Below are 56246 nucleotides of genomic sequence, written 5' to 3'. Positions count from 1 at the left end.
GAGGTCGATGCAAGTTCCCGCGAGCAGATGGCCGCCAGCATCGTCGAGCACGCGTTGGCGCAATTGGCCTACTACAAGGCGCCCGGCTATGTCGCCTTTGTTGATGCGCTGCCGCTCACCGCTTCGCAGAAGATACAGCGCGGCCAATTGCGCGAGCTGGCGCATGCGCTGCCGGGGCAGCCGCACTGCTTCGACACGCGATCCATGAAGAAGAGGCAATCATGAAGCGCCGGCTTTCCTATGAGGGTGTTGCTGTGGCAGTGCCTGTGACGGTGCCCTACGTCCGCTATTCGACGCGGACCGCGCATTGGTTCCTCGGGCAGGCGATCGAGTCGCTGGTGAAAGCCAGCGGCCTCGAGAAGGATGAGATCGACGGTTTGTGCGTGAGCAGCTTTTCGCTCGCGCCGGACACCGCCGTGGGAGTGACGCAGCATCTGGGCCTGTCGCCGCGATGGCTCGATCATGTGCCGACTGGCGGCGCATCGGGCGTGATGTGCCTTCGTCGCGCAGCGCGAGCGGTTCAGTCCGGTGATGCCGACGTGGTGGCTTGCGTGGCTGCGGATACCAATCACGTCGATTCGTTCAGGCAGACCTTGGGCAGCTTCAGCAACTTTGCACGCGATGCGACGTATCCCTACGGCTCAGGCGGCCCGAACTCGATCTTCGCGATGATCACCGCGAACTACATGCGCACGTTCGGTGCAACGCGCGAAGACTTCGGCCGCATCTGCGTCGATCAGCGCAGCAACGCACTCAAGAACCCCAACGCGATGTTCAAGAAGCCGCTGACGCTCGATGAGTACATCGCCGCGCGGCCGATCTCCGACCCGATCCATTTGTTCGACTGCGTGATGCCATGCGCCGGCGCGGAAGCCTTTCTCGTGATGAGCGAAGAGCGGGCGCGCGATCTTGGGCTGGCCCATGTGGTGATTCGCGGTTCGATCGAACGGCACAACGCGTACTCGGAAGACCCGGTGATGGTCCAGGGCGGATGGCGCATGGACCGCGACGATCTCTACGCCCAGGCCGGTGCAAAGCCTTCGGAGATCGACTTCGTGCAGACCTACGACGACTACCCGGTCATCGTGATGATGCAGTTCGAGGACCTCGGCTTCTGCGAGAAGGGCGAGGGTTCGGCCTTCGTGCGCTCCCACAGCATGACGAATGACGGCAGCTTTCCCAACAACACCAGCGGCGGCCAGTTATCGGCCGGGCAGGCGGGTGCGGCCGGCGGCTTTCTCGGGATGACGGAAGCCCTCCGCCAGCTGACCGATGCGGCAGGGCCGCGGACCGTGCCCAACGCTGAACTGGGCTTGGTTGCCGGCTTTGGCATGGTCACTTACGACCGCTGCCTGTGCACCGGCGCGGTCATTTTTGGAAGGCCGTCATGACGATGCCCCTGATGCGCCCCAAGCGCAAGAACCCGGTGCTGCGCACACGCCAGATCAATCTGCCGCCATCGGCGCGCGGCCGTGTGGCGCTGGGCATCACCGCCGCAGCCGCTGAAGGCCGCTTTGAACTGCAGACCTGCGAAGTCTGCGGCACGGTGCAATACCCGCCTCGCGAGGCCTGCCACAAGTGCCTCTCGCCCCGGCTGCACTGGCGTGAGCAGAACGGCGAAGGCGAACTGATCAGCAGCACCACGCTGCATCACAGCAACGACCTGTTCTTTCGCGAACGGCTGCCCTGGCGCTTGGGGCTGGTGCATCTCGATGCCGGCCCGACGCTCATGGTTCACCTGCATGGCGAAGTCGGCGAAGCGCCGTCGCGCGTGCGTGTCGGCGCGCGGCTCGATCGTGCGGGACAGGCCGTACTCATTGGATTTCCGAAAGAAGGGAGCGCCCACATGGCCGACGACAAGATGCTGAGAGAAATGACCAGCGACCCCAAGTTCCGCAAGGTGCTCGTGACCGATGGCAAGACCGAGGTCGGGCAAGCCATCGTGCGGGCGCTGGTCAAGGCCGGCGCCGACATCGTCTGGGTCGGCCATGCGGAGCCCTGGAAGAAGATGGGCGGCCTTGAGGACATCACGAGCTTGCCGCAGGTGACGCTGGTGCCGCTCGATCTCACCAACGGGCGCTCGGTGAGCGAACTGGCCGGAGAGATCGGCGGCAGGGTCGACATCGTCATCAACAACGCCGAGGTGCACCGCACCTACGGCATCGGATCGCGGCGCGGCACGGACGTCGCCAAGGCCGAGATGGACATCAACTACTTCGGCCTGCTGAGACTCGCGCAGGAGTTCGGGCCGGCGCTCAAGGGGCGCTCTGCCGATGGCACGATCGGCGCAACGGCGTGGGTCAATCTGCTGTCGATCTACGCACTCAGCAACTTCCCGCCGCACGGCACCTTCAGCGCTTCGAAGGCCGCGGCGCATTCCCTCGCGCAGTGCCTTCGCGCTGAAATGCGACCAGCGGGCATCCGGGTGATCAACCTCTTTCCCGGCCCGATCGACGACGAATGGAATCAGCACACCCCGCCGCCCAAGCTGGCGCCGAGCGGAATTGCCAGTGCCATCGTGAAGGCGCTGCGCGATGGTGTCGAAGACGTGTATCCCGGCGATGTGGCCCAGGAGTGGCTCGAACGCTGGCGCGACAACCCGAAGATCCTCGAACGCGAACTCGCTGCCGGCGGGGGCTGATCAACACCCCAGGCTTGCCCACTTGGTGTGGCCGCCCTTGAAAGACTTGGAGCAATGCAATGACGACAACTACTGAACTGATGTCCACGGCCGAAATCCTCGGTGGATTGGTGGGCGCCATGTCGACGGGCCGCATCCGGGTGGTCGATCTCACACAGACCTTGACGCCCGAGTTTCCGCAGATCGCGCTGCCTCCCGAGATGGGCCAGTGCTGGCCCTTCCGCATCGAGGAAGTGTCGAAGTACGACGAGCGTGGCCCCGCCTGGTACTGGAACAACTTTTCCTGCGGCGAACACACCGGCACGCACTTCGATGCGCCGATCCACTGGATCTCCGGGCGCGATCTGCCGAACAACTCGGTCGACACGATCCCGGTGCAGCACTTCGTTGCGCCTGCGTGCGTCATCGACTGCTCGCCACAGGTGAAGGACGATCCGGACTACCTGCTGACCATCGAAGACATCGAGCAATACGAGGCGAGCCACGGGCGCATTCCGAAGGGCGCGTGGGTCCTGATGCGCACTGACTGGTCGAAGCGCCATGACCCCGAGGCCTACCAAAATTTCGATGAGACCGGTCAGCACACGCCGGGCCCGAGCACCGAGGCCGTGCGCTTCCTGGTCGAGCAACGCGATGTGCTTGGCTTCGGTTCCGAAAGCATCGGCACCGATGCGGGCCAGGGCTACCACCTGCGGCCACCCTATCCGTGCCACTACTACATGCACGGCGCGGGTCGCTATGGCTTGCAGTGCCTGAGCAACCTTGATTTGTTGCCAGCGGCTGGCGCAGTGTTGATCTGCCCGCCGCTCAAGATCGAGAAGGGCAGCGGAAGCCCCTTGCGCGTGCTCGCGCTTGTCGGAGCCAATGCATGAGCGCCGCCGACAAAGTGGCAGTCGTCACGGGCGGGAGCGCCGGCATCGGCAAAGCCATCTGCGAAGACTTGCTCGAGCAGGGCTACGAAGTGGTGTCGTTGGCGAGACGGCGAGCGGACATCGATCACTCGAAACTGCACAGCATCGAGGTCGACCTCGCTGACCGTGCTGCCACGGCACAGGCGGTGGCGGAACTGGTCCGTCGCTTCGAGGTGACGACCGTGGTGCACAACGCCGGTGTCATCCGCCCTGCGTTGCTCGCCGACGTGAAGCTCGATGATCTCGACGCATTGGTGGATCTGCACCTGGGCTGCGCAATTCAGATCGTGCAGGCTGCTCTGCCTGCAATGCGATCACAGCGTTTTGGTCGCGTGGTGTTGTTGTCGTCCCGCGCGGCGCTCGGCCTGGCGACGCGCACGAACTATTCAGCCACCAAAGCCGGCATGCTCGGCATGGCCCGCACTTGGGCACTCGAACTCGCGCCTGAAGGGATCACCGTCAACGTGGTCGCGCCCGGCCCAATTCGTACCGACATGTTCTACGACGTCGTCGAAGCAGGCAGCGACAAAGAGCGCGCACTTGCTGCGTCAGTGCCAGTGCGTCGACTCGGCGAGTCAACCGATGTGGCACGCGCCGTGCGTTTCTTTGCCGACCCGGCGAACAGCTTTGTCACCGGACAGGTCCTCTATGTTTGCGGCGGCACCAGCGTGGGCAGTCTGGCCCTCTAGCAGTGCATTGCCTGCGAATTCGTCCACCTAGCGTTTTCTCTCACTTGTCGTCACGCCACACGCTCGCTAATATCGTTTAGCTCTAAATAATTCACAAATCATGTGGTTTGTTCGGAGTACGTCGTGGTGAGTCGATCTTTGCGTTCTTTGTCTACCTGCATCCCAAGGAGCCTTGCATGAAAGTCCTGACAAGCATCCGCACCATGGCCGGCATCGCCGCCGCCGTCGGTGCGCTCACCGCGGCGAACGCATGGGCCGCCGATCTCAAGGTCGGGTTCATCACTTCGTTGTCGGGGCCTGTTTCCTCGCTCGGCATTCCCTACGAAAAGGGCATCAAGGCTGCGGTCGCGTACAAGTCCGACCTCAACGGCCACAAGATCCAGTTGGTGCAACTCGACGATGCATCGGATCCATCCACTGCTGCGCGCAATGCGCGCAAGCTGATCGATGAGGACAAGGTCGACGTCATCATCGGCACGGCGGGCTCTCCCGGCGCATTGGCGATCGCGGCCGTCGCACGCGAAACGAAGACGCCGCTGATATCCATTGCCAACGCGAACCTGCCGGGCGAAGAGGGTGCGTGGATGGTCACACTGCCGCAGCCTGCCCCTTTGATGGTGAGCGCCGTGGTGGAGCGCATGAAGAAGTCGGGCGTGAAGACGGTCGGCTACATCGGCTTCTCCGACGCCTGGGGCGATCTCGTGTACGACGCGCTGCAGAAGAGCGCCGAGCCCGCGGGCATCAAGGTGGTTTCGAACGAGCGCTATGCGCGCGCTGATGCGTCGGTGACGGGCCAGGTCCTGAAGATCGTCGCGCTGCGCCCTGATGCCGTGATCACAGGCACTTCCGGCACGCCCGGCGCGTTGCCGTATCTGGCGCTGGCCGAGCGTGGCTACAAGGGCCAGATCTACGGCATGCATGCCTTGATCAATCCCGACTTCGTCCGCGTGGGCGGCTCCGCAGTCGAGGGCCTGCTGGCGCCGACCGGGCCGGTCATCGTTGCTGAGCAATTGCCGGATTCCAACCCGATCCGGAAGGTGTCGATGGAGTTCCGCGGTGCCTACCAGAAGGCCAACGGAGCGGCGCCCACGGATGCCTTCTCCGCCTATTCGTTCGATGCATGGCTGCTGTTCCTCGACGCTGCGGCACGCACCAAGGGCGAACCCGGTACGCCTGCCTATCGGGCTGCATTGCGCGATTCGATCGTCAGCACCAAGGAGCTGGTCGGAACGCACGGCGTCTACAACTTCAAGCCTAACGATCGCTATGGCTCCGACGAACGCTCGCGCGTCATCGTCAAGCTCGAAAAGGGCCAGTGGAAGCTTGTTCCTTGACCTCCAGGCTCGCGCACTTCGTGTCGCTCGCCACCCCTCTCACGGGGCGATACCGGCGGCCCGGCGGAGCCGGTTCCGCGGTATCCCTGACAAACCCATGTAGAACATCTGAACCATGAAAAGACTCTTCGCTTTCTTCTGCGTATCGGCCATCGCGCTCGCGGCCACTCAGGCCGTCGCGGCCGATCTGAAGGTCGGCTTCATCAGCTCGCTTTCGGGGCCGGTGTCGGCACTCGGTATTCCTTATGAAAAGGGCATTCGCGCCGCAATTGCCGAGCATCCGGTTCTGTCGGGTCACAAGGTCCAATTGATCGTGCTCGACGATGCTTCCGACCCCACGACTGCCGGGCGCAATGCGCGCAAGCTCGTGGTCGAAGACAAGGTCGACGTCCTCATCGGCACTTCGGGTGTGCCGGGCGCAATGGCCATCGCCGCGGTTGCGCGCGAACTCAACACGCCGTTGATTTCGCCGACGCCGGTGACCATTCCAGGGCCTGAAGGCGCATGGACAGTCACCGTGTCGCAGCCCTTTCCACTGATGGTGTCGGCGGTCGTCGACCGCATGAAGAGATCGGGCGTCAAGACTGTGGCCTACATCGGCTTCTCGGACGCATTGGGCGATCTTGCCTATGACTCTCTCGTCAAGAGTGCCGATGCGGCCGGCATCAAGGTCGTGGCCAACGAGCGCTATGCGCGCAGCGATTCATCTGTCGCCGGCCAGGTGCTGAAGATCATTGCGACCCGACCCGATGCAGTGTTCGCCGGCAATTCCGGGACACCGGGTGCGCTGCCGTACCTCGCGCTCGCGGAACGTGGCTACAAAGGGCAGATCTACGGAACGCATGGCTTGATCAACGCCGACTTCGTTCGGGTGGGTGGCACATCCATCGAAGGGCTGCAAGTGCCGAGCGGACCCGTGCTGGTCGCCGACCAGTTGCCGGACAGCAATCCGATCAAGAAGGTGTCGATGGCTTTCCGGGAGGCCTACAAGAAGGCCAACGGCTCGGCGCCGAACGACGCTTTCTCTTCCTACACCTACGACGCCTATCTGCTGCTTGCCGACGCAGTGTCTCGCGCCAAGGGCGAGCCCGGTACGCCGCAGTACCGCTCCGCATTGCGCGACGCCATCGTGAGCACCAAGGAGCTGACGGGCACCCACGGCATCTACAACTTCAAGGCGGATGACCGCTACGGCTCGGACAAGCGCGCAGTGGTGATCGTCCGCAGCGAAAAAGGCCAGTGGAAGCTGGTTCCCTGATCCGCATCCAAGCGCAGGCAGATTGGCGATGAACACCTACCGCAACCAGCCAGAAGCCATTCGCGCGCTCGTGCAGGACGATCGTGTGCATCGGGACGTCTACCTGAGCGAAGAACTCTTCGCCCTGGAGCAGGAGCAGTTCTTTGCCAACACTTGGCTCTATGTCGGGCACGCCAGCCAGGTGCCGAACACCGGCGACTTCTGGTCACTCGATCTCGCGGGCCGGCCGGTGATGATGGTTCGCCAGGCCGATGGCACCGTGCGCGTGTTCTACAACCGATGCGCGCACAAGGGGACCCGGCTGGTGTCGGACGAGTGCGGCAACACGGGCAAGTTCTTTCGCTGTCCCTACCATGCGTGGACCTACAAGCTCGACGGTGCGCCGCTCGCCATTCCGCTCAAGAGTGGCTACGAAGGCACACGCCTGAAGGAATGCGAGTCGGGGCGGGGGCTGACGGCGCTCAAGAACGTCGCCGTCTATCGCGACTTTGTTTTCGCGCGGTTGTCGGATGAAGGCCCTGAGTTCGGCGATTACTTCGGCGACGTGCTGCATGCCATCGACAACATGGTCGATCGATCGCCCGAAGGTAGGCTGACGGTCGGCGGCGGCGTGATGCGCAACATCATCCACTGCAACTGGAAGATGTACCTGGAGAACATCAACGACACGGTGCATCCGATGTCGACGCATGAGTCGGCAACGCAGGCTGCCGATGCGCTTTGGCAGGGGCGCGCGGCCCATGAACCCAAGCCGATGGCTATGGAGCAGATCCTCCCGTTCGGCTCCGGCTACGACTTCTTCGACAAGATGGGCGGCCGCGTCTACGCCAACGGGCACAGCGTGCTCGGCGTCAACTTCAGCATCCATTCCAACTATGCGCAGTTGCCCGAATACGAAGCAGCCATGCAGGCCGCTCACGGCGTGGAACGTGCGGCCGAGATCCTGCAGCGTTCCCCGCAGAATTCGGTGTTCTTTCCCAGCTTGTCCGTCAAGGGCTCGCCGCAGGCGATTCGCGTGATTCGCCCGCTGGCCGCAAACCGCACGCTGATCGAGGCCTGGAGCTTCCGCGCCGCGGGAGCGCCCGACCTGCTCTTCGAGCGAGCCATGAGCTACAACCGGCTCGTCTTCTCGCCCATGTCTGTCGTGGCGCACGACGACGTGCATCTCTTCGAGAGCATGCAGCAGGGCCTTCGCGCGGAAGGCAACGAGTGGGTGAGCCTGCACCGCAATTTCGACGCCGCCGAGCTCTCGCAAGCTTCGATCACCACCAACGGCACCAACGAGTTGCTGATGCGCAATCAGTTTCGCGCCTGGGCGAAGTTCATGACGGCGGGCATGGAGGCGAGGCCATGACAGCCACGATGACCGACCCCCGCGATTTCATCGCCGAAGAAGCCGCGCTGCTCGACGCACGCCGTTTCGACGACTGGCTGGCGCTCTTCGCGCAAGAAGGACGCTACTGGGTGCCGCTTCTCGGCGCAGCGCAGGCCGATCCTCAATCGCACAACTCGATTGCCTATGAAGACCGGCTGCTGCTGCAGTTGCGCATCGACAGGCTCAAGAATCCGCGCGCTCATTCGCAGCATCCCGCCAGCCACTGCCAGCATGTGCTGCAACGCTCCATCGTCGAGCGCGAAGACGCGGCGAGCGGCGAAGTGGCACTCCGGACTCCCTTCATCTACGTCGAAGCGCGCGGCGAGGACCAGGTGACGCTGGCTGGCACCTGCCGCCATCTTCTCGTTCGCGATGCCGCCGGCTGGTCGATCCGGCTGAAGCGGGTCGATCTTCTCAACGCCTGGCGTGCTTTGCCGGCGATCCAGTTGTTCATCTGAGCGAGTGCTCATCCATTTCACCCCACCAGGAGTCACGACATGAAGAGCTTGATGCAGACCTTCGCGCGCACAGCGCTCGCTGCCGCGCTGGGCGCCAGTCTGGCGATGACCGCGCTCGCAGCCGATATCAAGGTCGGCCTGAGCGTTTCGCTTTCCGGGCCCAACTCGTCGCTGGGCGTGCCGTATGCAAAGGGCATGCAGGCCGCACTCGCCTACAAGCCGGAGGTCAACGGCCACAAGATCCAGCTCATCGTGCTCGATGACGGCTCCGATCCCACGACGGCAGGGCGCAACGCGCGCAAGCTGGTCGAGGAGGACAAGGTCGACATCCTGATGGGTACTTCGGGCGTGCCTGCTGCCATTGCAATGGCGCAGGTCGGACGCGATGCCAAGGTGCCGATGATCGGCCTGACCCCGATCCAGCTCGATCCGGCGGAGAACGCCTGGGTGTTCACTGTCGCGCAGCCGACGCAACTCATGATCGACGCCGTGGTGCAGCGCATGAAGAAGGACGGCGTCAAGACGGTGGGCTACATCGGCTTCTCCGACGCCTGGGGCGACCTGGTCTATGAGGCGCTGATGAAGTCCGCGCCGGCTGCCGGCATCAAGGTGCTGGGCAACGAGCGCTACGCGCGCTCCGACGCTTCCGTGACCGGCCAGGTCCTCAAGCTGCTGGCGATGAAGCCCGATGCAGTCATGACCGGTGGCGCTGGCACGCCGGGCGCTCTGCCTTTCCTGGCACTGAACGAACGTGGATTCAAGGGGCATGTGTACGGACAGCACGGCCTGATCAACCCCGACTTCGTGCGCGTCGTCGGCGCGGCAGGTCAGGGGGCGCTGATGCCGACGGGCCCCGTGATCGTCGCCGAGCAACTGCCCGACGAGTACCCGACGAAGAAGATCGCGCTCGATTTCCGCAAGGTCTTCCAGAAGACCAACAACGCGCCGACGAGCGACGCCTACTCGGCCTATTCCTTCGACGGTTGGCTGGTTTTCACGGACGCGGCCGCGCGCGCGAAGGGCGAGCCGGGCACGCCGGAATTCCGGCTGTCGCTGCGCGACGCCATCGCCAGCACCAAGGAAGTGGTGGGCACGCACGGCGTCTACAACTTCAAGCCGGGAAACCTCTACGGCGTCGACGAGCGCGCCCGCGTCATCGTGAAGCTGGACAACGGCCAGTGGAAGCTGGCGCCCTGATCACCCGAAGGACTTTGCAATGACATGGGACGTGGCGCTCATCCTGGGCACTGACGGGCTCGCCAACGGCGCGGTCTATCTGCTCGCCGGGCTGGGTCTGGTGCTGATTTTTTCCGTGACCCGGGTGGTGTTCGTGCCCTTCGGCGACATCGCAGCCTTTGCTGCGCTGACCCTGGCGGCTTTCGAGACCGGCCGGCTGCCGCCGACCATCGGGCTGGTCATGGTGCTGGCCGCGCTCGCGGTGCTCACCGAGATGGGGAGCCTGATCCGAAAGGGCGAGGCATCGAGGATTCCCAAAGCCATCCTGGCCTGGGGCGTGCTGCCGCTCGTGCCTTGCGCCTTGGCATGGGCCGCGTCGCGCGCAGGCGCTCCAGCCGCTGTGCAGATCGCAGTGACTGTGCTTCTTGTGGTCCCCATTGCGCCGCTGCTGGCGCGGGTGGTCTTCCAGCCGATCGCCGATGCATCGGTGCTGGTGCTGCTGATCGTTTCCCTGGCGTTGCACTTCCTGCTGTCGGGGCTTGGCCTGCTGTTCTTCGGTCCGGAAGGCTCGCGCACCAATCCGCTTGCCAGCGGCGTGCTCTCCATCGGTGACAGCTTCACCGTGAGCGGCCAGGTGCTGTTGATGGTGATCTCCGCCATTGTCCTGAGCGGCTTGTTCTTCCTCGTATTCGAACGCACGGTTGCGGGCAAGGCGCTGCGCGCGACGGCCGTCAACCGCGTCGGCGCGCGGCTCGTCGGCATCCGCCCGGCACGCACGGCACTTCTGGCGTATGGCAGCGCGTCGTTGCTGGCGGGACTGATCGGTGTGCTGATCGCACCCGTGACGACCATGTACTACGACTCTGGCTTCATCATCGGCCTGAAGGCCTTCGTCGCCGCCATCATCGGCGGCCTTGTGAGCTACCCGATGACCGCGATTGGCGCGCTGGCGGTCGGCGTGGTCGAAAGCTTCGCATCGTTCTGGAGCGGCGCGCTCAAGGACCTCATCGTGTTCAGCCTCTTGATCCCGGTGCTGATGCTGAGGTCGTACATGACTGTTCACTCCGAAGAGGAAGAAGACGAGGTGGACCAATGAGCCAATCGATCGGAACCCCGGGCGACGCTTCCCTGGCGCTCGCCACAGAGCGTCCAAAGGCGGCGGCGCACGGCGGCTGGTTCAGTCAGCGACGCCTGTGGATCGCCCTTCTGGTCGCCGTGCTGGCGATTGCGCCCATGCTGGCGAGCAACTTCACGGTCTCCCTGCTGAACGACATCGGCATCGGCGCTCTCGTGGCATTGGGTCTTGTGCTGCTCACCGGCATCGGCGGAGCGACATCATTCGGGCAGGCGGCGTTCGTCGGAATCGCGGCCTATGCGACGGCATGGCTCACCACGGCGCAGGGAATGTCGCCATGGATCGGACTGCTCTTCGCGCTGTTGCTGACCGGCCTTTCGGCATTGGCGATCGGCATGCTCACGCTTCGGTTGGGCGGCCACTTTCTGCCGCTGAGCACCATCGCCTGGGGTTTGTCGATCGCGATGCTGTTCGGCAATGTCGACGGGCTGGGCCGTCACACGGGCTTGTCGAACATTCCGGCGTTGAGCATTGCAGGCTGGTCACTGGCCGATCCGCGGGCCATCTATTACCTTATCTGGGCGCTGGTCGGACTGGCGTTCCTGTTCAGCGTCAACCTGCTGCAATCGCGGCCGGGCCGTGCCATTCGCAGTTTGCGCGGCGGTGCGACGCTGCTCGCCAGCGTGGGTGAGGATGCCTACCGCGTGCGGCTCTCGCTCTTCGTCACAGCCGCGTTGTTCGCAGGACTTGCGGGCTGGCTCTATGCGCACATGAACCGCTTCGTGAGCCCATCGCCCTTCGATGTGCGCGCGAGCATCGAATACCTGCTGATGGCCGTGGCGGGTGGTCTGGGTCAGCTCGCAGGCGCACTCGTCGGCTCTGCGCTGGTGCTTCTGATGAAGAACGCCCTGCAGGATGTGCTTCCGATGCTGACGCAGAGCGCCGGGCAGCTGGAGGCGGTCGCCTTCGCGACGCTCTTCATCCTGCTGCTGCACTTCGCGCGCGGCGGTTTGATGGGTTTCGTGCGCCGCTGGACCCGTGGCCGCTTCGCCCCGCCATCGCGTGAGGCGACGGCACCCGTAGCGCCGCTGCCGAATCGCACTTTGCCGCAAAGGGGGTCGCCGATCCTGTCAGTCACAGGCGCGGTCAAGCGCTTCGGCGGACTCGTGGCCGTGAACGACGTGAGCTTTGAAGTGAACGCCGGCGAAATCATCGGCCTCATCGGCCCGAACGGCGCCGGCAAGTCGACCATGTTCAATCTGCTGACTTGTACGCTGCCGATGAGTTCGGGCCAGGTGCGCTTCCTCGGCAAGGATATCGCCGGCATGCCGCAGCGCAAGGTCGCTCGGCTGGGGCTTGCGCGCACGTTCCAGCACGTGAAGCTTCGGCCGCACATGAGCCTGCTGGACAACGTGGCGCTTGGCGCGCATTCACGGACGACGACCGGGCTGCTCAAGGCTGGGTTGCGGCTCGACCGAACGGAAGAGCGGCAGATCCTCCAGGAAGCACAGCGCCAGCTCGATCGCATCGGTCTCGGCGACCGCGCGCATGAAATGGCCGGCAGCCTGCCGCTCGGCACGCAGCGCATCCTCGAAATCGCGCGCGCACTCGCCGCCGACCCCGTGTTGCTCGTGCTTGACGAGCCCGCTGCCGGCTTGCGTCGCAAGGAAAAGATAGCCCTTGGCGATCTGCTGCGCAAGCTGCGGGAGGAGGGCGTGACCATCCTCATCGTCGAACATGACATGGACTTCGTGATGAAACTGGTGGACCGGCTGGTGGTGATGAATTTCGGCTCCAAGCTGGTGGAAGGTGTGCCTTCTGCAGTGCGCGCCGACGAGCGAGTGCAGGCCGCCTACCTCGGGAGCGTCGTATGACGGCGATGCTGGAGATCGGCGATCTGCATGTTTCGTATGGGCAGGTCGATGCGGTACGCGGCGTTTCGCTGAATCTCGAGCCTGGCGAGATCATTTCCGTCATCGGCCCGAACGGCGCAGGCAAGACCACCTTGCTTGCTGCCGCCATGGGCTTGCTTCCGAGCAAGGGCACCCTCCGTTTCGAAGGCGAGGACCTGCACGGGCTGGATGTCGAGGCGCGTGTCGAACGAGGCCTGTGCCTCGTGCCCGAGAAGCGCGAACTCTTCGGCGAGCTGAGCGTGCTCGACAACCTGCAGCTCGGCGCGTTCTCGAAGCGCCTTCGCAGCGATGCGCTCAAGAGCCGGTTGCAATCCGTGTACGACCGCTTTCCGCGCCTGGCGGAGCGGCGTGCGCAACGCGCGGACACGCTCTCGGGTGGCGAACGCCAGATGCTGGCCGTAGGACGCGCCCTGATGTCCGCACCGCGGCTGCTGATGCTCGACGAGCCCAGCCTCGGCCTCGCGCCGCTCATCGTGCGGGACATCCTCACCATCGTGCGCAAGCTGCGCGAAGACGGCGTGTCGATCCTGCTGGTGGAGCAGAACGCGCGCGCCGCACTTGAAAGCTCCGACCACGGCTACGTGCTCGAAACCGGGGAGATTGCGCTGTCCGGCGTCTCGGCCGATCTCGCCAGCGACTCGCGCGTGCAGGCGACCTACCTCGGCGGAGGCACGCACGATGACGACTGAGGCGCGAGCCATTCCGCCCGCGCAGCGCACGCTGCCGGCGCTGCTGCAGCGGCAAGCCGAGCTTTTCGGCAGTCGGCCGCTGCTTCGAATCGCGGGGCGTACGTGGACGCATGATGATGCCGCCGCTGCGGCTGCATCGCGCGCGTCGGCGATGGTGCAGGCCGGCGTCTATCGCGGCGACAGGGTCGCGCTGATGTGCGCCAATCGGATCGAGTTCCTCGAAGTCTTTCTTGGCGCGGGATGGCTGGGTGCGGTGACGGTGCCGATCAACACTGCCTCTATGGGGCCGCAGATCGAATACTTCCTTGCCAACAGCGAAGCGAATCTGCTGGTCATCGAAGCCCAGTTCGTGGAGCGCCTGGTCACTGCCGACCTGGCCAGCACGAAGCTGCGCGAGGTCTGGGTCGTCGACGACATGCCAGGTGATGGCGCCCAAGCGTGGCAAGCTCCCGCGACCGTGCGCGTCACAAGCTTCCCGGCCTCTGCAGAGGCCATCGCGCCGGCCGCCATGCAGCCTGGCGATCCGCTCGCGATCCTCTACACCTCCGGCACGACCGGACCTGCCAAAGGCGTGGTCTGTCCGCACGCACAGTACTTCTGGTGGGGCGTCAACAGTGCGGAGGTGCTGGGCGTCGGCCCCGATGACGTGCTGTGCACGACGCTGCCGCTCTTTCACATCAATGCGCTCAACACCTTTGCGCAGGCTGCGGTCGTTGGCTGTGAAGTGGTGTTCGAGCAGCGCTTCTCGGCCTCCGGCTTTTGGCCTGCCATGCGCGCCAGCGGTGCCACGGTCGTGTATCTGCTCGGTGCGATGGTGCCGATCCTCCTCGCGCAGCCGGAGGGCCGCGGCGAGCGCGACCACCGCGTACGCACCGGCCTGGGCCCCGGCGTGCCCGCGGCGGCGGGCAAGGCCTTTTTCGAGCGCACTGGCGTGCGACTGCTCGAGGGCTACGGATCGACCGAGACCAACTTCGCGATCGCGACCGCACCGGATTCGCCACGGGGCGGCGTCATGGGCTGGCTGCGTCCCGGCTTCCAGGCGCGCGTTGCCGACGATGACGATGTCGAACTCCCGCCGGGCGAGGCTGGTGAGCTTCTGCTGCGTGCCGATGAGCCCTATGCATTCGCGAACGGCTACTTCAACATGCCCGCGAAGACGGTCGAGGCGTGGCGCAATTTGTGGTTCCATACCGGCGACCGAGTGATACGCGATGCCGATGGAGCGTTTCGTTTTGTCGACCGCATCAAGGACGCGATCCGCCGTCGCGGAGAGAACATCTCGTCTTTCGAAGTCGAGCAGGTGTTGCTGAGTCATCCATGCGTGGCGTCTTGCGCGGTCTACCCGGTGCGCTCCGAGCTTGCCGAAGATGAAGTGATGGTCGCGCTGGTCGGGCGCCCTGAGCGGCCGATCGAGGTGCAGGAACTCATCGCGTTCTGCGAAGCGCGCCTGCCTTACTTCGCAGTGCCGCGCTACGTCGACCTGCTCGATGATCTGCCGCGCACCGAGAACGGCAAGGTACAGAAATACAAGCTGCGAGAGCGCGGCGTGACTGCGGGCACGTGGGACCGGGCGGCGCGAGTCTCGCGCGTCCGCTGAATGCGCGCGGATAAAATTATTTAGTTGTCAATCAATTGAGTCCGCCATGAACAATGCCTTGAAGGGTCGCCACGCCGTGGTGACCGGCGCCGCACGCGGAATCGGTGCCGAGATCGCAAGAACCCTTGCCTCCGAAGGCGCTCGGATCAGCCTGCTGGGCCGTGATCGGGCGGCCTTGGAACGCGCATGCGGCGCACTCCCTGGCGCGGGCCACGGTGTCGCCACCGTCGATGTGAGCGATCCAGAGTCGGTGCGCGCCGCTTTCGATGCGTTGCGTGCCGCTTCAGGCGCTGTGTCGATCCTCGTCAACAACGCCGGTCAGGCGGAGAGCGCACCTTTCCTGAAGACCTCCGTCGACCTGTGGCAGCGGATGCTGGCCGTCAATCTCACCGGCAGCTTTCTTTGTGCGCAAGCCGCATTGCCGGACATGCTCGACGCAGGCTGGGGCCGCATCGTCAACATCGCGAGCACGGCGGGGCAGAAGGGCTATGCCTACGTTGCCGCCTACACGGCCGCCAAGCACGGCGTGGTCGGACTCACGCGATCGCTCGCGCTCGAAGTGGCGCGCAAGGGCATCACCGTCAATGCCGTCTGTCCCGGCTACACCGACACCGACATCCTGCGCGCCAGCGTCGCGAATGTGGTCGGCAAGACCGGCCGCAGCGAAGCCGATGCGCTGGCCGAGTTCGCCGGAGTGAACCCGCAACGCCGCATCGTGCAGCCTGGCGAAGTGGCCGATGCCGTGCGCTGGCTTTGCGGAGAGAGCGCCGCCTCGGTCACCGGGCAGTCCATTTCCGTGTCCGGAGGAGAAGTGACTTGATCGACAGCACCAACGACCCTTCGCATGCCGTGCTCAGCGATGCGGAAGAACTGGGGCACGAAGCACGGGCCGGCCATGAGGACCATGCGGTGCTCAGGCTGTGGCTGCGCATGCTTGCGAGTACTACCCAGATCGAATCCGAAATCCGTAAGCGGCTGCGCGAGCGCTTCGGCATCACGCTCGCGCGCTTCGACTACATGGCGCAGCTCTACCGCTACCGCGAAGGGCTCAAGATGCGCGTGCTTTCGCGCTATCTGATGGTGACCGGCGGCAACGTGACCGGCCTCACGGACGAGCTGGAGCGCGAAGGCGTCGTCTCGCGCACGCCGAGCCCCGATGACCGCCGCGCATGGATCGTCAGCCTCACCGCAAAGGGGCGCCGCACTTTCGAGACCATGGCCAAGGAGCACGAGCAGTGGATCCTCGAGATGTTCTCCGGGCTCGACATGAAGACCGTGCGCCAACTGCACAGCCAACTCGGGCAACTGCGCGTGCAAATGATGCGCAACGAACCCACTCCGGAGGACAACCCATGAGCGAGCCCGCCGCGGCAGCGGAATTCCGCCGCGAGCGGCTCATCCGGTTTTCCGATTGCGACCCCGCGGGCATCGTCTTCTATCCGCAGTACTTCGTGATGTTCAACGGCTTGGTGGAAGACTGGGTCGACGAAGGACTCGGCATCGGCTATCGCAAGCTCATCGTCGACCAGCGGGTCGGCTTGCCCACGGTGCGCCTGGAGGCGGACTTTCGCGCGGTGAGCCGGATGGGCGACCGCGTGATCCTCGGGCTGACCGTGGAGCGCCTGGGCACGCGCTCGATCACGCTGGGACTGCACTGCTTCGATCACCAAGGTGAGACGCGCATGCGCATGCGGCAGGTGCTGGTGACCACCTCGCTTGAAAGTCATCGCGCGATCGAGATTCCGGCGGCGATGCGCGAGGCCATCTCGCGTGGAGCACAGGCCGAATCCTGACGCTCCCCCGGTTCAGGCCGCAAGTGCCTGTCGGGGCCCGGCGGCCGCTTCGCCCTGCGGCGCAACCGCCTCGAAGCCTCCCGCCTCGAGTTCTCCCGGCCGCTGCATCACCACCGGCTCACGCCGCGTCTTGTTGAACAGCAGCCGCGTGACATCCGGCCGCGAATAGTGGCCCGCGGGATCCCCGGCCGCCTTGGCCAGCGAGATCATTCCAAGATCGATATCGGCCACCACCAGTCCTTCCTGGTCTTCCGGCAAGTTGGTTCCCAGCGGCGAGCCGTCCGGCCCGTAGATGCGCGCGAAGCCTCCGCCCGCAAGCAGCATCTGTTGCTTCCCCGGATCGGTGCACAGCATCTCGTGCATGCCCTTGGACACCGTGGCGCAGGGCGCGACCACGAAGCATTGACCTTCCGCCGCATACACCTGGCTTGCGGCGTTGTTGACTTGCGCGCCCAGCGCATAGGCGGCGCCCCGATAGAGCGAGAAACTGGGCCACGCGCCGCAATGGATCTGCTCGTTCTGCGAATACATCGCGTACTTGCTGAGCGGCTGGAGATGCTCCCAGCAGGAGAGCGAGCCGATGTTGCCGACCGGCGTCTCGATCACGCTGAGGTCCGAGCCGTCGCCCTCGCCGAAAACGGTGCGTTCGACGTGCGTGGGCTTGAGCTTGCGGCGCGTCTGCAGCGTATTGCCCTGGTCGTCGATCAGCGCCTGCGCGATGTACAGACTGCCGGCTGCTTTCTCGCTGTAGCCGAGCGAAACCCACATCTTGTGCTTGCGCGCGGCATCCCTGACGCGATCGAATTCGGCCGAGCCGACGACGAGAGAGTTGTCGTGATAGCGCTGCACGAACTGCATGCCCCAGGCCGGCGAATCGAGCCAGATCCACCACGGATAGCCCGGCACCCATGTTTCCGGGAATGCGATCAGATTCACGCCCTGGCTTGCCGCCTGCGCGATGAGGTCGATGGTCTTGTCGATCGTGCCGTCGAGGTCGAGGAACACGGGGGCGGCCTGCACGGCGGCGACGCGAAGACGGGGATGGGCTTTGCTGGACATCAGGGGCTCCGGGTGGTTGGGAAGGAATCTCTTCGGGTTAGCGCGGTGGCATGCGCGTTGCTTGAAGCGTAAGTTCGCCGCCAGAATGCGCCTTGTCCGGAACGCGCGGCGTTCTTGATTCAGCGTTGCAACGCCGAATTTCGGAAGGAGCCTCTGATGGCCCGGCTGCTCAGCACCGACCTCGTTCCCCGCGACCAGCGTCTCGCGTACTGGACGGACATGATCTGCAATGTCTACGTCCAGCTCGGCTGCGATCCGGTGCCTGCCCCGGGTGGGAGGGGCGATTTCGAAGGCAGCATCCGGCAGCACACCTTGCCAAGTCTCGACGTGTCGGTGGTGACCTCCGGGCCGCAGAAGGTCATGCGCACGCCCGCCCACATTGCGCGGTCTTCAGACGACTACTTCCTGGTCAGCATCCAGGCGCGCGGCCGGGGCGTGGTGCGGCAGGACGGGCGAGACGCTGTGCTATCGGTGGGGGATTTCGCCCTGTACGACAGCACGCGCCCCTATCAGTTGCTGTTCGACGGCGCCTTCGAGCAGATCGTGCTCAAGCTGCCGGGCGAGCGGCTCCGCAGTGAACTGCGTGAGACGGAAGCGCTGACCGCCACCACCGTCTCGGGCCGCGAGGGTGCCGGGCATCTGCTGCTCGGCATGATCCGGACGCTGCGCGAAGACATCGATGCGCTGCAGCCTGCATCGGCGCTTGCGGTGGCGAGCGGGGTGCTCAACATCCTGGTCGCGGGCCTGCAGACGCTGCCGGCCGCGCGCTCACCGGCCCTGAGCAACCTGACGGCATTCCATCTCGCGCGCATCAAGCGGCGCATCGACGCCCGGCTGGAAGATCCTGCGCTGTCGGTGGGCGCGCTGGCGGGGGAGCTTGGCATGTCGGTCAGCCAGATCCACCGGGTGTTCAAAAGCGAGCCTTTGACGCCGTCGCAATACATCTGGGAACGCCGCCTCGAGGCCTGCAGCCGCGACTTGCTCGATCCGCGTCTTGCGGGTCGCACGGTGGGCGAGATCGCCTATGGCCGGGGCTTCAGCGACGCAGCGCACTTCAGCCGTGCCTTCCGCGAGCGCTTCGGCTGCTCGCCGCGCGAGTGGCGCCAGCAGATCCCGCACTGAGGATTCAGAATGACGCCCAAGTAACAAAAAACGGAGCGAGGCATGGCGCGAATTCAGCGGAGCGAACCCGAAAGCAGCGAACACGCAGCAAGGGCGCAGGAGCTCTCCGATGCGTTCACCAGTGAGAGGCCCAGCGTCGACGAGCGGATGGCCGCCGGCAAGGCGCTGCGAGAACGCGTTCCCCGTGCGAGCCATGGTGAGTTTCAGCGGCCGCCGAAAGTCGATCCGGTTGGAATCATTCGCACGCAGGCGTTGACGCGCATTCCCGAACTGGTGCCGGTGCGCCATATGCGCATGATGCAGTCGCCTTTCGCATTCCTTCGCGGATCGGCGGCAGTGATGGCGGCGGATCTGGCGCCGAGCGCGACAACGGGGCTCCAGGTGCAGACCTGTGGTGACATGCATGTGGCGAACTTCGGCGTCTTCGCTTCGGCCGAGCGGCAGCTTGTTTTCGCGATCAACGACTTCGACGAGACGCAACCCGGCCCCTGGGAATGGGACATCAAGCGACTTGCCGCCAGCGCATTTGTTGCGACGCAGTATCTGGGCGGCGATGCCGTGGCCTGCGAAACAGCATCCCGCACCGCCGTCGAGAGCTACCGCCGGCACATTCGGCGTTATGCCGGCATGGGCCAACTCGACGTGTGGTACGACACGATCGACAGCGCCAGGCTGCTCGATGCGCTGCCGCCATGGCTTCAGCCCGGCGCGGTGGCCGTGCTGGAAAAGGCTCGCAAGCGCAACCATCTGCAGGTGCTGGACAAGATGACCGACCTCATCGACAACCGGCATCACATCGTCGAGCAGCATCCTTTCATCGTGCGGGCGACGCATACCTCGGCAGGGCGGCCGGTGGAGGAGGCGTTGGGCCGGTTCCTCTTCGCCTACCTCGACTCGCTGGCGCCCGAGCGGCGCCAACTGCTGTCGCGCTATCGGGTGATGGATTTCGCGCAGAAGGTCGTCGGCGTCGGCAGCGTCGGCACGCGCTGCTGGGTGATCCTGTTGCAAGGCCGGGACAAGGATGATCCGTTGTTCCTTCAGATCAAGGAGGCGCAGCCTTCGGTGCTGTCGCCTTACCTGCCGCCGGATGCCGAATTCGCGATGCCCGCAAACCAGGGGCGGCGCGTGGTGGTCGGACAGCGGCTCATTCAGGGTTCGCCCGACATCTTCCTCGGCTGGGGCCGGCTCGATGGCGTGGACTACTACGTACGCCAGTTGCGCGACATGAAGGGCAGCATCGAACTTGAACCACACGCGACCAGCCCGTCGGCCTTTTCCCAATATTGCAGCATCTGCGGCTGGGCACTGGCGCTGGCGCATGCCAAGTCAGGAGATGCGGCAACGATCGGCGGCTATCTCGGCAAGTCGGACGTGTTCGACAACGCCATGGTTCGCTTTGCGGAAAGGTATGCGCGGCAGACCCATCGCGATTACAACGCCTTTGCCGCCGCAGCGCGCGAAGGCGCCGTCCAAGTGGCGGCGATGGAGCGGCTCCTGGCCCCTGCCGCCGGGTAGCTTCTCGACTACTTCACGTAGCTCTGCAGATGCTTGCAGGCACTCGCGAACATTGATTCGAAGTACATCTTCGACAGCGGGCCGCCCATGCTGATCGCGAGGTGCGGGTCCATGGCAACGCGATAGGTAAACCGGGTTTTTCCGGGCTCGGTTTCTTCCAACTGGTAGTCCTCCGCCATGGCATGGGCCAGCGGCACGGAGGTGCCAGTCGCGTAGAACGCCATCCGATGGTCGGGTTCCCAGATGAAAAAGTGCTCGTCGATATTGGCTGCAGCAAGCGACGCGGTTCGGGTCGTGCCGACACCATACGGTTTTTCACTGGTCCAGACGACCTTGTGAATGGCATGGAACCATTGCGGCCAGGATGCCTCATCTTCGAAGACGGCAAAGACTTTCGAGGGCGGCGCCTCGAGGTCGACGATGTTCTTGAACTGCAAGGGTGCTGTGTCGAAGAACGACGCATCGACGGGGCGGCAGGCAAAGTGCATGGTTCGATCTCCGATCGGAACTTTCATTCTGGCGCGCTGATTGGCGTGCATCCATCCCGGTGGTCACCTAAGACCACGTACGTGGCAGAAGGTCTCGAAGACGTGGCATTAGGTGCATTTCATGAGCTTCGATGGCGGGTGTTCTGCACTAGGATCGAATCCAAATCCGAAGCCAGCCGAACTGCCCTTTCCGCACGACCATGAATGACGTTGTCGCTTCGGCCCCGTCCCAAGCACCGCTGGAGGAGCTGCTCCGATTCGAGCGCCTGCTCACGGACTTGTCGGCCGCGTTCATCTCGCTGCCTGCGCAAGACATCGATGGCGCGATCAATCAAGGGCTGGCGCGGATGGTCTCGACCCTGGGCATCGATCGATCCACGCTGAATCGCCTTTGCCCGATCACCGGCCGCGCGGAGGCAACCCACTCCTACGCCATCGAGGGCGTGGACCTCGTGCCTAAATTCAAGTCGGCGCGTGAAACGAATCCATGGGGGCTGCTGAAGGCGAGAGCCAACGAGCCGATTGCGTTTGCGCGGCTGGACGAACTCCCGCCTGAAGCAAGCGTCGACAAGGAGACCTGGCGCAGGATCGGCTTGAAGTCTCACGTGATGATGCCGATCACGGTGGGAGGGCAATTGCACGGAAGTCTCGGATTCGGCTGCGTTCACAAAGAGCGGAGCTGGCCGGACGACCTGCTGGCGCGCATGCGGCTCCTGGCGGAGATTTTCGGGAGCGCACTCGCTCGCAAACGCGCGCAGGAGGAACTCCAGATGGCGCTGGGCTTCGAGCGGCTTGCAAGTGGCATCCTCGCGTCCCTCCTGATGTCGAAGCCCGGAGAGCAGAACCAGGCGATGGCGCTGGGCCTTCGGCAGATTGGCGAATTCGTGGGCGCCGAAAGAGCGGCGCTCTGGCGCGTCGGCGCCAACATCCCGTTCGGCGTGACACAGCAGTGGAACGCCGACGGATTCGCAGGCCCTGCGGCGGAGGGCAAAGTGCCCCAGTTGCCGTGGATCTACGCGCAGGTCCGAAGCGGCAGTGTCATCCGAATCGTTCACGTTCCAGACCTCCCGCCAAAGGCGCAGCTGGACGCGGAGACGCTGAGTCAGCTCGGCATACGTTCACTGCTGGCCGTGCCGATCAGGGTGGGGGGCAGCATCGCCGGGGCGCTGACTCTGGCGAGCATCGAGCTCGAACACGAATGGCCGGATGCATTGACGCCCGGGGTGACCCTGCTTGCCGAAGTATTCGCCAACCTGCACGTGCGCGAGGCCGCGGAGCGCCGCAAGCTGGCAGCCGAGGTCGAGGCGGCCCATTGGCGAGAACGGCTGGCGCATCTGGTGCGCGTACACACCGCGGGCGAGATGTCGGTTGGCCTCGCCCATGAGATCACCCAGCCACTTGGGGCGATCGAGAACTATGCGCTCGCCGCGCGTCGACGCGCCGCGGAGCCTGCGCCCGACATGGTCCGGCTGACCGATCTGCTCGACAAGATCATCGGACAGGCGACCCGCGCGGGCGATGTGGTGACGCGCATGCGCAGCATGGTTCAGCGGCACGATCTGGAGCCGAAGCTCATCGATATCGACCGGGCCGTGACCGAGTGCGTCGGCATGGTGAAGATGGACTGCGAACTGCGCGACATCCGCATCGTGCTGAAGGCGCAAACTTCATTGCCGGGCATTGTGGTCGACGAGATCCACTTGCAGCAAGTCATCCTGAACCTGCTGCGAAACGCAATGGAAGCCACCGAATTGGCCCGTTCCAACCTCGAGCGGGAGATTTCGGTCGGCATCTGCTTGAACGAGAGTGCGGACATGCTGGTGGAAGTCGCGGATCGCGGCGTCGGCATTGCCGGCGAAGACCTCGAGCGGATTTTCGAGTCGTTCTACTCGACCAAATCCAGTGGCCTCGGCGTGGGGCTGGCGATATGCCGCAAGCTGATCGAAGCGCACGGCGGCAAGCTGTGGGCTTCTCATCGCGATGGCGGTGGCGCGGTGTTCAGCTTCACGCTGCCGACGGCCGCCTCGGTGGATTGACGTCGGCAGCGGAGTTGTCCGGGCCGGGTGCGATTACAGTGACGCACCGCCCATTCCTCTCCAACTCGCAGCAATGCGTTTCCTGATGCGTCGTTTCACTACCTTCTCAGTCTTCGTGTTTGTGGCTCTGGTCGCCGGATGTGCTTCGCGCTCCGCTCCCCGCGTCACCTTTCTCGGCGACGGCGTGCTCAAGTCGCCGACTGCCGCGGAAGCCGAGGCGTACTGCCGCAACTTCGGGGCGCCGATGCGCTTTCTCGACACCAAGGGACCGGGCACGCCACAGGGCGAAGTCACCTATCGCTGCGACTGAGGGAAAAGTCCAACATATCGAATCCCATGCCTCGCTATGTCGCACTTCTTCGTGGTGTGAGCCCGATGAACGCCAAGATGGCGGAGCTGAAGCGCTGCTTCGAAAGCGCCGGCTTCACCGATGTGAAGACGCTCCTGTCGAGCGGCAATGTGGTCTTCAATGCCCGCGCTGCCTCGAACGCCGCGCTCGAACGCAGGGCCGAAGCGGCAATGGCCCAACACCTCGACCGCACGTTCCTCACCATCGTGAGGCCGGCAGATGCCCTGCGCTCCCTGATTGAGGCAGACCCCTACGCTGACTTTGAACTGCCTGCCAATGCCAAACGCGTCGTCACCTTCCTGCGCAGGCCCAGCGAAACGAAGCTTGCGCTGCCGATCGAGTTCGATGCGGCTCAGATCCTCTCGATGAAGGGCAGCGAAGTCTTCTCGGCCTATGTTCCCGGGCCGCGCGGCCCAGTGTTCATGACGTTGATCGAGAAGACATTCGGCGATGGCGTCACCACGCGCACCTGGGACACCGTCAGGAAATGCGCCGCGGCCTGAAGGCAGCGGCGCTCCGTCAGGTGACCAGCTTGTTCACGTGCCTGCTCAAAGCTTGCGCCGCTCGTTCGAGCAGGTGGAACTCTTCGTCCGATACCGAGTTGGTCATCAGGTCGAAGTGACTCAGCGTTCCCCATAGCTCGCCAAAATTGTTTGCGATAGGAACGCTGTGATAAGACACGACCACGCCCCGGTATGGATGAGTTGTCAGCCTCTGGTCGTGGCCCGAGTCGTCCGTTCGAAACGATTGATCCTTTCGCACGAACTGGCAGAAGCTGTGCTCGAAGGGCACGGCAAGCAGGAACTGAGGGGGAAGCTGATTGCGTTTGTCGTGCAACAGAACGTTGCGCAGAAGGTTGTCGTCGAAGCGGTAGATCGCGGTGTATCGGTGAGGGACGCCTTTGTTCAGATAAGCAAGCGCGGCAGCGGGACCATCGCTCAACAGAGCCGCTGAAAATGTATCGAAATTACGTGGTGCCAAAGTCATCCTTCCTCACTGCGGAGCGGCTCCGATGACTATAGGGCAAATGCGCGGCTCGCAAAAACCCAATGCGTTTGTTTTCCGATGTCACCGGAACTTTCAAGGAAAGCAATGAGGCCACGGTCGTTAAGGATCCTGAAATACATCGGACTCATTGCCGTCACGGCCATGGTCGTTCTGGTCGGCGGCCGCATCTACGGCGTTCAGAACGGGCCGCCTCTCAAGCAATGGCACACGCACGTGCCGCATGAGCTTTCCCGCGATGAACTCCGCAGGGCCGACTGGAACGCCTACATGGCTGCCGAGAATGCCGCCTTCGCGGAAGTGCGCGCCGAGGTGATGGACAAGCTGCCTCGAGAAGACCAGGTGCCCGGCAACCGCTACTACGAGGCCAGTCCACTCAACGCGGCGCACTTCGCGCAGGACTGGAATCGTTCGTTCGTGCTCGAGCCGAAGGGGCAGCCCGCCGGCGCCGTCGTCTTGCTGCACGGACTGACGGATTCACCCTACAGCCTCCGCCATATCGCCGAGCTGTATCGGGATCACGGTTTTGTCGCTGTCGCGATGCGCATGCCCGGTCACGGGACCGTACCCGCGGGATTGACGAACATCGATTGGAAAGACTGGTCGGAAGCGACGCGTCTGGCGGTGCGCGAGGCCCGCCGCCGTGTGCCTGCACCGCTGCCGCTGCACATGGTCGGCTATTCCAACGGTGGGGCGCTAGCGATGAATTACGCGCTCGATGCGCTGGACGACGAGAGCCTCGCGCGGCCGGACCGGCTCGTGCTCATCACGCCAATGATCGGTGTGACCGCGCTTTCGCGATTCGCCGGCGTGCTCGGGTGGCCGGCGGTCTTCCCGGCTTTCGAGAAGGCGGCGTGGCTCGGCATCACGCCTGAGTTCAATCCCTTCAAATACAACTCCTTTCCCGTGAATGGCGCGCGGCAATCGTCGCTGCTGACGCGGGACCTGCAGGCCCACATCGAGCGCGAGGCGAGCGCCGGGCGCTTGGCCAGGCTGGCGCCGATCCTCACGTTCCAGTCGGTGGTCGATGCCACCGTCAGCACGCGCGCCATCGTGACCAGTCTCTATGAGCGCCTTCCTGCGAACGGCAGCGAGCTGGTGCTCTTCGACATGAACCGCAGCGCCAAGTTTGGTCCGCTGTTGAACGACGCGAGCGATCCGCAACCGGCCCGATTGCTCGCGCCGGCACCGAGATCATTCAGGGCGACGTGGATCACCAATGACGACACGGGCTCCCTGCAAGTGGTGGAGCGCGCCACCGAAGCGGGTGCGGTGGCAGAGAAGGTCCGCCCTTTGGGGCTTGCGTTTCCGCGCGAGGTGTATTCGCTGTCGCATGTGGCGCTGCCGTTTCCGGTGACGGACGGCTTGTACGGATTGCAGCCGGATGGGCGAGAGGACTTTGGCATCAGCCTCGGCGCGCTCGCCGTGCGCGGAGAAAACCGCGCGCTCGCGGTCAGCTCCGACTTTCTCACGCGACTATTGTCGAACCCGTTCTACCCGTACATGGCTCATCGGATCGAAGAGGGTCTTCCGCGACCGTAGGGATGCAGCGCCGCGCAGTTTTGCAATTGCTCAGGCCAGCCTGAAGGGCAGCTCGCGCACCGATTTGCCCGTGATCGCCGCAACCGCATTCGCAAAAGCGGGCGCAAGCGGCGGCAGTCCTGGCTCGCCCATGCCTGTGGGTGCGTCGGCACTCGGAACGGTGTACACGGCGATCTTCGGCATGTCGGTGATTCGAGGGACCACGAAGTCACCGAAGTTGCTTTGCTGCACCACTCCGTCCTTGAGCGTGATCGCGGCGCCGGGAAGGCACATCGAAAGACCCATGACGGCGGCGCCTTGCACCTGTGCTTCCACGGTCTCCGGGTTGACCACGAGGTTGCAATGCACGCCCGCGGTGACGTTGTGCAGTGTGGGAGTGCCATCCTTGACCGAAGCCTCCACCACGTACGCCACCACCGAATTGAAGGACTCGTGCACGGCCACGCCCCAGGCGCGTCCTGCGTCGAGCTTCTTCTTGCCGTAGCCGGACTTGTCCACTGCCAGTTGCAAAGCCGCCTTGTGCCGCGGATGCTGATCGCCGATGAGCTTCATGCGATAGGCGACGGGGTCTTGCCTGGTGGTGCGGGCGATTTCGTCGAGCAGCGTTTCCATGACGAACGCCGTGTGGGTCGAGCCCACGCTGCGCCACCAGAGCACCGGCACGTTGAGCTTCGGGTGATGCACGGTGAGACGCATCGGAATCTCGTACGGCTCCTTCATGCCTTCGACCGCCGTGCCGTCGATCCCGTCCTTGACCATCATCGGCTCGAACATGCTGCCCATCAGCAGTGACTGGCCGACGATCGCATGGTCCCATCCAATGATCTTGCCCTGTGCGTCGAAGCCGATCTTCGCCGTGTGAAGATGCATCGGACGGTAATAGCCGCCCTTTATGTCGTCTTCGCGGCTCCACAGCGTGCGGATCGGTGCCGCGATGCCCGCTGCCTGTGCGGCCTTGACCACGCTGCAAGCCTCCGAGACGAAGTCGCTGGTCAAGAGACCGCGGCGACCGAAGCCGCCCCCCGCCATCTGCACATTGACCCTGACGTTCTGTGGCGGCACGCCGAGAATCTTTGCGGCCGCCATTCCGTCGATGCCCGGCATCTGCGTCCCCGTCCACACTTCGGCCTTGTCGCCGGTGAGGCTGACCGTGCAGTTGAGCGGTTCCATCGGCGCGTGCGCGAGATAGGGGAACACGAACTCGGCATTTATCTTGTGCGGTGCGCCGGCGAGCTTCGACACGTCGGCGTCGAACTTGCGCGGGCCCGGCTTCGTCGCGAGGTCACGGTACTGCGCGAGTTGCTTGTCGCTGTCGACCTTCTCGACATTGCTGGTGTCCCATTCGAGCTTGAGCGCGTCGCGGCCTTGCTTGGCAGGCCAGTAGCCGTCTGCGACCACGGCCACACCTTCGCCGCCGCGGTCGAGCGGAACGCGGAGCACGGCCTTGACGCCCTTGATGCGCTTCGCTGCGCTGTCATCCACGGACTTGAGCTTGGCCGCGAACACCGGCGGATGAGCCACCACGGCGGTCAGCATGCCAGGCAGGCGCATGTCGATGCCGTAGCTTTGCTGGCCGCTCGACTTGGCTTGCGCGTCGAGCCTGCCCGTGGGCTTGCCAATGAGCCGAAAGTCCTTCGGGTCCTTCAGCTTGACGGCCTCCGGCACCGGCTGCTTCATTGCCGCCTCTGCAAGTTCGCCATAGCCAAGCTTCTTGCCTCCCGGGCCGATGACGACGCCATCGCGCGTCTTCAGCGTGGCCGGATCGGCCTTCCACTGCGCCGCTGCTGCACTGATGAGCATCGCCCGTGTGCGCGCACCGAGTTCACGGTATTGCGTGTACGAATTCTTGACCGAACCCGATCCGCCGGTGATGTGCATGCCGAATGCTGGATCGACGTAGGCCGGATCGTTGTTCCCATGAACGCTCTTGACCTTCGACCAATCAGCATCGAGCTCCTCCGCCAGGATCATCGGCAGCGCCGTCTGCACGCCTTGTCCGAAATCGAGCCGGTTGATGGTGATGGTGGTGGTTCCGTCACGGTCGATTCGCACGAAGGCAGCTGGCTGCTGCAATGGCTTCAATCCTGCGGGCTTCACGCCGGTGGCGTTCGAGTCCTGCGCCAGTGCGCTCATCGGGAAGACGCCCAGCGCGAAGCCTGTCACGACCGTGAGCTTCATGAAGCTGCGCCGGGGAAGGCCTGTGGCTGGTGCTTGTGCTTGTGTCGTGTCGTCCTGGCCTTGCATCAGCGCCTGCAGGTTGGCCGGAAGCTCGAAGGTGGTCTGATCGAAATTCATGTCGTGGTCTCCTTCAAGCCAGTGTTTTGGCGGCGTCGGCAACTGCGGCACGAATGCGCGCATAGGTCCCGCAGCGGCAGATGTTGCCGGCCATGGCCGAATCGATGTCGGCTTCGCTCGGCAGCTTGCCCGGCGCGAGCGTCTTGAGGAAAGCGGTCGCGGACATGATCTGGCCGCTCTGGCAGTAGCCGCATTGCGCCACGTCGTGCTTGACCCACGCCTCGTGAACGGCCTTGCCGACCTTGTCGCTGCCATCGGTGACGGCTTCGATCGTCGAGATCTTCTGTCCCTCGGCAGCGGAGATGGGTGTGATGCATGAACGGATCGCCTGCCCGTTCAGGTGGACCGTGCAGGCGCCGCACAGCGCTGCGCCGCAGCCGAACTTGGTGCCCGTCATGCCCAGCGTGTCACGCAGTGTCCAGAGGATCGGCGTGGAGGGGTCGAGGTCGACCTGTCGATCCTTGCCGTTGATATTGAGTGTTGTCATCGCGAGGTCCTTTGAGCGAACAATAATTCGGCCAAACGATAGACCTGTATGCCGCCACGGTCAAGCGAATCAAGCCTTGATGCCGTCCCAGCAGAGGCCGAAAGCCATCGTCAGATTGGCATTGGTGTGAGCCAATGCGCCTGAGCGCAAAAGGTTGGCCGTTTCGCGAACCGAGCCGCCGAAGCTGTTGATGAGCAGCACGGTCGGGACGTCTTTCAGGATCTGCTGGGCCTTGGCCTCTTCAATCAGATCAATCCAGCCCTTGATGAGGCGAGCCGAGAGGTTTCGGCTCTCTTCGCTGAACCATGGCGAGTTGTAGTACTGCTCCAGAAAGATCACTTGCGCATAGTGCGTGAGGCGGTGCTCCAGCCAGTTCATCCACATGTGCCGAAAGCGGCTGCGAAAGGGCGCTTTGGGATTGTCGCCATGCATGAGGCTGGCCGCCGTCGCTGTCTTGGCCTGCTCGTAGAGCGCGACCATCAACTCTTCCTTGGATTTGAAATACACATAGAGCGTGCCCGTGGCCAAGCCCGCTTCGCGTGCGATGGAGGCCATGGTCAAGCCGCTCAGGCCGGTTTGCTCGACGAGCGTGAAGGTCGCTTCGGCGATGGCTCGGAGCTTTTCGTCGTCTTTGAGTTTCACGGTGTCGATCTTAGGTTTTTTCGGCTCTTGAATGAACAGGTGTTCATTAAAAGCCGCCGACAGATCGCGATGCAGTGCTTGGGAGAGAAAGTATGGGAGCGGAAAAAAACAAAGGCCTCCGCAAGGGAGGCCTTTGAAGTCGAGCACTGTGTGCTCTCAATTTTTGGTGGGCCCTGAGTGACTCGAACACTCGACCTACGGATTAAGAGTCCGCTGCTCTACCAACTGAGCTAAGAGCCCCTGAAAAACATCTCTGTCGTTTCAGGCAATCCGACGATTATAGCCACAACTTTTGCACGCTTCTTCAGGCTCTTTCAAAAATGCAGGCGATGCCTTGGCCCCCGCCGATGCACATCGTGACCAGTGCGTAGCGGCCCCGAATGCGCTTGAGTTCATACAGTGCCTTGACGGTGATCAACGCACCGGTCGCGCCGATCGGATGCCCCAGCGAAATGCCCGAACCGTTCGGATTGACCTTCGCGGGGTCGAGCCCGAGGTCCTTCGTCACCGCGCAGGCCTGCGCCGCGAAAGCTTCGTTGGCTTCGACCACGTCCATGTCCGACGCCTTGAGGCCAGCCTTCTCGAGCGCCTTGCGTGATGCCGGCACAGGGCCGATGCCCATGTAGTTCGGATCCACGCCGGCAAAGGCGTAGGCCACCACACGCGCCATGGGCTTCAGGCCGCGCCGGGCCGCTTCTTCCTTTTCCATCAGCACGACGGCGGCGGCCGCGTCGTTCAGGCCCGAAGCGTTGCCGGCCGTGACGGTGCCGTTCTCTTTGAGGAAGGCGGGCTTGAGCTTTGCCATGTCTTCGATCTTGGCGTTGAAGCGCACGTGCTCGTCCGTGTCGAACTGCGTGGGTCCCTTGCGGCTTTCGAGCGTCACCGGAACGATCTGCGACTTGAAGCGGCCAGACTCGATGGCGTTCTGCGCGCGCTGATGGCTCGCGAGCGCGGTCTGGTCCTGTGCTTCGCGGCTGATGTCCCACTTCTTGGCGACGTTCTCTGCGGTGATGCCCATGTGGATGTTCTGGAACGGGTCATGGAGCGCGCCGATCATCATGTCCACGAGTTTGGTGTCGCCCATGCGAACGCCCCAGCGAGCCGTCAATGAAGCAAAAGGCGCTCGACTCATGCTCTCTGCGCCGCCACCGACGGCCACCTTGGCATCGCCCAGCTGAATGCTCTGCGCCGCAGTCACGATCGCTTGCAGGCCCGAGCCGCACAGCCGGTTGACCGTCAGCGCGGGCGTCTCCTGCGCGCAGCCGCCTTCGATGGCGGCGACGCGGCCCATGTACATGTCGCGCGGTTCGGTGTTGATGACATGGCCGAAGACCACGTTTTCGACGTCCTTGCCATCGACCTTGGCGCGCGCCAAGGCTTCCTTGGTGACCAAGCCGGCCAGCTTGGTGGGTGGAACATCCTTCAGGCTTCCGCCAAATGTTCCGATGGCGGTGCGAACCGCGCTGACGACAACTACTTCTTTCATGACGAGTCTCCAATCCAAAACGCAAAACGACAGCTGCAATCATGCCAGCACGAGCGCTGGTGTCGTGACGCCGGCGTTACCATCCTTGCCCAACCAGGAGCCTTGAAATGAACGAAGCGAACCCCTCGCGGCATGTGGTCGTGACTGGCGCCGCAGGCGCGCTCGGTCGCGCCGTGGTGCAGTACTTTCTCGACCAGGGCGCCCGCCTCGCGCTGATCGATCACCGGCTGGAGCATCTGACCAGCGCCTTTCCCGGCCTGGACAACTCCCAGCATCTGCTGCTGGAGGCGGATGTCACATCCGCGCCGGCAATGGCCGATGTGGCAACACGCATCCTCGGCGCTTTCAAGCAGGTCGATGCGCTGGTCCACATCGCGGGCGGCTTCGAGATGGGCGAGACGGTGCATGCGCTCAGCCGCGACGCCTGGGACCGCATGATGAATCTCAATGCCTGGTCTTTCGTGGCGGTTTCGCAGGCGCTGGTGCCGCCGATGATCGAGCGCAAGTCCGGCAGCGTGGTCGCGGTCACCGCAAGGACGGCCGCCCGGGGTTTGTCGGCCATGTCGGCCTACATCGCGTCGAAGAGCGCCCTGCAGCGACTGGTCGAAGCCTCCGCGGCCGAACTCGCGCCGCACGGCATCAACGTCAACAGCATTGCGCCCAGCGTGCTCGACACCCCCGCCAATCGGCAGGCGATGCCGAATGCCAACCCGGCAGGATGGGTGTCGACCAGCGTGGCGGCCCAGGCGATCGCCTTCCTCGTTTCTCCAGGCGCGGCCGCAGTGCACGGCCAGCACCTCACGCTCGACACCTGATCCTGTCCGGGCCGGCGGTGGCCGGCGCATGCACCAAGGGGCAGGCGTCGCTTCACCTTCGGACACAAGTGCGCTTTGCCCGCGACCTGCGCATGCTAGGGGAGGGCGGAGGCGCACCGCATATGTTTGCCGCGCGGTTTCGTTCGAGGAGACAACGATGGCGCACGTGATCCCCGGACCCGACAGGCAGGCAAGACTCACTGACGAATACATCCGACTGGTCGCGCGCGACGTCTTTTTCTGGGCGTGGCCGATCGTCAACGTCTACAACCGCCGCAGCACCTTCGGCAAGTTGCCGCACCCGATGCTCCTGGGCGGCGTGCTGCGGTGGGACCGGTCAATACGCTGACGATGCTCACCGACTACATCGATCCAGCCGAGCGCGCTGTCGCGTGTCCCAATCAGGACGTGGTGTATGGCAACGCCATCATCGCGCTCGACGAGTCGCCGGTGGTGCTGCAAGTGCCGGATTTCGGCGATCGCTTCTGGGTGTACCAGGTGGTGGATTCGCGCACCGACAGCTTCGCCGAACTGCGCAAGATGTATGGCACGCGGCCGGGCTTCTATCTGCTGGTCGGACCCAACTGGGTGGGCACGGTACCGCACGGCATCAGCAAGGTGTTCGCGTCGCAGACTGGCACGGGGGTGGTGGTGCCGCGCGTTTTCAGGGAAGACACGCCGCAGGACCTAGCGGCGGTGCAGCCGGTGATCAACGAGATCGGGCTCTATCCGGTTGCCGAGTTCGACGGCAGGTCCAAAGTCACGGACTGGCGCAAAGTACCGGTTGTGAGCAATCCGTCGAAAGGCGGCGAAAGCGGCAATGGTGGCGACGGCGCGGAAACCCGCTGGGTTCGGCCTCTGGCCTTTCGCGAATTGCTTCCGGCCGTGCTGGCCGACGCCAAGCCGCTGCTCGGTGAGTCGGCGCGTTATTCGCAAGTGCTGGCAGTCGCGCCCAGGGGCTCGTCGAAACGACCTTGCGTTGCACGAGTCAACCGCGTCGACCACTTCAACGCGCTCGCGTTGCCAACTGTCCTGTTCGTCAATTTCGCGGAAGAAGACTCGCTGCAGATCGAGTTCACGTCTGAACAAGGTCTCATGCTTCGGTTCGACCAGATCGAGGCGACCTACGAATTGGCGCGCGACGCGGAGCGCGAGCCGATCGTCCGAGGGGCTGAGGCGGATCAACGCGATCCTGTCGATGACTGCACGGTGTGCCCATTGGCGGAGTAGTAGCCTGCGAGCATCGTGGCAGCGCATAGCCCAGAACTGCCGCTTACGTCAGTAGCCAAAGATTGCGGTTCACATCGTCTCCATCAGTCGTTCTACAGCTCGACGCGCAGCATCGATCGCGCCAGCCAAGTAGCCCGGGAACTCCGGGGACCACTCGCTGCCGATGCCTGACATGCATCCTGCCCACGGACCAGTCGCAGCGGTCGAAGCAGGCGCAGCAGCATGGCCTCCAGCGGCAGCACTGGAATCGGCCGGCACTGCGGTCCACTGTTCGCTCGACCAGTCTTGTAGCCACTCCTGCACCGGGGTAGCCGCCTGCGGCCCGAACAATCGGACCATCTGGGCGCGGCATAGGGCGCGCAACTGCTCGACGGGAATGCCCCGCCTCACTCGTGCTGGCGTCCCCACGAATCCGAATAGGGCACCTGCCCCTGCCTCCGGGCCTGCATCGTGAATCTCGACCATGGGACCCACATGGCTGAAAGCATCACCGGATAGACCCGAGCTGCGCCAGAACGGCGTGTCATACATGGCGACGTACTTGGCATGCGGGGCCATCCACGTTGCCGTGTTCGTCCACTGGGCCGCCAGCTGCGCCGGCAACTCTGGCTCGAAGCGCACCATCGAGGCGGCGAGCCGTGGTGGCATCGCTAGCAGCAGGTGTTGACCTGCAAACGCGACGGCCGCTCCCCCTGTGCGCCGTGCGTCGATGCGCAGGCCGCCGGACGACGCGTGGATAGCTTCAACGGCATGGCCCGTGAAGACGCGCCTGGAATCGACGCGGGCTTTCAGCGCGTCCAGTAGCGCACCCATGCCCCCGGCCAGTCGCATCGATTCGGGAGACGCCGGGTAACCAGAAAGGCGCTCTGGCCCTCGCTGCGCAGACCGCTCAAACAGTGCCTCGCCCGTGGTTGGCTGCGCAAAAGTGCGCAAGCCCAGGTATTGGACCAGTGCAGCGAACTCCGGCTGCAACTCGGGCCAGAACCATGTTGCCCCCAGATCGACACGAGCCATGTCCGGGTTCGACGAAGAGGCGGATATCACGCGCCCGCCGAGGCAAGACCGGGCTTCCAGCAGCAAGTAGTCGTCCACGTTGGAAGACTCCAACAAGAAGGCCGCATAAAGACCAGCGAGTCCGCCACCGACGATGATGATGCGTGCTTGCGTCATGGAGTCTGCAGACCCTGCTCGAACCGTGAGACCTGCTCAGGCGTTGGCAGATGGCCTGTCTTGATGAACACGGTTGTCGCCTTGCCTGCCTCCAGTTCGACCCATGATGAAGCAGGGGTGCGAATCCAGCTGCGAGCGGGAAAACGCCCCACATCGTCCGCCAGCTCGCCATCCACCACAAGAAGCTCCGCTCCAGACGTCGCATCCAACGTGAGCCGCTGGCCCGGGAGCAGTCGTTCCATACGGACGCATTCTTGACCGTTGTCGAACAGGGCGCACTGCTCTCTTCCTCCGTTGCGGCGCCAGTTCGCGGGGTCGCGGGTGTCTGTGCGCACCGGTCCAGCTTCGGCGCCCTCCATCTGCCACAGCTTCACGAAGATGACCGCGCCGTCGTCGCTGAAGGGCTGATGCACAGATCCTGGCGGATTGCGCAAGTACCACCCCGCCGGGAAGTCCTGCTCTGCATCCGAGAACACGCCATCGAGCACAAGGATCTCCTCGCCCCCCGGATGCTCATGCGCCGGGAATCGAGAACCCTGGTCGTACCGGACCAAGCTGGTCGCACGAGCACGCTCGCCCCCAACGCGGTCAAGCATCACGCGGGCGACACCGCCTTGAGGCGACGGCACCCAGCGATGCCCATCGGGCGTGACGACAGCAGCCTTTGTAAAGTCGGCGTTCATGCGCATGGTGCAGCTCGATGCAGTCGGTCGATGCTCAGTTGCGGCCGGCCATTACGCCGCCGTCCACATCCCAGATCGCGCCTGTGACCCAGCCGGCTTTGTCGGACAGGAGAAAGGCCACCGCCTCAGCCACATCCTGCGGGGTGCCCACGCGGCCAATGGGATGGAAGGAGTTGAAACCTTGCAGCGCGGCGTGCACCTCAGCCTTGGGAATGAAGCCCTCGTAGATCGGGGTCTGTACCACTGCGGGGGACACAGCATTGACCCGGATGTTCTTGCCTGCCAGTTCCATTGCCAAGTGCTGCGTCAGCGAGTGAAGGCCAGCCTTTGCCATCGAGTAGGCGGACGAAGGCGTGGCGGCGATTGCCTGCTTTGCCCACATCGAGCCGATGTTGACGATGGCGCCAGTGCGGTTGGCGGCGACCATGTTCGCAGCGACCTTCTGCGTGATGAAGAAGAACGCTTTGTTCAGGTTCATGTACTGGTCGTAGTCCGCCTCCTGATGGTCCAGGAACGGCTTGGGGAAGAAGACCCCGGCCGCATTGACGAGCAGGTCGACGTCGGCATGATCCGAGTCGATGGTGCGCAGCAATGTCTGCAAGCCCTGAGCGCTGGTCAGGTCGGCTGCGATTGCGGCAACGCTGCCCAGTGCGGACAGATCCTTGCGTGCTGCGTCCGCCTTCTCTGGCCTGTTGCCGACAATCACGGCAGCGCCGCCCTCGGCCAGAACAGCACGGGCGCTCTCATAGCCGATGCCGCTTGTGCCGCCGATAACCAGCAGCTTCTTGCCCCTGAACTGATTGCTCATATGAAATCTCCGATTGAGTAGAAAACTATCCTTGTTGAATTGCGGCTGAGACCAAGCCACAGACCACCGAAGTCATGATTGTTCGCCGTTGATCGGTTAGGGGCAAACCAGATAATCTGTCTGCGCTACAAAGAAATTGTTTGTCTTCCCATGAAATCTCCGGTCCACTTAAACGCCCTCCGTGCCCTTGAAGCGAGCGCCCGGCATCAGAGCTTCGCGGCGGCGGCCGGCGAACTCCATGTGACCCCGGCTGCCGTGGGACAACTCGTGCGAACGCTGGAAGGTTGGCTTGGCAGCCCGCTGTTCTTGCGCAGCACCGGCGGGCGCCAGCGGCTAATTCCGACCGATACCGTTGACCGGGCCTTGCCGGACATCCGAGCCGGACTGGACCGCCTCGCGTTGGGCCTGGAACGCCTCAAGGAAGGATCGACAAGCGGCGTGCTGACGGTCGCAGTCAGTCCGGCTTTCGCGGCCAAGTGGCTGCTGCCGCGCATCGACCGCTTTCAAAGCACTTGGCCAGATACCGACGTGCGGCTGGACACCAATCTCAAGCCGGTGGACTTTGTCGCCCAGCGCATTGACATAGGGGTGCGGTTCGGCAGGGGAACCTGGCCGGGATTGGCATCTGAGAAGCTGATGGACGAGGAGGTGTACCCGGTTTGCTCGCCGCAACTCTTCGCACGGATCGAGGCCACGCCCACGAACCTGCAGGGTCAACTATTGATCCATGACTTGTCGATGGACGCACGGGAGGGCTTCCCTACATGGGAGGCTTGGCTCAGGGAGGCGGGAGTCGGCGGGATCGACGCGGCGCGTGGCCTGAAGATCAACAACTCCGCTGCTGTGTTGCAGGCAGCGATCGACGGTCAGGGCATCGCACTCGCACGGAGCGTCATGGCCCGCGATGACGTGGCCGCTGGAAGGCTGGTGAGGCTGTTCCCGGAAATTTCCCTTGCGTCGGCGCTGGCGTACTACGTCGTCTACCGACCAGAGTGCTGCGGCCTGCCACGGTTGAGGGCCTTCCGTGACTGGCTTCAATTCGAAGCCAAGCAGTAGCGCGTGCGACTCTACTTTCCCGGTCAAAAAAGTGCGCGGCCGAACGCTTGCAGGAGCGACGACGCGGACGCCTCAGGCCAGATCCGCCGCGTAGCCGCTTCGTGCCTCAACTCCAGAAGCAGACGTGCAGTCGCGGCCTCAAGATCGCCCGGCGAATCTTGACTTGGAAGGATGTACGGCCGGTGGTGTCGGTCCGCTTGATGATGGATGCCATCGTTGTGTCTCACGGTTGTCCCGCCGATGGCGGAACGTGTTTCCGTAGGACACTCGTTTCGTTGGTGGAGAGGATGAGGATCGAACTCACGACCTCCGCATTGCGAACGCGGCGCTCTCCCAGCTGAGCTACCCCCCCAACGCCCACAAATTCTAACCAGAACGAGCGCTCCGATGCACGTCTCCGGCATGCCAAGATGCGCTCCCTGCCGCAAGAAAAGGACCGAGGAATGTCGCTGCACGACCCAGCCTGGCTGGACACCATGTACAACAATCGCGCGCGCGTGCCGGAACATCCGGTGCATCTGGCGCGATGGGCTTCGAGTTCTGCCGCCGCGCGCGCTTCCCTGAGGGGCAGCCTGGACTTGCCCTACGGCGACGGGCCCGGCGAGACGCTCGATGTGTTTGCCGCGTCCGACCCCAACGCGCCGGTGCTGGTTTTCATCCACGGCGGGTACTGGCGCTCGCTCGACAAGAACGACTCTTCCATGGTCGCCCCTGCGTTCGTCGACAAGGGTGTTTGCGTGGTCGTGCCCAATTACGCGCTGTGCCCCGGAACGGCCGAGCAGCCGGTCCGCGTTGCCGACATAGCCCTGCAAATGGTTCGCGCGCTCGAATGGACTTGGCGCAACATCGCGGCGCACGGTGGCGACCCTTCGCGAATCACTGTTTCCGGTCATTCCGCGGGCGGGCACCTCGCGGCGATGCTTCTGGCGTGCGACTGGAAGGCCGTCTCACCGGACCTGCCGCCCCAACTCGTGCGCAACGCATTTTCGATTTCAGGCGTCCATGACCTTCGTCCGCTCCAGCACGCCCCTTTCCTCGCCGATGCGCTGCGATTGACCGATGCCGAAGCGCTGCGCCTCAGTCCGGCGTTCTGGCCGGCGCCAAAGCGCGGGCAGCTCTACACGGTGGCGGGCAGCGAGGAAAGCGAGGAATTCATCCGCCAGAACGCGCTGATGCGCAAGGCCTGGGGCCCTGCTGCAGTGCCGGTCAGCGAGATCCTTCCGGGGCTCGACCACTTCGGTGTGGTGGACGCATTGGCCGATCCCGCGCACCGCCTGCATGCGCTGGCGATGCAACTGCTCGACACCTGAAGCTCCGCCTCAGGTAGCGGCACGCAGCGGGCCTACATCAGCAGGTGTTCGCCCGCGTTGTCGCCACCCAGGGTGACGTAGTTGACCTTGCGGATGTCCATGAGCTTGCGGCCGCCCGCGTAGCTGATGGAGCTCTGGATGTCCTGCTCCATTTCGATCAGCGTTTCGGCCAGCTTGCCCTTGATCGGCTCGAGGATGCGCTTGCCTTCGACGTGCTTGTATTCGCCCTTGTTGAAGTCGCTGGCCGATCCGTAGTATTCCTTGAAAAGAACGCCGTCGACTTCCACGGTCTTGCCGGGCGACTCCTCGTGTCCCGCGAAGAGCGAGCCGATCATCACCATCGACGCGCCGAAGCGGATGCTCTTGGCGATGTCGCCGTGGTCGCGAATGCCGCCGTCGGCAATGATCGGCTTGGTCGCGACGCGCGCGCACCACTTGAGCGCCGACAACTGCCAGCCGCCCGTGCCGAAGCCCGTCTTGAGCTTGGTGATGCAGACCTTGCCGGGGCCGATGCCCACCTTGGTGGCATCGGCGCCCCAGTTTTCCAGGTCGATGACCGCTTCCGGCGTGCCCACGTTGCCCGCAATCACGAAGGATTTCGGCAGCTTCTTCTTGAGATAACCGATCATGTTCTTCACGGTGTCGGCGTGGCCATGGGCGATGTCGATCGTGATGTATTCGGGTGCCATGTCCGCGGCGGCGAGTTGGTCGACCGTGTCGTAGTCGGGCTTTTTCACGCCCAGCGAAATCGACGCGAACACGCCCTTTGCGTGCATGTCCTTGACGAACTTGACGTTGTCCAGGTCAAAGCGGTGCATCACGTAGAAGTAGCCGTTCTTTGCCAGCCACGTGCAGATGGTCTCGTCGACCACGGTCTTCATGTTGGCGGGCACTGTCGGAATGCGGAAACTGCGGCCGCCGAGGGTGACGCTGGCGTCGCACTCGGAGCGGCTTTCCACTACGCATTTGCGGGGCAGCAGAAGAATGTTGTCGTAGTCGAAGATTTGCATGTGATTCCAAGCTCCTGAAAGGTCGTCGCCAAAGGATTTCGGCGGCGATGGGGCGCTTGGCTTGGAGCCCGGCTTTGCGGGTTCGCCGTGGCGGCGATACCGAACTCTGCGAACCCTGCTGCGCGCAGGCACAAAAAAACCGGACGTCAAGAAACTTGGGCCCGGTGACTGATTCTACCCGCCCGCTCCATGGCGGGTGGGCGTTTCTACAATGGGCACATGCTCCCATATGACTTGTTTTCCGGCGCGCCCGACGCCATGGGCGAAGCGCCCGCCGCGTCCCCTCTGCTCGCCAATCTGAATCCGGAGCAACTTGCGGCCGTGACGCTGCCCGCGGGCAACGCGCTGATCCTCGCCGGAGCCGGTTCGGGCAAGACCCGCGTGCTGACCACGCGCATCGCATGGTTGCTGCAAACCGGCCAGGTGTCGCCCGGCGGCATCCTCGCCGTGACCTTTACCAACAAAGCCGCCAAGGAAATGATGACGCGGCTGACGGCCATGCTGCCGGTCAACGTGCGCGGGATGTGGATCGGCACCTTTCACGGCCTGTGCAACCGCTTCTTGCGGGCGCACTGGAAGCTCGCCGGGCTCCCGTCCACCTTCCAGATCCTCGACACGCAGGACCAGCTTTCCGCAATCAAGCGGCTGATGAAGCAGTTCAACGTCGATGACGAGCGCTTTCCGGCCAAGCAGACCCAGTGGTTCATCGCCGGCGCCAAGGAAGATGGCCTGCGTCCGCGCGACGTCGAGATCCGCAGCGACGACGATCGCAAGAAGGTCGAGCTCTATCAACTGTACGAAGAGCAATGCCAGCGCGAAGGCGTGGTCGACTTCGGCGAACTGATGCTTCGCAGCTACGAGTTGTTGCGCGACAACGATCCCGTGCGCGAGCACTACCAACGGCGCTTTCGGCACATCCTGATCGACGAGTTCCAGGACACCAATCGGTTGCAATACGCATGGATCAAGATGCTTTCGGGCACCACGGCCGATGGCCGATTCACGCCGGGCGACAACAGCGTGATCGCGGTGGGCGACGACGACCAGAGCATCTATGCCTTTCGTGGCGCGCGCGTGGGCAACATGGCGGACTTCGTGCACGAGTTCAACGTGGCGCACCAGATCAAGCTGGAGCAGAACTACCGCAGCTACAGCAATATCCTCGATTCGGCCAACGAACTCATCAGCCACAACAAGAAGCGGCTGGGCAAGAGCCTGCGCACGGACCAGGGCCCCGGCGAGCCGGTGCGCGTCTACGAATCGACCAGCGACTTCGCCGAGGCGCAATGGATGGTCGAGGAGATGCGCCAACTGGTGCGTGAGGGCATCGATCGCAAGGAGATGGCCGTGCTCTACCGCAGCAATGCGCAGAGCCGGGTGATTGAAACAGCGCTGTTCAATGCCGCCGTGCCGTACCGCGTGTATGGCGGGCTGCGGTTCTTCGAGCGGGCCGAAATCAAGCATGCGCTGGCCTACCTGCGCCTGCTGGAGAACAAGGACGACGACACGAGTTTTCTGCGCATCGTCAACTTTCCGCCGCGCGGCATTGGCGCGCGCAGCATCGAGCAACTGCAGGACGCGGCCCGCGCGGCCGGCCGCTCGTTGCACGACGCCGTGAGCGCCGTCGGTGGCAAGGCCGGCGGCAATCTCTCTGCCTTTGTCGCGAAGATCGACGTGCTTCGCGAGCAGACGCAGGGCATGTCCCTGCGCGAGATCATCGAACTGGTGCTCGACCACAGCGGGCTCATCGAGCACTACAAGGCCGATCGCGAAGGCGCCGACCGCATCGAGAATCTGGAAGAACTCGTCAACGCCGCAGAAAGCTTCGTCACGCAGGAAGGCTTTGGCCGCGACGCGGTGGCGCTGCCAGTGGACGAACTGCGGCAGTCGCCGGTCAGCCAGGGCATCGATCCGAACCGCCCCGTTACGGACGAGCCGCTCGCGCCCGATGCGGAAACGGGCGAGACACTCAGTCCGTTGGCGGCTTTCCTGACACATGCAGCGCTCGAATCCGGCGACAACCAGGCGCAGGCCGGCCAGGATGCCGTGCAGCTGATGACCGTGCACGCTGCAAAGGGGCTCGAATTCGATTGCGTGTTCATCACCGGCCTGGAAGAGGGCCTTTTTCCGCACGAGAACTCGATGAGCGACTACGAGAGCCTCGAGGAAGAGCGTCGGCTGATGTATGTGGCCATCACTCGCGCCCGCAAGCGCTTGTACCTGAGCCATTCGCAGACCCGCATGCTGCACGGGCAGACCCGTTACAACGTCAAGAGCCGCTTCTTCGACGAACTGCCCGAGAGCGCCCTGAAGTGGCTCACTCCAAAGAACCAGGGATTCACACCATCCGCTTTCGGCTACGGCGGCGGCTACGCAAGCACGCGCGGCGGTGGAGGCGACTACGGCAAGGAGGCCTTCGCGAGTCCACCTGTTCCGCCACAAAAAGCCGCGCCGTCGCACGGGCTTCGTTCAGGCATGCAGGTCTTCCACAACAAGTTCGGTGAAGGTACCGTGGTGTCGCTGGAAGGCACCGGCGACGACGCCCGGGCCCAAGTGAACTTCCCGCGCCATGGCGTCAAGTGGCTGGCGCTGTCGGTTGCCAAGCTGACGCCGGTTTAGCGCGGTCGGCGCCGCGCTCGCGGTGCTGGGCCTATTCCTGGAATGAATCGCGGAAGGTGAACCAGGTGCTGGTGAAAAACATGGCCGCCATCACCAGTGCGCCGCCGATCATCACCGCAGCTCCGGCCGCAGACGCGCTTGCGCCGATGCCCATCGCGCCGATGGCGACGAGCAAGGTTGCGGCAAGGCTCAACACGATGCCCGCGCCGATGAACACGCCTGTCCAGACAAGGCCGAAGACGGTGAGTGCGCCGAAGTTCTTGAAGCACGCCACAAAGCTGAAAAACAGGCTCTTCGCCGGTGGCACGCGATGCCAGTGCACGAGCGCTGGTGCATGCCAGAAGGCCAGCGACAGCGGCAGGTAGAGACCCATGGCAATCCAGAGCGCGACCTGGAACTCGGTCGTTTCCGCAAGTTCGCGCGTGAGCGGTCCGCCGAGCAGGTAGACGCGCGCGAACTGCCCGCCATCGGCCAGCGCGGAGATCGCCATCACCACGAGAAACAGTGCCGCGTACATCGCGCCCAGCACCGCCATGGGACGAACGTCGGAGCGAACGGCATTCACGGCGGCCATGAACACGGTTCCGGCAGGCGGCTTTTCGGGGCCGGTGGCTTGCGCAGCGGCTGCCATCAGCCCGAGCGTCATGGTCGGCAGCAGCATCAGGGCAATGGCCGCACCGATCAATGGCAGTTGCGAGGCGATGGACACCAGCGCCATGAAGAAAAAGAAAAGCGAAACGAAGGCGAGCGGCTGTCGTGCGAAGGCCTTGAGCCCGCTTCGGACCCACAGCACGCCGGTGCGTGCCGGAACAAGATTGAGTTTCATCGGATCGGGTCAGGCGGCCTGCAGATCCGCGTCATGTGAGAACTCGAAGGTCGCATGGGCGCGTTCGCGCAACACGCGTTCGAAGTGCGTCGGATCGTGCGCCTTGAGCATGCTCGCTTCGCGAGGCAAGTGGTAGTCCCATAGGCGCGAAATCCAGAAGCGCAGCGCGGCGGCCCGGAGCATGGCCGGCAGCAAGGCGCGTTCCGGGCCGGTCAGGGGGCGCACCGAGCCATAGGCAGCGAGCAATGCGCTGGCGCGCTCGGCATCGTGGCGACCGGTCTGGAGGTCGATGGCCCAGTCGTTCAGGCACACGGCAAGATCGAAAAGCCAGGTGTCCGTGCCCGCGAAGTAGAAGTCGAAAACGCCCGTGAGCCGTGGCGCGTCGGCGCTCGCATGGGTGTCGAACATGGCGTTGTCGCGAAACAAGTCGGCATGAATGGGCCCGCGGGGCAATGCGGCGTAGGTCGACGATTCGGCGATGTGGTTCTGATAGGCGAGTTCGCTGCGCAACAGCGCGGCCTGGGGCGCCTCGAGGTAAGGCAAGACGACGGGCGCGGTGTCGTTCCACCAGGGCAGGCCGCGGAGGTTGGGCTGAATGCGGGGGTAGTCGCGCGCCGCGATGTGCATCTGCGCCAGCAGCCGGCCGAGCTCGGCGCAGTGGCGGGCGGTCGGTGCCAGTTCGCTCTTGCCCTGGAGCCGCTGCACGACCGCTGCAGGCTTGCCCGCCACCGTGAGCAGCAATTCGCAAGGCGCGTTGGCGGGAATCGACAGTGCGTGCCCCTTGGGCGGCTCGATCTTCGGATCGATCACCGGCTCCGGCACGGGGATGCCGCGCGCCGCGAGGTGCTTCATAAGACAAAGGTAGTAGGGGAGCTGTTCGGGGCCGAGCCGCTCGAAAAGCGTCAGCACGAACTCACCGTTTGCCGTCGTCACGAAGTAGTTGGTGTTTTCGATTCCGCCTTCGATGCCTCTGAGCTCGCTCAGCGGGCCGAGTCCCAGGCGTTGCACCAGTGCGTCGGCTTCTTCGAATCCGACTTCCGTAAAAACTGCCACCGTGTGCTCAGAACTTGAAGACGTTCCACCAGACCCGTGAGCCGGGGTCGGAGTTGCTCTGGTCGGGCTGTCCCTGCATGTTGGTGCCCTGTTCGCGGTTGGGCATGACGTTGTAGGCCGGTGCGTTGTTCTTGGGCTTGACCGTGATGCTCATCGTCTGGCCGCCGACGCGAACTTCGTCGACGGTGGCGCCGCTGTCTTCGGTGTGGATGTGCTCGATCTTCTGGTTGCGGCGGCCGTTTTCCTTGACCGCGTCTGTCGGGTTGTCCGCCGTGGCCGGGGGCTGCGCCGGCTGGGGCGTCTGCGCCTGGACGGCGGCAATCGCCGCGGCGCTGGCGAACAACAACATGGCCAGGCGAATGCGGGAAAGATGGAGCGGCATGGAGGACATGATCAGGATTGTAGGTCCGCGCTCGCGCCAGGGATACAAGTCCGTGGCGTTCCGGCACACCTTCCGGACGGCCGGTCGCGGCACGGCAAAATGCCCTGATGACCGACAAGAAAACACTGCTGCTCGTCGACGGATCGAGCTATCTTTATCGCGCTTTTCATGCGATGCCCGACTTGCGCGCCGTTCCCGGCGACAACAGCAGTCCCGCCACGGGTGCCATCCGGGGAATGATCAACATGATGCAGGCCCTGCGCCGCGAGGTGCGGGCCGACTACGCCGCCTGTGTCTTCGACGCGCCGGGCAAGACTTTCCGCGACGACTGGTATCCCGCCTACAAGGCAAATCGCTCGCCGATGCCGGACGATCTGCGCAGCCAGGTCGAGCCGATCCACCAGGTGGTGCGGCTTCTTGGCTGGCCGGTGCTGTGCGTGCCGGACATCGAGGCGGACGACGTGATCGGCACGTTGGCTCGAACGGCTGCCGCGCAAGGCATCGAAGTCACCGTTTCCAGCGGCGACAAGGACCTGAGCCAGCTCGTTGACGAGCACATCACCATCATCGACACGATGAACGGCAAGAAGCGCGACGTGGCCGGCGTGACGGCGGAGTTCGGCGTCCCGCCCAACCTGATGATCGACTATCAGACGCTGGTCGGCGATACGGTCGACAACGTCCCGGGCGTCGAAAAGGTCGGTCCCAAGACGGCCGCCAAGTGGCTGCTCGAATTCGGCTCGCTCGATGCCCTCATTGCGCGCGCCGGCGAGGTCAAGGGCCAGGCCGGCGAGAACCTGCGCAAGGCGCTCGACTGGCTGCCGCAGGGACGCCGGCTGGTGACCATCAGGACCGATTGCGAGCTCGGCGAGCACGTCAAGGGCCTGCCGTCGCTCGATGCGATTGCCATCGGCCCGCAGCAGATCGACGAATTGAAGATCTTCTACGAAAAGTACGGCTTCAAGTCGCTGGTGCGGACGCTCGAAGCGCACGAGGTGTCGCCCGAGTTGATCGAGGAGAACAAGAAGAAAAAAGGCCCTGAAGGCGGGACCGGCCTCTTCGACGACCCGAGTTTCGCAGCCGCTGCCAAGGTCTCCAACCTGGCTTACGAGACGATCATGACGTGGGAGGCCTTCGACGCCTTGCTGGCGAAGATCCAGGCGGCGGAGCTCGTGGCGATCGACACCGAGACCAACTCACTCGATGAAATGCGCGCCGAGATCGTCGGGCTGAGCTTCAGCGTGACGCCCGGCGAAGCGGCCTATATCCCCGTGGGCCACAACTATCCGGACGCGCCTGTTCAGCTGCCGCGCGATGAAGTCCTGGCAAAACTCAAGCCATGGCTCGAAGACGGCTCGAAGAAAAAGCTCGGCCAACACATCAAGTACGACCGCCACGTGTTTGCCAATCACGGCATCGAGGTGCAAGGCTATGCGCATGACACGATGCTGCAAAGCTATGTGCTGGAGGTACACAAGCCGCACGGCCTCGCCAGTCTTGCGGAGCGGCATCTGGGACGGACGGGCATCGACTACGAAGACCTCTGCGGCAAAGGTGCGCATCAGATTTCGTTCAGCCAGGTGTCGATCGACAAGGCCGCCGAATATTCGTGCGAGGACTCCGACCAGACGCTGGATGTGCATCGCGTGCTTTGGCCGCAGCTCGAGGCGAATGAAAAGCTGCGCTTCGTCTACGAGCTGGAAATGGCGTCGAGCGAGACGCTCTATCGCATCGAGCGCAATGGCGTGCTGATCGACGCGCCCACGCTCGCCGCGCAGAGCAATGAATTGGGCAAGCGCATCATGGCTTTGGAGCAAGAAGCCTACGAGCTCGCGGGCCAGCCTTTCAACCTCGGTTCGCCCAAGCAGATCGGCGAAGTGTTCTTTACCAAGCTGGGGCTGCCGGTCGTCAAGAAGACGCCGAGCGGCGCACCGAGTACAGACGAAGAAGTATTGGAAAAGCTCGCGGAGGATTTTCCGCTGCCGGCCAAGATCCTGGAGCACCGCGGACTCTCGAAGCTCAAGGGCACTTACACCGACAAGCTGGGACTGCTGGCGAATCCACGCAGCGGCCGGGTGCATACGCACTATGCGCAAGCCGTCGCCGTGACGGGCCGTTTGTCCAGCAACGATCCCAATTTGCAGAACATTCCGATCCGCACCGTCGAAGGCCGCCGCGTGCGAGAGGCTTTTGTCGCGCCCGCTGGCAGCGTGATCGCAAGCTCCGACTATTCGCAGATCGAACTGCGGATCATGGCGCACATCAGCGGCGATGAATCCCTGCTGCGCGCGTTCACCGAAGGCATCGACGTTCACCGGGCGACTGCTGGCGAGGTCTTTGGCGTCGCGGTGGAGCAAGTGTCGAGTGAGCAACGTCGTTATGCGAAGGTGATCAACTTCGGGCTCATCTACGGCATGAGCAGCTTTGGGCTCGCGCGCAATCTGGGCATCGAAACCAAGGCGGCCTCGTCGTACATCGAGCGCTACTTCGCGCGGTATCCGGGCGTGAAGGCGTACATGGATGAGACCAAGGCGCTGGCCAAGCAGAAAGGCTATGTCGAGACCGTCTTCGGACGCCGCCTCTACCTGCCGGAGATCAATTCGCCGAATGGACCCCGCCGAGGCGGTGCCGAGCGCGCAGCCATCAACGCGCCGATGCAGGGCACCGCCGCCGATCTGATCAAGCTCAGCATGGTGAAGGTGCAGGACGTGCTGGATGCCGAGAAGCGCGGGACCAAGATGATCATGCAGGTGCACGACGAACTGGTGTTCGAAGTGCCCGAAGAAGAAGTCGAGTGGGTTCGCATCGAGATCCCGCGGATCATGGCGAGCGTCGCCGAACTCAAGGTGCCGCTGCTCGCGGAGATCGGCTTTGGCCCGAATTGGGACAAAGCGCATTAGCTACGCTCGCCCCCAGGTTGGCTCACTTCGTGTAGCCGCCCACCCCCTACCGGGGGCAACACCAGCGGCCCGGCAAAGCCGGTTCCGCGGTGTTTCTGGAAAATCGTTTTGGAGATTCAGGATCAATGAACATTGCAATTGCTTCTGGCCGTCGGGTCGTCTTGTTTGCGGCGTTAAGTGCTGCCTGCGCATGCGCCTTTGCTGCGCCAGATGAGCGGCTCGCTGCGCTTGCCGCGAAGGAGAAGCCGGCGTTGCTGGAGACTTTGAAGCAGCTGGTTTCTGTGGAATCGGGGAGTCGCGATCTGGAGGGGCTGGACAAGATCGCGGATCTGGTTGCTGCGAAGTTCAAGGCGCTTGGCGGGCAGGTCGAACTGATCGATCCTTCGGCCGATGCCTACCGCATGGAAGACACGCCGGAGAAGATCGGCAAGGTGGTGCGTGCGACGTTCAAGGGCGCGGGCACGAAGAAGATCATGCTGATCGCGCACATGGACACGGTCTATCAGGTGGGCATGTCGAGACAGCAGCCGTTTCGCATCGATGGCGACAAGGCATACGGGCTGGGCATCGCGGACGACAAGCAGGGCGTGGCGGTCATCGCGCATACGGTGGCGCTGCTGAAGGCCCTGGACTTTAAGGACTACGGCACGCTGACGGTGTTGATCAATGGCGACGAGGAGATTAGTTCGCCGGGTGCCCGGGCGCTTCTCACGCGGCTGGGCGGTGAGCACGACGTGGTCATGTCTTTCGAGGGCGCACCGATTCGGGACGACAAGCTGTCGCTCGCGACCGCGGGCATTGCGTCGGTCACGCTCAATGTCACTGGCAAGGCGTCCCACGCGGGTTCGGCACCGGAGGCGGGCGTGAATGCGTTGTACGAGTTGTCGCACCAGATCCTGCAAATGCGCGACCTGTCCGATCCGGCCACAGGCCTGAAGATGAACTGGACGATTTCACGCTCGGGCACCAATCGCAACGTGATTCCGGCCACGGCGACCGCCGGTGCGGATGTGCGGGTGCTGAAGGTGAGCGACTACGACCGCATCGAGCGCGAGGTCCGGGAGCGATCGAAGAACCAGCTGATTCCTCAAGCCAAAGTCGAAATCAAGTTCGAGCGCCGCCGCCCGCCGCTGGAGGCGACGGATGCATCCCGCGCGCTCGCGACGCACGCTCAGCAGATCTACAAGAGCCTCGGCCGCACGTTGGGCGCGGACGACAAGGTGGCAGGCGGCGGCACCGACGCGGCTTTTGCGGGCTTGAACACCAAGGCCGCGGTGGTGGAGCGGTTCGGACTCCAGGGTTTCGGTGCGCATTCGATGGACGCGGAATATGTGCTGATCGATTCGATCGAACCGCGGCTCTATCTTGCAACGCAACTGATCATGGACGTGTCTCGCGGGAAGCTCGGGCCCGGATCGAACTGAGGCGCCGTCTCCTCTCGCAATGCGGCTACGTCACATCGAAGTCTTCAACGCGATCATGCTCACCGGGAGCGTGAGTGCGGCGGCGCGGCTCATCAACATCACACAGCCGGCGGTGAGCCGGACGTTGCAGCATGCGGAGATCCAACTCGGGTTCGCGCTCTTCCAGCGAGCCAAGGGTCGCCTGACGCCGACCACGGAGGCGTTGACGCTGTATCCGCACATCGAGCGGCTCTTTGCACAGCTCGACGAGGTGCAGCGCCTCGCGACGAACCTGCGTTCGGCGAGTGACGCGGGAGAGCTGCGCATCCTTACGGTGCTGGCTTTGAGCTACGAAGTGCTGCCGCGCGCGCTCAAGCGCTTTCGGGAAAAGCATCCTGGCGTGGCGGTGACGGTCGAGTCGCTGCATTCACCGCAGATCATGTCGGCACTGCTGCTGCAGGAGGCGGATGTCGGCTTTGCATTCAGTCCGACCGTGCATCCTTCGTTGACCCAAGAGGCGTTGGCTGACAGCCGCATGGTGTGCATTGCGCCTAAGGGAATGTTGCCCCGCGCACTACTGCGCAACGGATCGGTGGCGCTGCACGATCTGGTCGACCTTCCGGTGGTGGGGCTCGACAGTCGGGATCCAGTCGGGACGAGTCTGAGTCAGGCGTGTCGGCAGGCTGGCGTCGGATTCAAGCAGGCGGTGGTCACTGTGCAGACCTACCATGCGGCGCTTGCGATGGCGCACCATGGACTTGGGGTCGCGCTGGTCGATGGATGTACCGCTCGTTCAGCGGATCGGGAGAAAGTGGATGTGCTGACGCTGGAGCCGCATATTCCGGTGCCTATTCGTGCGCTGCGGTTTGCGGGAAAGCCGGATTCTGTGGCTGTGCGGAGCATTACTGTTTTTATGCGGGAGGCGGTTGAAGGGGTGAGTTGAAGGAGTGGAGTGGGTAGGGGTGGCGGAGGCGGGCGGTGTGCCCTGGGCTGGCCGACGTCACCGGCCGCTTTGCGGCTTCCCTGCGCTGCTCGCGGCACGCGGGGTCCGCGCGAAACTCGCTGCGCTCAAACACGCGCAGCCCTGATCCGCGTACCGCTGCGCTGCTCGGCGGTGCCTCAACGGCCAGCCCAGGGCACACCGCCCGCCTCCGCCGGTAAGGGCGGGGGTGATTTGTCCGCCGCCATCGCTGTCGCTAACGCGCAGGCCGCGGGCGTTCGAGACGCGCGCAACCCCAGCGCAACACTGAGCCCGGTATGGGGTGTGGGCTGTGGTGACCCTTCTGCGCCGCCGAAGCGCGGAGACTCGGGCGGATCAGGGCCGCGTGTGTCTGAGCGCAGCGAGTTTCACGCGGACCCCGCCTGAGTCGAGCACTGCAGGGAAGCCCGAAGGGCCGGCGCAGCGGGGTCGCCACAGCCCACACCCCATACCGGGCGGCCCCCCAAACAGCAAACAACAACCTTCAGTGATTGTCCCGAGGAATCCCAAACGTAGCGTGCACCTTCTGATACTTCACAGCAGGCTTCAGCACCATCCCTCCAGACAGCTCATCCACGATGCCCCGCTGAATCTCCTGCCATGGAGTTTGACTGGCCGGATACGGATACCCGCCCTGAGCGTCCAGCTTGGCGCGCCGACGAGCAAGCTCCTCATCCGGCACCAGCATATTGGCCGTGCGCTTCTTCAGGTCAATGCGCACTCGATCGCCCGTTTGAACCAGCGCAAGCCCGCCACCCGTCGCAGCCTCGGGTGAAGCATTGAGGATCGATGGCGACCCGGACGTTCCGGACTGCCGGCCATCGCCAATGCAAGGCAGCGCCGTAACGCCCTTCTTGATCAGGTACGAAGGCGCACGCATGTTCACCACCTCGGCAGCGCCCGGATAGCCCACCGGCCCCACGCCGCGCATGAACAACACACTCTTGGGATCGATTTTCATCTTCGGATCGTCAATGCGACGGTGATAGTCCTCCGGCCCGTCGAACACGATCGCCGTACCTTCGAATGCCATCGGATCGTTCGGGTCTTCGAGATAGCGCGAGTGGAATTCGGGCGTGATCACGCTCGTCTTCATGATGGCCGATTCGAAGAGATTGCCCTTCAGATTCAGGAACCCCGCGTTCTTCTTCATCGGCTTGTTGTACGGGAAGATGACCGTGCGGTCGCTCGTGAACTTGCCTTCGCAGTTGTCGATGAGCGTCTTGCCGTTGGCCGTGAGCGCTGGCTTGATTTTGCCCTGCGCGATCAATTCGGCGACTACTGCCGGAACGCCGCCCGCGCGGTAATAGTCTTCGCCCAGATACTCGCCGGCCGGCTGCAGATTCACGATCAGCGGGATTTTGTAGCCGAGCTTTTCCCAATCATCGGTCGTGAGCTCCACGCCGATGTGCCGCGCGATGGCAATCAGGTGCACCGGCGCGTTGGTCGATCCGCCGAGCGCGGAGTTGACCACGATCGCATTTTCGAAAGCTTCGCGCGTCAGGATGTCCGAAGGCTTCAAGTCTTCGCGCACCATCTCGACGATGCGCCTGCCCGTGTGATACGCCATCTCCTGGCGATCACGGTAGGGCGCCGGAATCGCAGCACTGCCGGGCAGCGTCATGCCGAGCACCTCGGCCAGCGAATTCATGGTCGACGCCGTTCCCATGGTGTTGCAATGCCCTGTCGACGGCGCTGACGAAGCGACGAGCTTCAGGAATTCCTGATAGCCGATCTCTCCTGCTGCCATCATCTCGCGCGCACGCCACACGATCGTGCCCGAGCCCGTGCGTTCGCCCTTGTACCAGCCGTTGAGCATCGGCCCCGAATTGAGCGCGATGGCGGGAATGTCCACCGTCGCGGCAGCCATCAATTGCGCCGGCGTCGTCTTGTCACAGCCGGTCGTCAACACCACGCCATCGAGGGGATAGCCGTACAGCACTTCCACCAGCGAGAGATATTGCAGGTTGCGATCGAGTGCCGCCGTCGGGCGCTTGCAAGTTTCCTGGATCGGATGGATCGGGAACTCGAAAGCGATGCCCCCCGCATCGCGAATGCCTTCGCGCACGCGCTCGGCGAGCACCAGGTGATGACGGTTGCAGGGCGCGATGTCCGAGCCGGTCTGCGCGATGCCGATGATGGGGCGGCCCGACTGGAGCTCGTCGATGCCCAGGCCGAAGTTCATCGTGCGCTCCAGATAGAGCGCCGTCATGTCGGCATTGGCCGGATTGTCGAACCATGCCTGCGACCGCAGGCTGCCGGCGCGCACCGGCGCGGCAGCGGCTGAACTGGCCGAATTCTTCTTCGCGACCTTGGCGCTCTTCGTCGACTTCACAGTGTTCGCGTTCTTTGAGTTGCTCGTCTTCTTCGATGTCATCAGCGCATTCCCTTCAGGGTCAGGTCCGCGTTCGGCAGTGCCGCGCAGTCTTCGATGTATTGCCGAATGATGTCGGCGAAGTTGTCGTGTGGATGCAAGCCCAGCCGGGCTGCGCGTGCGGCGGACGCGCCGCTGGGCCAATTGGCAACGATGCCGGCGATGCGCTCGTCGCGCTCGAAGCGAACACGGGCGCGCACGGCGGGTCCGGCCACCTCTTCGAGCGCGTCGAGCATGTCGCTGACGCGCACATTGATTGCCGGAAGATTGAGTGCGGTGCGGCCGCAGAACTCTTCCCGGCTGGCTTCATAGACGGCGATCAGCCCTTCGACCGTGCGCGACGGCGACGACATCGGATGCGAGACATCGGGAGAAACCGGGCAGATCGCTTCGACCCCTGCCAGCGGCTCGCGGATGATGCCGCTGAAGAACGAAGATGCCGCGCCGTTCGGCCGGCCGGGACGCACCGTCACTGTCATGAGCCGTGCAGCGCGGCCATCGACATAGCCCTTGCGCGTGTAGTCGGCAATGAGATGCTCGCAGATCAGCTTCTGAGTGCCGTACGAAGTCTGTGGCGCCGGCAACGTGTCGTCGGCAACGATTTTCGGCAGCGGTACTGCAGGGTCGGGGCCGAACACGGCGACCGAACTCGAGAACACCAGGCGCGGCACCTTGCCGCCCGCATTGACACGCGCCCTGATCGCGTCGAGCAATGCCCGCGTGCTGTCCAGGTTGGAGCGCAGGCCCAGGTCGAAGTCGAGTTCGCATTCGCCTGAGACCGCTGAAGCCAGGTGGAAAACGCCGTCAAAGGGTTCGTCGCGTAGCGCATCGGTCTGCGTGAGCAATGGGCCGGTGCGTGCCTCGACGCGTGCGTCGGCGAGCAGGTCGGCGGGTGGCGGCGCGATGTCGGTCAATACCAGGCGCTCGATGCGCTGGCCCGCCAGCGTGCCGCGGGCAAGCAGCGCCCTTGCGAGGCGCGCGCCGACGAAGCCGCCGCCTCCGGTGATCATCAGTTTCATGCAGTCTCCTTCATTGCTTTCCCTTTCGGGAGGTCGTGGGGTCCGCGGCGCGCACGGCTTTGACCGCGGCTTGCCGACGGCGGCCATCGATGACGCCGCCCTCGATCAACCGCTGTTCGCCGCGGATCAGGTGTTCGTTTGCGTGAAGCCGCGCTGCGACAGGGTCGTGCGCCGCGATGGCCTCGAAGATGGCGCGATGTTCGCGCTGCACGGCCGTCATGAAGTCGGCGCGCCGGGCCTCGTTGCCACGTGTGATGCGCATGCCTTCGCGCAGGTATTGCTCAAGGAAGCCGAGCAGAAGCCGGAATTGCGGATTACCCGTCGATTCGCCGATCACCTGGTGAAAGGCAAGGTCCTCGGCGACGCCGTCCCGCCCTTCGGCCACTGCGGCGTCGATCGCCGCAAGTGCCCGGCGCAACGCGGCAATCTGACCTCGGGTGGCGCGCTCGGCCGCGAGTGCCGCGATCTCGCCTTCGAGCACGCGCCGCACTTCCACCACATGGACGACCGACTGGACCGAAGTCAACACCGCGGGATCGAAGGCAAGCGGCTGGTTGACCGGGCGCGGCGCCACATAGACGCCCGAACCTTGCCGCGACTGAACCATGCCCTTGGACTTGAGTTGATGCACCGCCTCTCGCACCACGGTGCGCGAGACGCGGTGCGCGGCGGCGATCTGCTGCTCGGTCGGAAGCCGGTCGCCCGCCTGGAGCGTGCCGGATTCGATCTGTTCGCTCAACAGCACGGCCAACCGGTCCGACAGCCGATCGACGATCAGCGGAAGGGGCTGGGTGGGGGAGGGCGCCGGAGGCCGCCCGGCGATGGGAGATGTTTGCACGGTGATACGGTGATCATACAAATTTGCAGGGGTTAATGCCTAACGGTTTGCCCTGATGCGCGAGCTTGTCTCAATGCCAATACTGCGCGGTTGCGACGCAAGGCCTTCATACCTTGCGTGATCCGCGTTTTCTGCGAACTCCGAGGACTCCAGTGCATGGCAAGTGTCACGATCCAGGCGGTCAAGAAGAATTTCGGCGAAGTGCCCATCCTGCATGGCGTGGACATCGACATACGCGACGGCTCCTTCACAGTGCTGGTGGGTCCCTCGGGCTGCGGCAAGTCGACGTTGCTGCGCATGATCGCCGGGCTGGAGGAAATCAACGGCGGTGAAATCCGCATCGGCGACCGGCGAGTCAACGACCTGCCGCCGAAGGAGCGCGACATCGCGATGGTTTTCCAGAACTACGCGCTCTATCCGCACATGACCGTGCGCGACAACATGGCCTTTGCGCTTGCGCTGGCCAAGATGGACAAGGCCGCCATCGAGCAGAAAGTCGGGCGCGCAGCCGAGATCCTCGCGCTGACGCCGTTGCTCGGACGTTACCCGCGCCAGTTGTCGGGTGGGCAGCGCCAGCGAGTGGCGATGGGCCGGGCGATCGTGCGCGATCCGCAGGTTTTCTTGTTCGACGAGCCCTTGTCCAACCTCGACGCCAAGTTGCGCGTGGCCATGCGCAGCGAGATCAAGGAGCTTCACCAGCGGCTGAAGACGACTTCCATCTATGTCACGCACGACCAGATCGAGGCGATGACGATGGGCGACAAGATCGTCGTGATGCGCGACGGGCGCATCGAGCAGACGGGCAGTCCGCTCGATCTCTACGACCATCCGGCCAATCAGTTCGTCGCGGGCTTCATCGGCTCTCCGGCGATGAACTTCCTGCCGGGCACCTTGCGTCGCAGCGGCGGCGCGGCGCGGGTCGAGCTCGCGGACGGCACCCAGCTCGATGCACCGCTGCGATCCGGCGGCGCCGACGGACAGGCTGTGATCTACGGCACCCGGCCCGAGCACCTGAGCCTTTCGGACGACGGCGGCATTCCTTCGCGCGTGGTCGTGATGGAGCCGACCGGCATGGACACCTTCGTCGCGTGCCGCCACGAAGGCGCCGAGATTTCCGCGGTCTTCCGCGAGCGCTACGACTTCGCGCCAGGGACGACCATCCACCTGCAGCCCGATCTGCAGCGCGCACACCTTTTCGATGCAGGCACCGGCCAGCGGCTGGTGGCTTGAGGTTCTTTTCTGGCCCGTTCAACACAGGAGACATGAATGAGTGACTTCAATCGCCGCGAGATTCTCAAGAGCTCGGCAGGCATTGCCGCTGCCGCTTCGCTCGGCGTCGGCACCGCGATCTTTTCGCCGCTCGCGAATGCCCAGACCGTGACCTTCAAGCCCGAGAAGGGCGCCAAGCTGCGGGTGCTGCGCTGGAGCCGCTTCGTGCAGGGAGACATCGACGCCTACATGGCGAACGTGAAGAAGTTCAGCGATGCAACCGGCGTCGAAGTGCGCGTGGACAACGAAGGCTGGGAAGACGTCCGCCCCAAGGCCGCGGTGGCCGCCAATACCGGTGCGGGCCCCGACATCATCCTGTCGACCAACGATGACGCGAACCTCTATCCGGACAAGCTGCTCGACGTCACCGATCTGGCGGAATATCTCGGCAAGAAATACGGCGGCTGGTATCCGGCCGGCGAACTCTTCATGCGGCCGGATGGCAAGAAGTGGATCGGCCTTCCGCTCGGCGCGGCAGGTTCGCTGATGGTCTATCGCGAAAGCATGGTCAAGGCGGCCGGCTTCGACAAGTTCCCGACGAACACCGACGATTTCCTGAAGCTCTACAAGGCGCTGAAGGACAAGGGCATCCCCGGCGGCATGGCGCTCGGCAACGCGACGGGCGACGCTACATGGACCAACTGGCTGATCTGGTCGTTCGGCGGCAAGCTGGTCGACAAGAACAACAAGGTCATGCTCGACAGCCCTGAGACGCTCAAGGCGCTTGAGTATTCGAAGGAGCTGTACGCCAACTTCATTCCGGGCACGCTGTCGTGGCTGGACCCGAACAACAACAAGGCTTTCCTCGACGGACAGATCAGCCTCACGAACAACGGCATTTCAATCTACTACGCGGCCAAGAACTCGCCCGATCCGAAGCTCAAGGAAATGGCTGCGGACATCAACCATGCCGTGTTCCCGATCGGCCCCGTGGGTGTGCCGACGGAATCGCATCTGTTCTTCAATCAGATGATCATGAAGTACACGAAGTACCCGCAGGCATCGAAAGAATTCCTGCGCTTCATGATGGAGCGGCCGCAGTTCGACGATTGGCTGACGGGCGCGGGTGGCTACGTCGCGCAGCCTTTGCGCGCGTACGAGGCCAATCCGATCTGGACCTCGGATCCGAAGAACACGCCTTACCGCGATTCGGTCAAGAACCTTCGTCCAGCCGGCTACGAAGGCAAGCTGGGCTATGCGTCCGCGGGCGTCGCGGCTGACTTCATCATTCCGAACATGGTGGCTGAAGCGGCCAGCGGCTCCAAGACGCCCAAAGAGGCGATGGAGCGCGCCCAGAAGCGCGCCGAGCGCTACTACAAGGTCTGACGCAAGGTGTGACGCAAAGTCTGACGCGCACGCCCGCCTCGATGACGACACCACTGGCCCGGCTGCAGAACAGCCGCAACGCTCTCGGCTTCCTGTTCATGCTGCCGGCGGCGGTGCTGCTGCTGATGTTCCTGACCTATCCGCTCGGCCTGGGCACCTGGCTGGGGTTCACCGATACCAAGGTGGGCCGCGGAGGCGAGTGGATCGGTCTGGAGAACTACATCTTTCTCTGGAACGATGC

At 63.9% G+C, this 56246-nt stretch carries 52 protein-coding genes and 2 tRNA genes (2 of these 54 only partly in view); 35 read left to right on the top strand and 19 right to left on the bottom strand.

Features of this window, described 5'->3' with window-relative positions:
• The 17 genes from AC1DSF_RS16110 to AC1DSF_RS16030 form a co-directional block, all read left to right on the top strand.
• Positions 1-225, top strand: partial view of an AMP-binding protein gene (locus AC1DSF_RS16110; RefSeq protein WP_478183129.1) — the end only. 1398 nt of this gene lie to the left of the window's left edge; the window shows 225 of its 1623 coding nt (coding positions 1399-1623); the start codon falls outside the window, past its left edge; it ends in the stop codon at positions 223-225.
• Positions 222-1391, top strand: a complete 1170-nt coding sequence (locus tag AC1DSF_RS16105; RefSeq protein ID WP_478145818.1) for a thiolase family protein — start codon at positions 222-224, stop codon at positions 1389-1391. Before AC1DSF_RS16110 ends, AC1DSF_RS16105 begins: the two co-directional genes overlap by 4 nt.
• Complete coding sequence (locus AC1DSF_RS16100) at positions 1388-2641, top strand: SDR family NAD(P)-dependent oxidoreductase (RefSeq protein WP_478183128.1); 1254 nt, start codon at positions 1388-1390, stop codon at positions 2639-2641. The genes AC1DSF_RS16105 and AC1DSF_RS16100 overlap by 4 nt, the downstream gene beginning before the upstream one ends.
• 59 nt (positions 2642-2700) lie before the next feature.
• Positions 2701-3513 carry a cyclase family protein gene (locus tag AC1DSF_RS16095; RefSeq protein ID WP_478183127.1) on the top strand — a complete coding sequence of 271 codons (813 nt, stop codon included), beginning with the start codon at positions 2701-2703 and terminating at the stop codon, positions 3511-3513.
• Positions 3510-4241 carry an SDR family NAD(P)-dependent oxidoreductase gene (locus AC1DSF_RS16090; protein ID WP_478145816.1) on the top strand — a complete coding sequence of 244 codons (732 nt, stop codon included), beginning with the start codon at positions 3510-3512 and terminating at the stop codon, positions 4239-4241. Before AC1DSF_RS16095 ends, AC1DSF_RS16090 begins: the two co-directional genes overlap by 4 nt.
• Positions 4242-4417: 176 nt before the next feature.
• Complete coding sequence (locus tag AC1DSF_RS16085; protein WP_478183126.1) at positions 4418-5575, top strand: ABC transporter substrate-binding protein; 1158 nt, start codon at positions 4418-4420, stop codon at positions 5573-5575.
• A 115-nt stretch (positions 5576-5690) separates the two neighbouring features.
• Positions 5691-6833, top strand: coding sequence for an ABC transporter substrate-binding protein (locus AC1DSF_RS16080; RefSeq protein ID WP_478127203.1), 1143 nt, complete (start codon positions 5691-5693; stop codon positions 6831-6833).
• Positions 6834-6861: 28 nt separating this feature from the next.
• Positions 6862-8187, top strand: coding sequence for an aromatic ring-hydroxylating dioxygenase subunit alpha (locus tag AC1DSF_RS16075; protein ID WP_478183125.1), 1326 nt, complete (start codon positions 6862-6864; stop codon positions 8185-8187).
• On the top strand, positions 8184-8666 hold the full coding sequence (locus AC1DSF_RS16070; RefSeq protein WP_478145813.1) for an aromatic-ring-hydroxylating dioxygenase subunit beta: 483 nt from the start codon (positions 8184-8186) through the stop codon (positions 8664-8666). Before AC1DSF_RS16075 ends, AC1DSF_RS16070 begins: the two co-directional genes overlap by 4 nt.
• Positions 8667-8705: 39 nt before the next feature.
• The gene (locus AC1DSF_RS16065) at positions 8706-9863 is read left to right on the top strand and encodes an ABC transporter substrate-binding protein (RefSeq protein WP_478183124.1); all 1158 of its coding nucleotides are present in this window, start codon (positions 8706-8708) and stop codon (positions 9861-9863) included.
• 19 nt (positions 9864-9882) lie between these two features.
• Positions 9883-10938 carry a branched-chain amino acid ABC transporter permease gene (locus AC1DSF_RS16060; protein ID WP_478127199.1) on the top strand — a complete coding sequence of 352 codons (1056 nt, stop codon included), beginning with the start codon at positions 9883-9885 and terminating at the stop codon, positions 10936-10938.
• Positions 10939-11075: 137 nt separating this feature from the next.
• Positions 11076-12791, top strand: coding sequence for a branched-chain amino acid ABC transporter ATP-binding protein/permease (locus AC1DSF_RS16055; protein ID WP_478127365.1), 1716 nt, complete (start codon positions 11076-11078; stop codon positions 12789-12791).
• Complete coding sequence (locus AC1DSF_RS16050; protein ID WP_478183123.1) at positions 12788-13519, top strand: ABC transporter ATP-binding protein; 732 nt, start codon at positions 12788-12790, stop codon at positions 13517-13519. The genes AC1DSF_RS16055 and AC1DSF_RS16050 overlap by 4 nt, the downstream gene beginning before the upstream one ends.
• Positions 13509-15116 carry an ATP-dependent acyl-CoA ligase gene (locus tag AC1DSF_RS16045; RefSeq protein ID WP_478183122.1) on the top strand — a complete coding sequence of 536 codons (1608 nt, stop codon included), beginning with the start codon at positions 13509-13511 and terminating at the stop codon, positions 15114-15116. Before AC1DSF_RS16050 ends, AC1DSF_RS16045 begins: the two co-directional genes overlap by 11 nt.
• A gap of 46 nt (positions 15117-15162) precedes the next feature.
• Positions 15163-15936 (top strand): SDR family NAD(P)-dependent oxidoreductase, encoded by a 774-nt coding sequence (locus tag AC1DSF_RS16040; RefSeq protein ID WP_478127196.1) that lies wholly within the window; start codon positions 15163-15165, stop codon positions 15934-15936.
• A complete protein-coding gene (locus AC1DSF_RS16035; RefSeq protein WP_478127195.1) occupies positions 15933-16472 on the top strand; it encodes a MarR family winged helix-turn-helix transcriptional regulator in 540 nt (179 codons plus the stop codon). The genes AC1DSF_RS16040 and AC1DSF_RS16035 overlap by 4 nt, the downstream gene beginning before the upstream one ends.
• Entirely contained in the window at positions 16469-16909 is a 441-nt protein-coding gene (locus AC1DSF_RS16030; RefSeq protein WP_478127194.1) for an acyl-CoA thioesterase, read from the top strand. The genes AC1DSF_RS16035 and AC1DSF_RS16030 overlap by 4 nt, the downstream gene beginning before the upstream one ends.
• A gap of 12 nt (positions 16910-16921) precedes the next feature.
• Here AC1DSF_RS16030 and AC1DSF_RS16025 read toward each other — a convergent pair whose 3' ends face one another.
• Entirely contained in the window at positions 16922-17968 is a 1047-nt protein-coding gene (locus AC1DSF_RS16025) for a carbon-nitrogen hydrolase family protein (protein WP_478127193.1), read from the bottom strand.
• 156 nt (positions 17969-18124) lie between these two features.
• Here AC1DSF_RS16025 and AC1DSF_RS16020 point away from each other — a divergent pair, with 156 nt between their 5' ends.
• Together AC1DSF_RS16020 and AC1DSF_RS16015 are read left to right on the top strand one after the other, a co-directional pair.
• A complete protein-coding gene (locus tag AC1DSF_RS16020; protein WP_478127192.1) occupies positions 18125-19090 on the top strand; it encodes an AraC-like ligand-binding domain-containing protein in 966 nt (321 codons plus the stop codon).
• Positions 19091-19342: 252 nt separating this feature from the next.
• Entirely contained in the window at positions 19343-20605 is a 1263-nt protein-coding gene (locus AC1DSF_RS16015) for a DUF2252 domain-containing protein (RefSeq protein WP_478127364.1), read from the top strand.
• A gap of 8 nt (positions 20606-20613) precedes the next feature.
• Here the strand turns inward: AC1DSF_RS16015 and AC1DSF_RS16010 are convergent, their stop codons facing one another.
• Positions 20614-21093: an SRPBCC family protein gene (locus AC1DSF_RS16010; protein ID WP_478183121.1), complete on the bottom strand. Its 480-nt coding sequence runs from the start codon at positions 21091-21093 to the stop codon at positions 20614-20616.
• 200 nt (positions 21094-21293) lie between these two features.
• On the opposite strand from AC1DSF_RS16010, the gene AC1DSF_RS16005 reads away from it, so the two are divergent.
• The 3 genes from AC1DSF_RS16005 to AC1DSF_RS15995 all read left to right on the top strand — a co-directional run bounded on the left by AC1DSF_RS16005 (position 21294) and on the right by AC1DSF_RS15995 (position 23981).
• Complete coding sequence (locus AC1DSF_RS16005) at positions 21294-23129, top strand: ATP-binding protein (protein WP_478127190.1); 1836 nt, start codon at positions 21294-21296, stop codon at positions 23127-23129.
• Positions 23130-23214: 85 nt separating this feature from the next.
• Complete coding sequence (locus AC1DSF_RS16000) at positions 23215-23439, top strand: hypothetical protein (RefSeq protein WP_478183120.1); 225 nt, start codon at positions 23215-23217, stop codon at positions 23437-23439.
• A gap of 26 nt (positions 23440-23465) precedes the next feature.
• Positions 23466-23981 (top strand): DUF1697 domain-containing protein, encoded by a 516-nt coding sequence (locus AC1DSF_RS15995; protein WP_478183119.1) that lies wholly within the window; start codon positions 23466-23468, stop codon positions 23979-23981.
• A 16-nt stretch (positions 23982-23997) separates the two neighbouring features.
• Here the strand turns inward: AC1DSF_RS15995 and AC1DSF_RS15990 are convergent, their stop codons facing one another.
• Positions 23998-24465: a guanylate cyclase gene (locus tag AC1DSF_RS15990; RefSeq protein WP_478183118.1), complete on the bottom strand. Its 468-nt coding sequence runs from the start codon at positions 24463-24465 to the stop codon at positions 23998-24000.
• A 105-nt stretch (positions 24466-24570) separates the two neighbouring features.
• Between AC1DSF_RS15990 and AC1DSF_RS15985 the strand changes: the two genes are divergently transcribed.
• Positions 24571-26025 (top strand): alpha/beta hydrolase, encoded by a 1455-nt coding sequence (locus tag AC1DSF_RS15985; RefSeq protein WP_478183117.1) that lies wholly within the window; start codon positions 24571-24573, stop codon positions 26023-26025.
• A 30-nt stretch (positions 26026-26055) separates the two neighbouring features.
• Here AC1DSF_RS15985 and AC1DSF_RS15980 read toward each other — a convergent pair whose 3' ends face one another.
• The 5 genes from AC1DSF_RS15980 to bktB form a co-directional block, all read right to left on the bottom strand.
• Positions 26056-28320 carry a xanthine dehydrogenase family protein molybdopterin-binding subunit gene (locus AC1DSF_RS15980; RefSeq protein WP_478183116.1) on the bottom strand — a complete coding sequence of 755 codons (2265 nt, stop codon included), beginning with the start codon at positions 28318-28320 and terminating at the stop codon, positions 26056-26058.
• Positions 28321-28333: 13 nt separating this feature from the next.
• Positions 28334-28807, bottom strand: coding sequence for a (2Fe-2S)-binding protein (locus AC1DSF_RS15975; protein WP_478127184.1), 474 nt, complete (start codon positions 28805-28807; stop codon positions 28334-28336).
• 69 nt (positions 28808-28876) lie between these two features.
• Entirely contained in the window at positions 28877-29449 is a 573-nt protein-coding gene (locus AC1DSF_RS15970) for a TetR/AcrR family transcriptional regulator (protein ID WP_478127183.1), read from the bottom strand.
• 164 nt (positions 29450-29613) lie between these two features.
• Positions 29614-29689, bottom strand: a tRNA-Lys gene (locus AC1DSF_RS15965).
• A gap of 64 nt (positions 29690-29753) precedes the next feature.
• Positions 29754-30935, bottom strand: coding sequence for a beta-ketothiolase BktB (gene bktB / locus AC1DSF_RS15960; protein WP_478127182.1), 1182 nt, complete (start codon positions 30933-30935; stop codon positions 29754-29756).
• 107 nt (positions 30936-31042) lie between these two features.
• Between bktB and AC1DSF_RS15955 the strand changes: the two genes are divergently transcribed.
• The 3 genes from AC1DSF_RS15955 (at position 31043) to AC1DSF_RS15945 (ending at position 32980) form a co-directional block, all read left to right on the top strand.
• On the top strand, positions 31043-31750 hold the full coding sequence (locus AC1DSF_RS15955) for an SDR family NAD(P)-dependent oxidoreductase (RefSeq protein ID WP_478183115.1): 708 nt from the start codon (positions 31043-31045) through the stop codon (positions 31748-31750).
• A 157-nt stretch (positions 31751-31907) separates the two neighbouring features.
• Positions 31908-32099, top strand: a complete 192-nt coding sequence (locus AC1DSF_RS15950; RefSeq protein ID WP_478127180.1) for a hypothetical protein — start codon at positions 31908-31910, stop codon at positions 32097-32099.
• Positions 32078-32980 carry a DUF1254 domain-containing protein gene (locus AC1DSF_RS15945; protein ID WP_478183114.1) on the top strand — a complete coding sequence of 301 codons (903 nt, stop codon included), beginning with the start codon at positions 32078-32080 and terminating at the stop codon, positions 32978-32980. Before AC1DSF_RS15950 ends, AC1DSF_RS15945 begins: the two co-directional genes overlap by 22 nt.
• Before the next feature lie 69 nt (positions 32981-33049).
• On the opposite strand, the gene AC1DSF_RS15940 is transcribed toward AC1DSF_RS15945, so the two are convergent.
• From AC1DSF_RS15940 to AC1DSF_RS15930, 3 genes are read right to left on the bottom strand one after another with little or no spacing between them, the layout of a single operon-like run.
• Positions 33050-34150 carry a flavin monoamine oxidase family protein gene (locus AC1DSF_RS15940; RefSeq protein ID WP_478127178.1) on the bottom strand — a complete coding sequence of 367 codons (1101 nt, stop codon included), beginning with the start codon at positions 34148-34150 and terminating at the stop codon, positions 33050-33052.
• The gene (locus AC1DSF_RS15935) at positions 34147-34833 is read right to left on the bottom strand and encodes a cupin domain-containing protein (RefSeq protein ID WP_478183113.1); all 687 of its coding nucleotides are present in this window, start codon (positions 34831-34833) and stop codon (positions 34147-34149) included. Before AC1DSF_RS15935 ends, AC1DSF_RS15940 begins: the two co-directional genes overlap by 4 nt.
• A 34-nt stretch (positions 34834-34867) precedes the next feature.
• The gene (locus AC1DSF_RS15930) at positions 34868-35641 is read right to left on the bottom strand and encodes an SDR family NAD(P)-dependent oxidoreductase (protein ID WP_478127176.1); all 774 of its coding nucleotides are present in this window, start codon (positions 35639-35641) and stop codon (positions 34868-34870) included.
• A 150-nt stretch (positions 35642-35791) separates the two neighbouring features.
• Here AC1DSF_RS15930 and AC1DSF_RS15925 point away from each other — a divergent pair, with 150 nt between their 5' ends.
• Positions 35792-36697 carry a LysR substrate-binding domain-containing protein gene (locus tag AC1DSF_RS15925; RefSeq protein WP_478127363.1) on the top strand — a complete coding sequence of 302 codons (906 nt, stop codon included), beginning with the start codon at positions 35792-35794 and terminating at the stop codon, positions 36695-36697.
• A gap of 276 nt (positions 36698-36973) precedes the next feature.
• Here the strand turns inward: AC1DSF_RS15925 and AC1DSF_RS15920 are convergent.
• Positions 36974-37049: transfer RNA gene (locus AC1DSF_RS15920), tRNA-Ala, on the bottom strand.
• A gap of 91 nt (positions 37050-37140) precedes the next feature.
• Between AC1DSF_RS15920 and AC1DSF_RS15915 the strand changes: the two genes are divergently transcribed.
• Positions 37141-38007, top strand: a complete 867-nt coding sequence (locus tag AC1DSF_RS15915; RefSeq protein ID WP_478127155.1) for an alpha/beta hydrolase — start codon at positions 37141-37143, stop codon at positions 38005-38007.
• 32 nt (positions 38008-38039) lie between these two features.
• On the opposite strand, the gene AC1DSF_RS15910 is transcribed toward AC1DSF_RS15915, so the two are convergent.
• Positions 38040-39017, bottom strand: coding sequence for a GMP reductase (locus tag AC1DSF_RS15910; RefSeq protein ID WP_478127154.1), 978 nt, complete (start codon positions 39015-39017; stop codon positions 38040-38042).
• A 219-nt stretch (positions 39018-39236) separates the two neighbouring features.
• Between AC1DSF_RS15910 and AC1DSF_RS15905 the strand changes: the two genes are divergently transcribed.
• Positions 39237-41636, top strand: coding sequence for a UvrD-helicase domain-containing protein (locus AC1DSF_RS15905; protein ID WP_478183112.1), 2400 nt, complete (start codon positions 39237-39239; stop codon positions 41634-41636).
• A gap of 31 nt (positions 41637-41667) precedes the next feature.
• Here the strand turns inward: AC1DSF_RS15905 and AC1DSF_RS15900 are convergent, their stop codons facing one another.
• Genes AC1DSF_RS15900 through AC1DSF_RS15890 form a run of 3 tightly spaced genes read right to left on the bottom strand, consistent with a single transcriptional unit; the run spans position 41668 to position 43906 of the window.
• The gene (locus AC1DSF_RS15900; protein WP_478127152.1) at positions 41668-42462 is read right to left on the bottom strand and encodes a BPSS1780 family membrane protein; all 795 of its coding nucleotides are present in this window, start codon (positions 42460-42462) and stop codon (positions 41668-41670) included.
• Positions 42463-42471: 9 nt separating this feature from the next.
• The gene (locus AC1DSF_RS15895) at positions 42472-43515 is read right to left on the bottom strand and encodes a homoserine kinase (protein ID WP_478183111.1); all 1044 of its coding nucleotides are present in this window, start codon (positions 43513-43515) and stop codon (positions 42472-42474) included.
• A gap of 7 nt (positions 43516-43522) precedes the next feature.
• Complete coding sequence (locus AC1DSF_RS15890; protein ID WP_478183110.1) at positions 43523-43906, bottom strand: hypothetical protein; 384 nt, start codon at positions 43904-43906, stop codon at positions 43523-43525.
• Between the two features lie 98 nt (positions 43907-44004).
• On the opposite strand from AC1DSF_RS15890, the gene polA reads away from it, so the two are divergent.
• From polA to AC1DSF_RS15875, 3 genes are all read left to right on the top strand, one after another.
• The gene (gene polA, locus AC1DSF_RS15885; protein ID WP_478127149.1) at positions 44005-46797 is read left to right on the top strand and encodes a DNA polymerase I; all 2793 of its coding nucleotides are present in this window, start codon (positions 44005-44007) and stop codon (positions 46795-46797) included.
• Between the two features lie 125 nt (positions 46798-46922).
• Positions 46923-48221, top strand: coding sequence for a M20/M25/M40 family metallo-hydrolase (locus AC1DSF_RS15880; protein WP_478127148.1), 1299 nt, complete (start codon positions 46923-46925; stop codon positions 48219-48221).
• 19 nt (positions 48222-48240) lie between these two features.
• Positions 48241-49143, top strand: a complete 903-nt coding sequence (locus tag AC1DSF_RS15875; RefSeq protein WP_478127147.1) for a LysR family transcriptional regulator — start codon at positions 48241-48243, stop codon at positions 49141-49143.
• 520 nt (positions 49144-49663) lie between these two features.
• Here AC1DSF_RS15875 and AC1DSF_RS15870 read toward each other — a convergent pair.
• From AC1DSF_RS15870 to AC1DSF_RS15860, 3 genes are read right to left on the bottom strand one after another with little or no spacing between them, the layout of a single operon-like run.
• Positions 49664-51556 (bottom strand): IlvD/Edd family dehydratase, encoded by a 1893-nt coding sequence (locus AC1DSF_RS15870; RefSeq protein WP_478127146.1) that lies wholly within the window; start codon positions 51554-51556, stop codon positions 49664-49666.
• Complete coding sequence (gene denD, locus AC1DSF_RS15865) at positions 51556-52572, bottom strand: D-erythronate dehydrogenase (protein ID WP_478127145.1); 1017 nt, start codon at positions 52570-52572, stop codon at positions 51556-51558. The genes AC1DSF_RS15870 and denD overlap by 1 nt, the downstream gene beginning before the upstream one ends.
• Before the next feature lie 10 nt (positions 52573-52582).
• Positions 52583-53410: a FadR/GntR family transcriptional regulator gene (locus tag AC1DSF_RS15860; RefSeq protein WP_478127144.1), complete on the bottom strand. Its 828-nt coding sequence runs from the start codon at positions 53408-53410 to the stop codon at positions 52583-52585.
• A 156-nt stretch (positions 53411-53566) separates the two neighbouring features.
• Here AC1DSF_RS15860 and AC1DSF_RS15855 point away from each other — a divergent pair, with 156 nt between their 5' ends.
• The 3 genes in view from AC1DSF_RS15855 to AC1DSF_RS15845 are tightly spaced (at most 41 nt apart) and all read left to right on the top strand, a layout consistent with a single transcriptional unit that may run on beyond the window.
• Entirely contained in the window at positions 53567-54640 is a 1074-nt protein-coding gene (locus AC1DSF_RS15855) for an ABC transporter ATP-binding protein (RefSeq protein ID WP_478183109.1), read from the top strand.
• Between the two features lie 36 nt (positions 54641-54676).
• On the top strand, positions 54677-56005 hold the full coding sequence (locus AC1DSF_RS15850; protein WP_478183108.1) for an ABC transporter substrate-binding protein: 1329 nt from the start codon (positions 54677-54679) through the stop codon (positions 56003-56005).
• 41 nt (positions 56006-56046) lie between these two features.
• On the top strand, positions 56047-56246 hold the 5' end (the start) of the coding sequence (locus AC1DSF_RS15845; RefSeq protein WP_478127141.1) for a carbohydrate ABC transporter permease. The gene runs 712 nt beyond the window's last position; the window shows 200 of its 912 coding nt (coding positions 1-200); it begins with the start codon at positions 56047-56049; its stop codon lies beyond the right edge, outside the window.

The organism is Variovorax sp. 01N429 (genome assembly GCF_056399425.1).
The sequence above is the reverse complement of the archived record's forward strand: the minus strand, read 5'-3'. Positions and strand labels throughout refer to the sequence as shown.

Coding starts and splice junctions, on each gene's coding strand:
- AC1DSF_RS16105 (WP_478145818.1), top strand. CDS start 222: ATGAAGCGCCGGCTTTCCTATGAGGGTGTTGCTGTGGCAGTGCCTGTG.
- AC1DSF_RS16100 (WP_478183128.1), top strand. CDS start 1,388: ATGACGATGCCCCTGATGCGCCCCAAGCGCAAGAACCCGGTGCTGCGC.
- AC1DSF_RS16095 (WP_478183127.1), top strand. CDS start 2,701: ATGACGACAACTACTGAACTGATGTCCACGGCCGAAATCCTCGGTGGA.
- AC1DSF_RS16090 (WP_478145816.1), top strand. CDS start 3,510: ATGAGCGCCGCCGACAAAGTGGCAGTCGTCACGGGCGGGAGCGCCGGC.
- AC1DSF_RS16085 (WP_478183126.1), top strand. CDS start 4,418: ATGAAAGTCCTGACAAGCATCCGCACCATGGCCGGCATCGCCGCCGCC.
- AC1DSF_RS16080 (WP_478127203.1), top strand. CDS start 5,691: ATGAAAAGACTCTTCGCTTTCTTCTGCGTATCGGCCATCGCGCTCGCG.
- AC1DSF_RS16075 (WP_478183125.1), top strand. CDS start 6,862: ATGAACACCTACCGCAACCAGCCAGAAGCCATTCGCGCGCTCGTGCAG.
- AC1DSF_RS16070 (WP_478145813.1), top strand. CDS start 8,184: ATGACAGCCACGATGACCGACCCCCGCGATTTCATCGCCGAAGAAGCC.
- AC1DSF_RS16065 (WP_478183124.1), top strand. CDS start 8,706: ATGAAGAGCTTGATGCAGACCTTCGCGCGCACAGCGCTCGCTGCCGCG.
- AC1DSF_RS16060 (WP_478127199.1), top strand. CDS start 9,883: ATGACATGGGACGTGGCGCTCATCCTGGGCACTGACGGGCTCGCCAAC.
- AC1DSF_RS16055 (WP_478127365.1), top strand. CDS start 11,076: ATGCTGGCGAGCAACTTCACGGTCTCCCTGCTGAACGACATCGGCATC.
- AC1DSF_RS16050 (WP_478183123.1), top strand. CDS start 12,788: ATGACGGCGATGCTGGAGATCGGCGATCTGCATGTTTCGTATGGGCAG.
- AC1DSF_RS16045 (WP_478183122.1), top strand. CDS start 13,509: ATGACGACTGAGGCGCGAGCCATTCCGCCCGCGCAGCGCACGCTGCCG.
- AC1DSF_RS16040 (WP_478127196.1), top strand. CDS start 15,163: ATGAACAATGCCTTGAAGGGTCGCCACGCCGTGGTGACCGGCGCCGCA.
- AC1DSF_RS16030 (WP_478127194.1), top strand. CDS start 16,469: ATGAGCGAGCCCGCCGCGGCAGCGGAATTCCGCCGCGAGCGGCTCATC.
- AC1DSF_RS16025 (WP_478127193.1), bottom strand. CDS start 17,968: ATGTCCAGCAAAGCCCATCCCCGTCTTCGCGTCGCCGCCGTGCAGGCC.
- AC1DSF_RS16020 (WP_478127192.1), top strand. CDS start 18,125: ATGGCCCGGCTGCTCAGCACCGACCTCGTTCCCCGCGACCAGCGTCTC.
- AC1DSF_RS16010 (WP_478183121.1), bottom strand. CDS start 21,093: ATGCACTTTGCCTGCCGCCCCGTCGATGCGTCGTTCTTCGACACAGCA.
- AC1DSF_RS16005 (WP_478127190.1), top strand. CDS start 21,294: ATGAATGACGTTGTCGCTTCGGCCCCGTCCCAAGCACCGCTGGAGGAG.
- AC1DSF_RS16000 (WP_478183120.1), top strand. CDS start 23,215: ATGCGTCGTTTCACTACCTTCTCAGTCTTCGTGTTTGTGGCTCTGGTC.
- AC1DSF_RS15995 (WP_478183119.1), top strand. CDS start 23,466: ATGCCTCGCTATGTCGCACTTCTTCGTGGTGTGAGCCCGATGAACGCC.
- AC1DSF_RS15990 (WP_478183118.1), bottom strand. CDS start 24,465: ATGACTTTGGCACCACGTAATTTCGATACATTTTCAGCGGCTCTGTTG.
- AC1DSF_RS15985 (WP_478183117.1), top strand. CDS start 24,571: ATGAGGCCACGGTCGTTAAGGATCCTGAAATACATCGGACTCATTGCC.
- AC1DSF_RS15980 (WP_478183116.1), bottom strand. CDS start 28,320: ATGAATTTCGATCAGACCACCTTCGAGCTTCCGGCCAACCTGCAGGCG.
- AC1DSF_RS15975 (WP_478127184.1), bottom strand. CDS start 28,807: ATGACAACACTCAATATCAACGGCAAGGATCGACAGGTCGACCTCGAC.
- bktB (WP_478127182.1), bottom strand. CDS start 30,935: ATGAAAGAAGTAGTTGTCGTCAGCGCGGTTCGCACCGCCATCGGAACA.
- AC1DSF_RS15955 (WP_478183115.1), top strand. CDS start 31,043: ATGAACGAAGCGAACCCCTCGCGGCATGTGGTCGTGACTGGCGCCGCA.
- AC1DSF_RS15950 (WP_478127180.1), top strand. CDS start 31,908: ATGGCGCACGTGATCCCCGGACCCGACAGGCAGGCAAGACTCACTGAC.
- AC1DSF_RS15940 (WP_478127178.1), bottom strand. CDS start 34,150: ATGACGCAAGCACGCATCATCATCGTCGGTGGCGGACTCGCTGGTCTT.
- AC1DSF_RS15935 (WP_478183113.1), bottom strand. CDS start 34,833: ATGAACGCCGACTTTACAAAGGCTGCTGTCGTCACGCCCGATGGGCAT.
- AC1DSF_RS15930 (WP_478127176.1), bottom strand. CDS start 35,641: ATGAGCAATCAGTTCAGGGGCAAGAAGCTGCTGGTTATCGGCGGCACA.
- AC1DSF_RS15925 (WP_478127363.1), top strand. CDS start 35,792: ATGAAATCTCCGGTCCACTTAAACGCCCTCCGTGCCCTTGAAGCGAGC.
- AC1DSF_RS15915 (WP_478127155.1), top strand. CDS start 37,141: ATGTCGCTGCACGACCCAGCCTGGCTGGACACCATGTACAACAATCGC.
- AC1DSF_RS15910 (WP_478127154.1), bottom strand. CDS start 39,017: ATGCAAATCTTCGACTACGACAACATTCTTCTGCTGCCCCGCAAATGC.
- AC1DSF_RS15905 (WP_478183112.1), top strand. CDS start 39,237: ATGCTCCCATATGACTTGTTTTCCGGCGCGCCCGACGCCATGGGCGAA.
- AC1DSF_RS15900 (WP_478127152.1), bottom strand. CDS start 42,462: ATGAAACTCAATCTTGTTCCGGCACGCACCGGCGTGCTGTGGGTCCGA.
- AC1DSF_RS15890 (WP_478183110.1), bottom strand. CDS start 43,906: ATGTCCTCCATGCCGCTCCATCTTTCCCGCATTCGCCTGGCCATGTTG.
- polA (WP_478127149.1), top strand. CDS start 44,005: ATGACCGACAAGAAAACACTGCTGCTCGTCGACGGATCGAGCTATCTT.
- AC1DSF_RS15880 (WP_478127148.1), top strand. CDS start 46,923: ATGAACATTGCAATTGCTTCTGGCCGTCGGGTCGTCTTGTTTGCGGCG.
- AC1DSF_RS15875 (WP_478127147.1), top strand. CDS start 48,241: ATGCGGCTACGTCACATCGAAGTCTTCAACGCGATCATGCTCACCGGG.
- AC1DSF_RS15870 (WP_478127146.1), bottom strand. CDS start 51,556: ATGACATCGAAGAAGACGAGCAACTCAAAGAACGCGAACACTGTGAAG.
- denD (WP_478127145.1), bottom strand. CDS start 52,572: ATGAAACTGATGATCACCGGAGGCGGCGGCTTCGTCGGCGCGCGCCTC.
- AC1DSF_RS15855 (WP_478183109.1), top strand. CDS start 53,567: ATGGCAAGTGTCACGATCCAGGCGGTCAAGAAGAATTTCGGCGAAGTG.
- AC1DSF_RS15850 (WP_478183108.1), top strand. CDS start 54,677: ATGAGTGACTTCAATCGCCGCGAGATTCTCAAGAGCTCGGCAGGCATT.